The following is a 57,671-nucleotide window of genomic DNA, read 5'->3' as shown; positions in this document are numbered from 1 at the left end:
TACCGTACCAATATAAGCAGGACAGGCTTGAGTATCAGCGATTTTTAAACCTAACTTCCCTGCATCCTGGGACACAGAGACTTCCCCAGGTTCAGGGATACTCAATTTTGCACCAGTCAAAGCAGCAACTTCTCGTGCTATACCAACCATACTCAAAGCATCAGCACGGTTAGCAGTAGCAGTGACATCTAAAATTACATCATCCAAACCCAACAAGGGGCGGACATCGCTACCCAAAGTTAAGTTTTCTTGGGGAAAGATATAAATACCGTCTACTTCACTAGGTAAACCAAGTTCCTTCAAAGAACAAATCATTCCCTGGGAAGGAACACCACGCAATTTCGCCGGTTTGATTTTTAAATCAATGTTAGGTAAATAAGCGCCTACAGTAGCGACTGGTACATAAATATCTGCTCGGACATTAGGCGCACCACAGACAATATTTAAAGTCTCAGCCGTACCGACATCTACTTGACAAACACTCAACTTATCAGCGTTGGGGTGGGGTTGACGCTCAAGCACTCTCCCCACAACAACGCCATTTGCCCAAGTGCGGCGGTCTTCAATGTCTTCGACTTCAAACCCAGCCATTGTCAAAGTATGGGCTAATTCTTCTGGGCTAAGTTTTATTTCTACTAGTTCCCGCAGCCAGTTCAAAGAAATACGCATTGGAGTGTGCTTGTTTGAGGAATCGTCTTTTGCTCTAATTTTAGATTGCCTAATTGTGAACAAATCACCACCTTAGGCATACCTGAACAATCCTACTACGTCCAACTGGCAGAACAAAAATATGTTTTATGTGTGATTGGTTTACACCTGTCCGGCTTGCAAGACTTGGATAGCAGTCAAATCTAGCAGGGGAATAATCTTTGATTTAATGGGATCTGTTCCTTGAAATACAGTTTCTTCATACAATCCATCTACCAGAGTTAGTAGAGTAATTCTGGCTTTATCATGGTCAACAATCCAGTATTCAGGTATACCTCGTGCAGCATATTCAGAACGCTTATAGCGGTAGTCTCTATCTTGATTTACTTTTCCAGGGGAAACTACCTCAACTACCAGTACAGGGGAAGGCATATCTGGGGTAATTGTAGCCCGACCACCAGCGATCGCTTCTAATAATTCCTGTGTCAATATCATCAAGTCCGGTAATCGTACACGAGTTCTATTACCTATAACCACGAGTTCTGTATCTTTATGGCGGATGAGTTGAATAGGGACGAATTTCAGAAATTGCGACAGCAAATAGAGGGAAATTAAATTGTTTCTATCAGTTTCTGGCGGCATTTCCACCAATTCTCCATCCACAAGTTCATAGCGAGTATCTGTGCCATCATCATAGGCAAGATACTCGTCTAGAGTGAGTTTGTTGACTGTTGTGGTCATAAACCAATTCAAAATTCAAAATTCGTCTTGAAAAGTTTCCTACGGCGGGAAACCCGACTACAGAACTTTTCGCAAAATTCAAAAAAACTCTATCTCTTAATCTCCACTAACGGCGCGGGTGTTTCTATATTACTGTTGGTGACTTTTTCTACGGTTAATAATTCTCGAATTAGACGTACTGTAGCTTTCTGGATAAATTGATTAGCTACTTGCTGTCCCAAACGTTGTACACCTGGATTGAATATCAGTTGAGCAACTTGGGGTGCTAACTTGGCTGGATCAAAACCGCGAGTTTCTTGGAGAATATTTAAGATATTTTTGATATGCTCTAAGGTTTGTTGTTGTTCAACGGTGGCTGCTGGAGTTTGATTGATGGCTGTGATTCCTACTTGTTCTCTTAGTAGGTAAGTGAAGTTATGCAACACATTTTTGCTTAAAGCATTGATTCCGTTTAATAACTCATCTACTAGCTTGTCTCGAATAAAAGAACCACGTTCAGAGGAGAGGAAATCTACGCCTTGGTTCACTACTAAGTCGAGGTCGTAGTCTTGATTTTTCCGCGCATTGCGTAATAAGTTTTCTAACCGATTCCACCGGAATTTACCATCTTTAAAGAGTAAATCTCTTAGTGATGTTCTTAGTTGTGGTGCTGAGTCAGTTAATAAACGTTTAGATACGTAAGGATAAGCTTCGCTCAATACTTTGAAGTTGGGGTCTATGTAAATAGCAATCCCTTCCAAGGTGACGAGGGAGCGAATGATTAAGGCGTAGTAAGGAGGTACGCGGAAAGGATACTCATACATCAACTCTGATAGTTCATCAGTGATGCTTTTAATGTTGAACTCAGCAACACTAGCACCTTGAGCATTGGCAAACACTTTCCCAAATGCGGGAATAATCGGGGTGAGGTCTGTTTCTGGGGATAAGAAGTCTAATTTAACGTAGTCCTGTGCTAGACCTTCAAAGTCACGGTTAACGACGTGGACGATCGCCTCAATTAAACCATAACGTTGTGGGGGTTGAATCTCGCTCATCATCCCAAAGTCTAGGTAAGCGAGTTTACCATCTGGTGTAGCTAACAAATTACCTGGATGGGGGTCAGCGTGGAAAAATCCATGTTCTAAAAGTTGTCGCAGAGAACATTGCACACCAACTTCAATGAGATAACGTGCATCTATCCCTTGGGCGCTAATTTCTGCTGTCTGTGTAAGTTTTGTGCCGTTAATCCACTCCATCGTTAAGACCCGACGGTTAGTGTATTCCCAGTAAATTCTCGGTACATATATGTCTTTAATATGTCCATATAATTGAAAAAAGCGTTCGGCATTTTGACCTTCGTGGATGTAGTCCATCTCTTCAAAAATGCGATCGCCTAATTCATCCAAAATCCCGACTAAATCACTCCGCACCCGTTTAACTTTCTTTTGTACCCAAGCAGCCAGCCCGCGCAAAATATACAGGTCAATCGTAATTCTTTCTCTCAAATCAGGACGCTGCACCTTAACAGCTACTTCTTCGCCTGTTTTCAACTTACCTTTATACACTTGTCCCAAAGAAGCAGCCGCAATTGGTTGGACTGAAAGTTCTTCGTAAACCTCTTCCGGTGGCTGTCCTAATTCTTCTTGAATAAATTGGTAAGCAATTTCGTTAGGAAAAGCGGGTAATTGGTCTTGTAGTCTGGTGAGTTCTTCTAAATATACGGGGGGAACCAAATCCGGTCTTGTAGATAAGGCTTGCCCAATTTTGATATAAGCTGGCCCTAGTTGGGTGAGTAAGTCTTTTAACTGAATAGCCCGACGACGGTCACTTTTTACCACTACACCCCGTTTATTGTCCCACCACAAACCTAAGAAAAAGGAGAGAGTAGGCCCCAAAACAGCGAAAATTCGCCGCAAAACTTGCAGGGGTCTGTGACGATAATGCTCCGCTACCGCCACAGGGTCGTAAACTATCGTCTCAGGTTCGAGATTTGTAGTTACCAACACCTGGAGCCTTTCAGATGCGAGGGTTTCTGATGAGCGTACAACCAAGGCTTGTGTATCCTTTAGCTGTAGTTCGCCCTCAATCGGTCGGGAATTTGGGGGAAGTGTCTTAACAGTCATGAATAGAGCCACCGGTCGGATTGAACTTGTTAAGTATTGTAACAATATCTTTACAGGAAATCCCTAATTTTAGGAATTGGAGATAAGAGAGGAGGGAAGATAGTTTACCCAAAGAGACAGAGGAGAGGTATTTCCCCTTTTCCCCTTTTCCCCTTGCCTCTTTTGGCTTGGTCTTTTTCGGCTGCTGCACTCCCTATCCTGCTTTTTTGTTACACTTAAATGTGCTTGCTAATTCAATGGTAATAGGTATTGTTAGTTGCCGAAAGTGGGAAATATCCGGCATCTGCCCCTCTAGGAGAATTTGGCTTGATGTTGCTTTGCCTGCGAATTGAAAATTTTGCCCTAATTGATCAACTGGAACTAGATTTTGGCGCGGGACTAAATGTTTTAACAGGCGAAACCGGCGCAGGGAAATCGATTATTTTAGATGCGATTGATGCTGTTTTAGGTGGAAAAGTCTCCAGTCGTGTGATTCGGACTGGAACAGCTAAGGCGATGGTGGAAGGAACTTTCACCACTAACCCCTCGTTAGCGGCTTGGTTGACGGAACAAGAAATAGATTTAATTGATGACAATTCTGTAGTTATTAGTCGAGAAATTGCTGTCACAACAAGCAACATCCGTAGCCGATCGCGGGTGAATGGGGTGTTAGTCAATCGTCAAGTTATGGGCGGACTGCGCGATCGCTTGGTGGAAATTACGGCCCAAGGTCAAACAGTGCAAGTAGGACAATCAGCCCAAGTCCGCGACTGGTTAGATATGTATGGCGGCGATGCTCTAATCCAGCAGCGTCAACTTATCGCCACGGCTTTTAGTACTTATCAGCAAGCCCACACCAATTTAGAAAAACGCCGCACTTCGGAACGGGAACGACTACAACAACTGGATTTGTTGACTTACCAAGTCCAAGAATTAAGTACAGCTAACCTCAGCGATCCCCTGGAATTAGAACAACTCCAACAAGAACGAGAACGCCTCAACCATGTCGTTGATTTACAACAGATGAGTTACAAAGTCTATCAGGCTTTGTATCAAAATGAGGATGAAACTCCAGCAGCCACAGATTTATTGGGCGACAGTGAAGTCACCTTAAACAACATGGTGGAATATGATTCTCAACTGCAACCACTGTTAGATTTGGTCAGAGATGCCCAAACAGCCTTAACAGAAGTAGCAAGGCAGATTAACACCTATGGGGAAAATTTAGAAGCCGACCCCCAGCGTTTAGAAGAAGTAGAAGAACGAATTCGGGAGTTAAAACAAATTTGCCGCAAGTATGGGCCTAGTTTAACAGAAGCGATCGCCTACTACGAAAAAATTCAAGCTGAATTAGCAGCCCTCAACGACGGTGAACAATCCATAGAAAATTTAGAACAACAAGAAAAAGCCAGTTTTGAAAAACTAACTCAAGCCTGTCAAAAATTAACCCAGTTACGCCAGAAAACCGCCGCTACTTTAGAATCTCGATTAATAGCTGAACTTAAACCTTTGGCGATGGAAAAGGTAAAGTTTCAAGTAGAAATTTTGCCAATTGTCCCAACGGCGATGGGTGCAAACAAAATTACCTTTATGTTTAGCCCCAACCCTGGCGAACCACTGCAACCATTGACAGAAATTGCTTCTGGTGGGGAAATGAGCCGCTTTTTATTAGCCCTGAAATCTTGTTTTACTCAAGCTGATGCTGCTGCGACGCTGGTATTTGATGAAATCGATGTGGGGGTTTCGGGGAGAGTAGCACAGGCGATCGCGGAAAAATTGCTCCAGTTGAGTCAACATCATCAGGTATTATGTGTTACTCACCAACCTTTGGTAGCAGCTATGGCAGATAAGCATTTCCGGGTAGATAAGCAGATTATTACTCAAGGTAAAGGTAAGAAAGCCAACAACGGTAATACAGAACAGCGTACCGTGGTACGTGTGACTAACTTAGAAGATTTGACGACTCGCCGGGAAGAATTAGCACAACTGGCAGGCGGTAAATCTGCAAGTGATGCGATCGCTTTTGCGGAATCTTTGTTATTACAAGCTGCTAATCATCGTCGTAGCCAGCAAAGTTAATTAGTTAGCAGCATCAAAAATCTGCTGTGCTTGATTGCTTTTGAAAAAGCGGTTCATTGTCGAGATTATCAAGGTTTAACAGCAGTACATCAGGCGAATAAGCAGATATAGTAATGATTGTAGCTAAGGCAGTATTGTCTGTGTCTCTGTGCCTCCGTAGTTAAAACCTCACCCTCACTGAATTTTCAAAAACTTATCCAAAGCCTCCGCCAGACTAGGAGGCCAGCGACGGATATTTTTCACCCAGTTCATATCCTTATAGCGGCCATCCAATCCATAAGCAGCAACCCAGTTACTTTCAGCTTCACCCTTTTGTCCACTTACCCAGTAAGCAGCTGTCAAAGCAGCACGCACATCTGCAAAATTGGGATATTTACGCACAATATTTCGCATTTCGTGAATTGCTTCCTCTTTTTGCCCTGTTTCGTAGAGCGCAATTGCATAATTAGCACGAGCAAAGGCAAAGTTTGGGGCAATTTCAAAGGATTTTTGATAATCTGCGATCGCTTCTTGCCATTTTCCTAAACCAGCTTTGGCATTTCCCCGGTTGTTATAAGCCATTGCATCGTTAGGGTCGAGTTCTAGGACATGATTATAATCGGCGATCGCCTCGTCCCATTTCCCCAAACCTTCCAAGGCTGTACCCCGATTTAAAAAGGGATCGGTAACATTGGGAGCTAGTTCTATAGCTTTGTTGTAATCTGTCAGCGCTGCTTGTAACTTATTCTGACTCACCCGCGAATTACCGCGATTACTCCATGCGCCTGGATTCGTGGGGAAATTATCAATAATTTTAGTCCAATACTCTTCCGCAGTTTCAAAATCGCCTTGATTTGTGGCAGTGAATGCCTGATTTTTCCATTTCTCCCCTTGTTCTAATTGTTCCTGGGTAATAAAGGGTTGTGGGGATTCTGCCATGACTGGTGTAGCCCAGCCAAATACAACTAATAAGCTGAGAACAATACCAATTAACTTAATCATCATCTGGGTTGAGTTGTGGCTGTGGGATTGGGGACTAGGAACTGTGTAAGCAGAGAGAAGAGAAAATTACCTTTGACTGTTGACTATGGACTAAAGCAAAGATAATTGTTCATTAGGTGGTGTAAAGCCCATGTGTTTGTATGCGGCTTTGGTTGCTGTGCGGCCACGGGGTGTCCGGCTGAGATAGCCAATTTGCATCAGATAAGGTTCGTAGACTTCCTCTATTGTTTGAGTATCTTCCCCTGTGGCGGCGGCGATTGTTTCTAAACCTACAGGGCCGCCGTTAAACTGCTCGATAATTACACTCAGCATCCGGCGGTCTGTCCAATCCAATCCGCATGGGTCTACTTGGAATAACTGTAAAGCTTCGGCGGCAACATTTTGACAAACTTCTGGACAGGATTTTACTTCTGCATAATCGCGGACGCGTTTGAGTAATCTATTAGCGATGCGTGGTGTTCCCCGTGAACGACGGGCAATTTCTGTAGCCCCATCATCGGTAACGTTGGTTTGGAGTAGTTGGGCGCTACGCAGGACTATTTTACTGAGTTCGTCAACTTCGTAAAAGCGTAGCTTTTGAATTAAACCAAAGCGATCGCGCAGTGGTGATGTCAACGCACCTACACGGGTTGTTGCCCCCACTAATGTAAATTTGGACAAAGGTATACTGCGAATCCGAGCGCTGGAACCTTTCCCCACGGTAATATCTAAGCGGTAATCTTCCATTGCCGGATAAAGAATTTCCTCGGTCATCCGCGAAAGGCGATGGATTTCATCGATAAATAAAATATCACCGGGTTTTAGGTTCACTAGTAGCCCGACAATATCCCTGGGACGTTCTAAAGCTGGCGCACTGGTAATTTTGTAATTGACTCCCATCTCCGAAGCTAATATCATTGCCATTGTTGTTTTACCCAATCCTGGCGGGCCATACAGTAGCAAGTGATCCAAAACTTCACCCCGCGACTTGGCTGCTTTGATGGCAATGTCCAGCACATCTTTCAGGTCTTTCTGCCCGATGTAATCGGCAAATTTTTGGGGTCTAATACTTTCTTCTTGCTTACCTTGTTCATCAATAGCAGCTTCAGGTTGCAAAATCTTTTCTTTGGGGGCTGCTGGTGCTGACTCCCGGTGCTTATTTGGTTGTCCGTTGGGTTCTGGGGGCTGTTTTTTTGAGGAGATGATCGCCATAATTCAGCTTGCAACTCTATGTTTAGGACTATTTGAGCTAAATCTTTGCCGTCATACTGGTAGTAGAAAAGGTGGCGAAGATTTTGGTGAGAAAATACACAGGTCAATTTAAAATTTAGATTCCGGACAATTACCCAGGAGTTAAAAAATTATTATGTTATCTAAAAGAATCTTACCTTGTTTAGATGTGAAGGCGGGACGGGTTGTTAAAGGTGTTAACTTTGTTAATCTCAAGGATGCAGGCGATCCAGTAGAACTGGCCAAGGTTTACAACGAAGCTGGGGCTGATGAGTTAGTGTTTCTGGATATTACAGCTACTCATGAAGACCGGGATATTATCATTGACGTGGTTTACCGCACTGCCGAGCAGGTCTTTATTCCCTTGACTGTGGGTGGCGGAATTCAATCCTTAGAAAATGTTAAAGCTTTGTTACGCGCCGGGGCAGACAAGGTTAGTATTAACTCTGCGGCAGTACGTGATCCAGAATTGATTGATCGAGCAAGCGATCGCTTTGGTAATCAGTGCATTGTTGTGGCAATTGATGCCAGACGAAGATTAGATCCCAACAATCCCGGCTGGGATGTTTACGTACGTGGAGGTAGGGAAAACACTGGCTTAGATGCCTTATCATGGGCAAAAGAAGTTGAAAAACGTGGGGCAGGAGAACTATTGGTAACAAGTATGGATGCTGATGGTACTCAAGCAGGTTATGACATAGAGTTAACACGGGCAATTGCTGAGTCTGTAGAAATCCCGGTTATTGCTTCTGGTGGTGCTGGTAACTGTGAACATATTTACACCGCCCTGACTGAAGGGAAAGCAGAAGCCGCTTTATTGGCATCCTTATTACATTATGGGCAATTAAGCGTAGGCGAAATTAAGCATCATTTGCGCGATCGTCAAGTCCCTGTCCGCTTATACTCATAGTTCTAAAGACATCATTGAAATTCTATTACATCTATCCAAGGTTAGATACAGTTCTCCTAAAGGATGTTAATATTAATTTACAAGTATTAATAAATATTAAAAAATATGTTGATTCCTATTTTATTATTTGATGTGGCGTTGGTGGCGTGGTCGCTGCACTTGATGGAGAAAGCAGTAGAAAATAAAGAATTTTCTCTCATGTTGGCAGGTACATTAGTAGCGCTTGCGGCTGCTGCTATGTTAGTAGTCTACTTTCTGATGGGGCATTGTATGAGCTATTTATTACAGGTTAGGTAATCATTACTTATAAATAAATAGATAACTTAAAATTATAAGTGAAAAACTTGACAGAACACAAATACTAAGGCAATATAGTTAACGCACCGTAAGGGGTTATAGCTCAGTTGGTAGAGCACTTCAATGGCATTGAAGGGGCCAGCGGTTCGAATCCGCTTAACTCCATTTTTACGTTAAGTAATTGTTATTGGTTTTGATTGCGACAAAAAGCATCGCATTTTCAAAGAATTTTAGTGTTTGATGTTGCGATGACCTATCCCCATAAAGCGTTTCTATTACTCTCGTTAAATAAAAATCAGCAACCTTTATGTTTTTAAGCTTCGATAAATTTAGGGGTAGCGACTGTCTTAATTTTTAGCCTTAACTGAACGGTATTGCCTGATAGAGAAGGGGTTCGGGTTAGGTTCCGTCGAACTCACTTTAGGTTACGGTAAGAGTAAGTTGGAAATTGTTTTTGCTTGCTCTTACCTACATAGTTAATCAAAAAATTTCTCTACGCATCGCACGAATATCTCTACACCCATCGCTAAAGCGGTTTCATCGAAATCGAACCGGGGATGATGATGGGGATAGGCTAAATCTTTTTCTGGGTTAGCAGAACCGAGGAAGAAATAACAACCAGGAACTTCTTGCAAGAAGAAGGACATATCCTCACCGCCCATAGTTTGGCATTCTGGGACGATACCAATGGGAGTTTCAATGACTGCTTCGGCTTGCGATCGCACTAATTCAGCCATAGTAGCATCGTTAATTACTGGGGGATAAAGTTCGGTATATCTAAAGTCATATTTCGCGCCATAACTTTGACAAATACCAGCAATAATTTGCTCAATTCTTTGTTTAAAAAAGCTGTGGAAAGCAGGATTAAAATACCTGACAGTTCCTTTCATGGTGGCTGTATCAGCAATTATGTTATGTGCTGTTCCTGCATGGAGTGCGCCTACAGTCACCACGGCTGAATCGATGGGGTTGACATTACGAGCGACAATAGTTTGTAGCGCAGTGACAATTTGAGCCGCAACCACCACAGAATCTATAGTTTGATGGGGTATTGCACCATGTCCACCTTTCCCTAAAATTGTGCAGTCAAATAATTCTACCGCCGCCATCAAGGCTCCACTGCGGACACCTACTGTCCCCAAAGGTAAGTTATTCCACAGGTGCAAACCGATAATTGCATCAACGTCAGGGTTTTTCAGTACCCCAGCGTCAATCATTGGTTTTGCTCCTCCTGGGCCTTCCTCCGCAGGCTGGAAGATAATTTTCACCGTTCCAGCAAAATCTTGACGATGCTGTTGTAAATAATAAGCTGTTCCCAGAGCGATCGCTGTATGTCCGTCATGTCCACAGGCGTGCATTACACCATCATGTTGTGAACAATAAGGTACTTCGTTAAGTTCTTGAATTGGCAAAGCATCCATATCTGCTCGAATTGCCAAAACTTTCTCAGTGCTGTTAGCGGTAGCGGGGCGTTTAGCCCGTGCTAAGTTCTGAGTGCTGAGTGCTGAGTCAGAAGTTTTCTCCCTACTTTCCTGCTTCTCCAAAGTGGGGATTTTGTCACCTTTGATGGTAGCCACTATTCCAGTTTGAGCAATGGCGGTTTGATGCTCAATTCCCCATTCTTGTAACTTATGTGAGACAAATTCAGCCGTGAGTTTTTCTTGAAAACCCAACTCTGGTTTTTGATGCAGTCGCCGCCGCCACTCTACCAATTGGGGTTGCAATGAACGGATGGCTAATCGCACACGGGATAAGTCAACAGAAGCGGGATTGGGAAAGGTGGAAACCATTACAATTAACTTCAGCAAATAACGTCAGTTATTTTCCCAGTTTATCGTTATCTCAAGGTTAGTGTTTCTAAATCTAAATTTGATGCAATTTGTGCGAGTTTATCAAAGTCGCTGAATTTATCTACATAGGGTAAACAGCCTAACACTGGGATATTGGTGAGAGATTGAATTAAATCTTTTGGTGTTAAATCGGCTATCTCTTCATCAGACGTGGGTTGTGTACAGTTCAAAACAATACCTTTAAGATCCACCCGCGCTTGTCTGGCTAATGCCACATTCGCTACTGCGTGTCCCAGAGAACCTAATTTTACTGGCACTACTAATACTGTAGGTAAGCGCCATTCTCCCGCTAAATCAGCTACTGTTAACTCATCAGTTATCGGCGAACCCAAACCACCTACTGCTTCAATTAACAGCAAATCAAGGCGCGATCGCAACTCGGTTAAAGTCTGCCAAACCAGAGCTAAATCAACTGGTCGATTTTCTTTTGCGGCGGCGATGGGAGGAGCTAGGGGTGCGGTAAAGTAGAGTGGTGTAATTTCGGTGATAGTTTGCTGTAGCTGAAACAGATTTTGATACCATTCGCGATCGCCAATTCCCGATTGAATTGGTTTCATAATTCCCCAACTGCCTTGGGGGTAATATTTTTGACAGTAAGCTGCCAAAACTGTAGTTAAAGCAGTTTTGCCAGCTTCTGTGTCAGTGCCAGTAATTAGTAGTGACTTCAACAATCTGGTTTAATAATCTGTATAAAACGGGTAGGTGCGGAAGTAAACAAAATTACTGCCAAGTTTTTATCGCTAACAACTCACAGATATTGTAATACACTGTTGGCGCTGGCATTTAGACAGAATTTATGCAACTTTTTGCTTTGGAAGGCTGTAAGGGTTTTGAACTCCTAAGCTCCTAAACTCTTCAACCCCTGATTTTTTGTTTTCATGAGTAAGTCTTGTTAGGGTAAACTTTGTGATTCAGGAACAAAAATTGGTGTTTCTGTGGGCGTGAATGTTGGTATTGGGGTTGGTGTTTCTGTCGGCGTGAGTGTTGGTGTTGGTGTTGGTGTTTCTGTCGGCGTGAGTGTTGGTGTTGGTGTTGGTGTTTCTGTCGGTGTGATTGTTGGTATTGGGGTTGGCGTTTCTGTTGGCGTGAGCATGGGTGTTGGTGTTGCTTGAATAGCTTTTTCTATGGCTACATTCAAACTATATTCACTAGCAGCCACACCGGAAGCCAGAGTTAACTGAATAGTATATCTCCCAGTATTAGGTAATGTACCTACGTAATTTGTTACTTGCTGGGCGCTACTATCGATTGGCTGTTGATTGCGGCTGACAACGGTCAATAACACACCGTCACCTTGGTCAACAAAGGTAGTTAATTTGTCTCCTGCTTCCCCAAAAAAACTGTATTGAATAATCTGATTTGCTTGGATGGTATCTGCAGCTGTAGCTGTGTTAGCAGCGCCCAGATTAAGACGCTTGTTGATGATAACTGGTTCTGGGGTTTCAGGTGACGTAGTACCACCAGTAACTACTGGTGAGGGGAAGGTTTGCGGTGGTAGTGTTTCCTCTGGTTGTGATGGTGATTGACTGCGAATGGAACTTACCAGCGCCCAAGAACCGAAACCAGCCAAAATTACTACAGCACTACCTATAGCCCCTAATGCTAAGGGATTATCTAAAACTGAACTACTACGACTGGGTGGAATTACGGGATCAGGTTTGTTGAGTGCGGGTGGTGGTGGTACGAAGTCGGGACGACGACCAACTGCAATTGTTTGCACACGGGAAACATCAGGAGTAGAAACACCAACATTTGGTTGGTCTATAGATTGTAATGCTTGGGATACCTCCACTGCACTTTGAAAGCGATCGCTTGGTGCATGACTCAACATTCGATTTATAACCTGGGCAAAGATGGGATTTACCCTCACCCACCTTTGCCAAGTCCAACTCAGTTGGTTTTCATCAAATAATTCTGAAGCTTCTTTCCCAGTCAATAAAACTATAGCTGTCACTGCTAGAGCATACAAATCACTACTAGGATAAGCCCTCCCTGTTTGCATCTGTTCACTGGGTGCGTAGCCTAATTTTCCTACAGTGGTGACTGGTGTTGTCATATCTGGAGATTGTAAACGTGTCGCCAGTTCTTTGACCACTCCAAAATCAATCAACACTGGTTTAGAATCGCTATCTCGCAAAATAATATTGTCTGGGGAAATATCTCGGTGAATAATTCCCCTCCCGTGGATATGTTCCAGCACAGGTAACAATGAGCGAATTAACTGTAATACTTCTGGCTCTGTGAAAGTTTGAGAGAGAACTTGCCGTTCAGCCAGTATATCCCGATAAGTCTTCCCAGCCACATAGTCTTGTACTAAAAATAAGCGCTGGTCTTGCTCAAATTTTTCGCGGAACTTAGGTACTTGGGGATTTTCTATCTGATATAAAATTGCTGCTTCCCGGTGAAAAAGCTCTTGTGCTTTTTCCCAAGCAAAAGTCCCTGTTGCGGTCGGAATCAATTCCTTAATCGCACACAGTTCGTTAAAGCGTCTTTGATCTTCTGCCAAATAGGTTCTACCAAATCCTCCTTGTCCGAGAATTTGAATTATGCGGTAACGATTTTGCAGGACAGTGCCAATTAAAATTGGTGGTTGCATGATTAATCAATAGAGTGTAACGGCAACTCAGGAGGTAGTAATTCACCCACCAAGATAAATCAAAGCGGCGAAAGATAATTACCTGCGGCGATATTCTACCCTACACAGCAGGTAAACTAGCAGGTACTGTGTTATGTGGGGATTGTGCAACACTAGGCAACCTTTGGATCTATCATCAACAATGTTGCCTAAGATTAAAGGCGATCGTCTACTACTGCCATCACTTCAATCTAGATGATTGTATTATAAATTACACAACTACAGCAGGAAAATTTCTTTTCTTTAGCCTCTAGCTCACCACTCTCTCCCATAAAAATATAGTGCAAATAACGGAGAAACGCTGGTTAAGTCAGGGTGACAAGAATCTTATCAACTGCTTTACTCAGAAATAATGAATGAAAATCTTACGTAATGATAAAAAAAGGCAGCTTGTGGAAACTAACTACACTTTTCACAATAGAAATTTCTCAATTCATAGAAATACGGTATTGATGGTTTTAATTGCCGTGGTAGAATTTATTCGGTTTTGATGCCTACGGCTAACGTTAAGGACTATAGACCAGTTAACTAAACTCAAAAATATTTTTTTAAGGACAGCGAAAGATCATTTGCATATGCTTCGGCAATTTAAATAAGCTTGGGAAAAATAGCCAATTTTTTTTAGTTAGACTCATACTTGCTTTGCTCTACACTGGGCGATCGCCACAGGCGGACGTGCCACTATCTAGATTTGCCTCTATCCTAGAAGATGAACTCCGATTGAATACTATTCCATGCTGACGCCGATTGCCGACTCGGTAGCTGTTCATGGATGACTAATCATTTTTCCAACTATGGCTCAAACAGATATCAAATTTCAGCCTTGGAATCAGGAAAACATCAACTATCATTTAAACGGATGATAGTTTAGATGAATTTCTAAATTGAAAAACTTTTTGGTGATTACCAAGCAAAAATTTAGTTTGTTAGTTTATATTATAATTTCGAGACTAGTATTGTAGAATATTGAATGAACATTCAGATGTCCCTATGGCTTTTCTTTGTTGATGATTCTATTTCTTGATTGCTATAGGTCAAAGTTAACTAATTCATGAATAGTTAACCCTCAGTTAGCAAGATGATTTAGTAGAAGTATTCTGAAATGCCAACCAAACTCTCAAAATTTGGTTTTTATTCTAATCAACCAAATTCAACTAAAAGGTTAGTGTGGATTTTTTTGATCGGCTAATCTGGATGATGCTCTGTTTATCACAAGGAACGAAAAATGAGCAATTGGTGATTATATTGAGAAATATTTAAAGTATTTATGAAAGCTTCAACAAAACACACAAATGTTTTTTTTGCTCCCTTTCAGTTAAATCCACCTAATATCTAATGCTAAGATTGCCATGAATGCACATCGAGGATCTGCTGTGCTCAGTTCTGCAACTTTTAAAATGCAGCCAACTGCAACAGGACTGACTGAAAATCATCGCCTGCGGCTGTTTTCTGGCTCTTCTAACGTACCACTTTCTCAGGAAGTCGCCCGTTACCTGGGTATGGACTTAGGTCCTATGATTCGCAAAAGATTTGCGGATGGGGAACTATATGTTCAAATTCAGGAATCGATCAGGGGTTGTGATGTCTACCTTATCCAACCATGCTGTCAACCAGTGAACGATCACTTGATGGAATTACTAATTATGGTTGATGCCTGTCGCCGTGCTTCTGCACGACAGGTAACAGCAGTAATTCCTTACTATGGTTATGCTCGTGCTGACCGCAAAACCGCAGGGAGAGAATCAATCACCGCCAAGTTGGTTGCTAACCTGATAACTCAAGCAGGTGCTAACCGCGTCTTGGCAATGGATTTACACGCTGCTCAGATTCAGGGATATTTCGACATTCCCTTTGATCATGTTTACGGTTCACCAGTCCTACTGGATTATTTAACCAGCAAACAACTGCACGATATTGTAGTTGTTTCTCCTGATGTTGGTGGTGTAGCACGGGCAAGAGCATTTGCGAAAAAGCTAAATGATGCTCCACTTGCCATTATTGATAAACGTCGTCATGCTCACAACGTCGCCGAGGTTTTAAATGTGATTGGTGATGTCAAAGGCAAAACCGCAGTTTTGGTTGATGACATGATCGATACTGGTGGAACAATCGCCGCCGGCGCTAAATTATTACGTGAAGAAGGGGCGCGTCAGGTATATGCCTGTGCAACCCATGCAGTCTTTTCTCCTCCTGCTGTTGAACGATTGTCCAGTGGCTTGTTTGAGGAAGTAATTGTCACTAATACAATTCCCATACCAGAAAGCGATCGCTTTCCCCAACTAGTAGTGTTATCAGTCGCTAACTTGCTAGGGGAAACCATCTGGCGGATTCATGAAGATACCTCTATAAGTAGTATGTTCCGCTAGCCAGAACAAGACTGTCTTTTTTGTTACAGTCCAAAATAAACCAGAATATGAAGTATAAAGTAGGGAATTTTCCACGCTTCATGCTTCATATTTTTCTATGCAGATGCTAAATTCTCAATCTGTGAAACTACCCGTGCTAATTCTTCAAATATTGCCATAGTTCCTATCTTTCCATAAGCATCTACCAGCGCTCGGTAATACCAAAGAGTACCAGTTTTACCTCCTTGGAAGCGTTCCCAAAGGGATTCGCCCAAAAGGCGGTAATCTTGGAGAATTGATCGGGAATTATGAAGTTTATCAGCAGCCGATACCAACAGCACTGATGGAGAGGCGGTAGAAATATGTTCAATATAAGCCTCCTTGCGCTGTTTCCAGGGAGGCTTTGGTGTAGTGTCTGCATCTGTACAGCCATCAACAATTGCCGTGACAGTTTCACCAAAGCGGCAAAGGATTTCTTCTCTTGTAGCTGCGCCGCCTTGGTCTTCTACTGCGTCGTGTAAAAGCGCTGCTATTGCTTCATCTTCATTAGCCCCATATTCTAAAGCAATACTAGCGACACCCAATAAATGAGCAACGTAAGGAACACCAGAACCTTTACGTACTTGGTGAGCGTGGAGTTGAATAGCGTAGGTGAGGGCTTGGGTAAAGCGTTCTGAAAGCATAGGGGCAAGAAAGAGGGGTGGTTACTATAGCCAAAAAAGTTGAAAATGTTATACCAATTGGAAAAATGATTGTGACGGATGGACAGGGGAAATCCAGATACATCAAGGGGTTTTCCATCCCAAATCTCAAATATAAAATCCAAAAGGGTATTAGGTGTTGACCCTGAGGTTATTTAGTTTTGGTTAAGTATGATTGTAATGCGATAAATATAGAGCATTCTAGCCAGCAGTAGAAGAAAGCTAGATTTTTAAGATTTTATGTGGCAAACGGATCTTTTTACTCGTAAAATCGAAGACAAGGTAAAGTTCAGTAGAACAACAGCCTAAATTTATGATTCTTTTAAAAAAATCAGGGTTTAAAGCTATTACTACATCTCCAATGGTAGATCGGATAAATGATATCGCCTGGCAAGCTCACCAAGGTAGCGTTGCGGCGATTATTCAACTATTAAACGAAAAGCTCACCAAATCCGGTGTGAGAATCAGAGCTGTTTTTGCTGATGGTGTCTTACAACTATTGTGTGAGGCGGCTAAGGTAGAACAACTTGAGCAATCTAGCCTTGTAGAACAAATCCAGCACACTCTGGAGTCAATTGCACCGCGTCATATTCGCCGCATCAAGATTAACAGTCGAATTGTTCGGGAACAACAATTGCTGTGGTTGACAGAAATTGATCGCGATCGCGATAATCAATTACTCTGGTCACAGGAAATTACACTTGCTCAACCTAATGTCCTCAAGCAACTAATCCAGGATCTCCAAGAAGCACAAGCTGAACTAGGACAAGCAAATTTACCTGATCTCTCGCCACTTAATAACAAAGCTAAACAAAAAAAAGTCTCTAAGGTGAAATTGCGGTCAGCATTTGCTTTATGCTTGCTGTTATCACTTGGTTGGATTTTTTATAGCCAGTTTGGTGAACAACTGAAAAACCTAGCGCAACTTGATAACCACAATTCTTTAGCTACAGCCAATACTAAGAGGAAAGAATCAGAAGTACTTAGCAACGCCGTTAATAATGGAGTTTCTCTGCAATCTGATGATTCTTTTGCAGCAGCTGTGCGCCTTGCCAATCAAGCCTCAGCATCCGGTAAAACAGCTACAAGTGCAACTCAATGGTTGGAGTTAGCTGCTATGTGGCAACGAGCATCAGATTTAATGAATGCAGTACCATCAAATCACAGCCGTTACCAGGAAGCTAAGATACGTACTCAGCTATATAAGAAATATAGTGAGACGGCACAAAAAGAGGCTGATAAATCTCCATGATGACTAAGCAATTCCAGAGTGTATGATTTGTCTCCCGCAGAGGCGCAGAGAGAATGTTTAGATTTCAGGATATGGAAAATGGGGAAACCTAATCTCCCCATTTAACTGATAAAAAATATAGGAATTAGTTGACTAATTACTCATCTCTAGCATCCGTTGCATTGGTCGGAGAGCCGCGATGCGGATATCTTCTGACATGGTGATTTCAGGAGTACGGTTTTTCATCGCCCAGTAGAGTTTTTCCAGGGTGTTTAACCGCATAAATGGACATTCATTGCAAGCACAATTATTTATTGGTGGTGCAGGAATAAAGTGCTTATGAGGAGCTAGTTTTTGCATTTGGTGGATGATCCCTGGCTCGGTAGCCACAATAAATTCTTGGCTGGGGCTGGTTTGGCAGTATTTGAGTAAGGCTGCTGTAGAGCCGATAAAACTAGCGTGGCGCAAGACGCTACTTTCACATTCTGGGTGAGCGATCGCCTCTGCTTCAGGATGGGCAATTTTTAGTTGAACAATCTTCTTCTCAGAGAAGGTTTCATGAACTATGCAGCTACCTTGCCACAGTAACAAATCCCGTCCCGTCTGTTCCATGACATATCGTCCCAAGTTTCTATCGGGAGCAAAGATAATCGGCTGTTCTTTGGGGATTTGCTGCACAATCTTCACCGCATTGGAACTGGTGCAGATGATATCGCTCATCGCCTTGATTTCGGCAGAGCAGTTTATATAGGAAACTACCAAATGATCGGGATGTGCTGCCTTAAAAGCAGCAAATTCTTTTGGTGGACAACTATCAGCTAAGGAACAACCCGCATTTAAATCTGGTAACAGTACCAATTTGTCAGGATTAAGAATCTTCGCTGTCTCCGCCATGAAGTGAACGCCAGCAAAGACAATCACGTCTGCATTAGTCTTTTCTGCGGCTCTAGCAAGTTGTAATGAATCGCCAATAAAGTCTGCAATATCTTGAATATCTGGCTCTTGATAATAATGCGCCAAAATAACAGCGTTGAGTTCTTTTTTCAGACTTTCAATAGCGGCAAATAAATCTAGTGGTAGTCCACCTGGTTGAGTCTGTTCCCTTTGAGCAAAAGCAGTGGTAAACACAGTTAGGGTTACTTTTTATTACAAGTTTAGTCTGGTGAATTAATTATAGTAGTTTTTACCAAAAATAGTTGGTGGGTTAATACCCCTAAATAGTGTCCAAATCCGGCTGAGTTTCCTATGCTGGAAATATACGGCAAGGAAAGTGGCATGACCAGTCAAAAATCTCAATCCAAAACTCTGAAAATTGCTGTAGTTGGAGATATCCATGATCAGTGGGAAGTAGAAGATGGCATTGCACTCAAGCATCTGGGTGTTGATTTAGTGCTGTTTGTGGGTGATTTTGGTAATGAGTCGGTGGAAGTGGTAAGAGCGATCGCTTCGGTGAATATTCCCAAAGCCGCAGTTATGGGCAACCATGATGCGTGGTACACTGCCACAGAATGGGGACGGAAGAAATGTCCTTACGATCGCACCAAAGAAGACTGGGTACAAGAACAACTCGATTTACTAGGTTCAGCCCATGTTGGTTACGGTAAGCTAGATTTTCTAGAGTGGAATTTAACCGTGGTGGGAGGTCGTCCTTTTAGTTGGGGTGGTCATGAATGGAGATTTGCTGACATCTGTAAAGACCGTTATGGTGTGACAAATCTGGAAGAATCAGCAGAGAGAATATTTGCGACAGTGAAAAGCGCAGCCTGTGATACAATCATTTTTCTCGGTCATAATGGGCCGAGTGGATTAGGCGATCGCCCAGAAGACCCATGCGGTAAAGATTGGCATCCTATAGGTGGCGACTTTGGCGACCCAGATTTAGCCGAGGCGATTTCTCTAAGTATGACCCTTGGTAAACGCATTTCTTTAGTGGCATTTGGTCATATGCACCACACTTTGCGGCACACCAAAAAAGAACTACGTAAACCAACATTTAGAAGCCCAGAGGGGATATTTTACTTGAATGCTGCTAGTGTACCCAGAATTGTAGTAAGTGAACATGGGAAACTGCGGAATTTTTCTTTAGTTTCCCTAGAGGCGGGCGAAGTGACACAAGCTTCCTTAGTTTGGGTTGGGGAAGGTTTTCAGGTGGCAAAAGAGGAAATTCTTTATGAGCGATCAACTTCAGTAGTACCATCTGTGTAGATGATAGGATATAGTATTATCTGTCAGCTTTATTGCTCACCCACAAATGTAGGCGCAGCACTAGCTCGACAGTTTATTTGGAGAGGTGGCAGAGTGGTCGATTGCGTCCGACTTGAAATCGGATGAGGCTAAAACCTCCGGGAGTTCGAATCTCCCCCTCTCCGTTTAAATTTTATAGTCAAATCAGAGAACAAAATATTAAGGGTGAAGTGTTGAAGGTTTCAGTATTTGCTAAGTATATCTACTTCACTGCTCCCTGTCTGCTTCTTCATACAGCAGTATTGACAATTCTTGTAAGCAGGCTTTGATTCTTTCTGGTTTATCTTGGTTCATGCTTGCTGACACCTACTGTTTTCTCTGTTGTTATATTCTCCCAAAACTTGTATATCTTCCAAAAGTGGATGCTCCCCATACGACGATATTAAAAGCAAGCTTTTATCTAGAGGCTTTTGAAGCCCCTACCCTATTGCTTAAAAGAGATTAACCTAATAACAAGCATTTTTTTATTAATTGACTTTATCAAGTGAGCGATAGAGCCAATATCTATCTAGTAAGTGACAATTACAAAAAAGACTTACCATAACACATCAATAGTTACTTTATTTAAGTCCTATGTGTATTTAAGCAAAACGTTAGCACCTTTTTGTCTATTTGCATGTGCATGTGCTACTTGAATGTTATCTATGGTATCAGACCCTCCAATAGATAATGGCACAATGTGATCATAATGCAAATCATCACCATAATATATTGCTGCACCTGTCAATGCACACTGATTGTTTTGGCTCTTAATTAATAGCCTTTTTTCTTCTTCTGTTAATCTTAGCTTTCTATCTTTTTGCGTAAAATCACTTTTGATAATTTCTAGCCTTTCATTAAAGCCTTTCATAATTATTTCAAGATCAGTACTGCTGGGATTTTTCATATATGCGAAAAGTTCCTTTAATCTTTTCTTAATTTCTTCCCTATGAAACTTAGCCATTTGAAGATTTAGATCAGATAAAATATGCCATAGCATATAAAAGTCTTGAAACCTTCTAACAAGAACTGCTAAATTTCTGCCGGCATCAAAAATGCAGTTCACTTCTTCCATCAAAAAATTATCAACACCATCATCAATGTCTCTATCAAGGAGAATCAATCTTAAAATTTTAATAAAACTTTCTACGTGCTTAATGCTTTCTCGAAACGAACGCAAGGAGTCTACGTTTGTAGAAGCATCGTGGAGTAATTTTGTAACATCCCTTTTATCTTTAATTCTCGCATTTACAGAATTGTTTTTTATATGTATATTAAGAACTCCAGTAGATTTACCTTTTCCGCTAGTTTTATGATAATCTAAATAAACTAATAACGTATATAATTCTTCATTCAACATCCTATCTCCATAGTCATTTTTCTTACTAGCAATAGTAATGTATAACCAATTTTTATGTTTTGCTGCATTCTTTTTAATCTCATCTATTAATTCCTTTTTAACCCAAGCATTCCACATTTCAAACGAATTTTCTAAGATAGGGAATGGCTTATTATTTAATCTGATAAATAAATCAACAGGCTGAAATTGAGGATTAATTCTCTCCTCGATTTCAACAACTAGAAGTGGAAAATCATAAATTTTATCCTGTAAATTTACATTAAAATTATCAAATCTATTTTTTTCTAAATCTCTAAGTATTCTTAACTGCCTCAAGGCAAATTTATCATTTTTAGATTTTTGTTCATTTCCTTCTTCATCAATATAAGATCCACCGGTAAATGCAAGAATCGAAAGTAATCGCTGTTGTCCATCAATAACTTCCCATACTCCATCATTACGACTAAAAATAAATATTGGTGGCAATTGAATACCAAGCAAAATGCTCTCTATTAATGCAGATGCTTTGGGTATACTAATAACTTCAGATCTTTGATAAGGTGGACGTAAAAGTAGTCTTTTCTTCCTTATTCTTGAAAGAAAATCGTCAATTGTTACTCTTTGAGGGTCTGGCTTTGTTGTTCTTAAAGTTTCTAACTGACTAACTTTAACTAACGTATCATCCTGCTCATAATTTTTAATTTTGGGGTTGCCGCCGCCTAAATAGTTAGTAAAGTTAATTTTTAGTTTACTACTGAAAAAGTTAGCTATAGTTTGATATCTTCCAAGTGTAGGTGAATAAAAATGTGACCCTTCTAGAGCAAAAGTAATTATGTTCTTTTCTACATAACGAGAAAATTCCATAGATAACGCAACACTTTCGAAATCTCCTCTGGGAACATTTTCTTTTTCCAGTATTGAAAAAGCCCATAAAAGACACTCACAAACTAATCTATTAGACCTGATTGCCCTTGACTCTAGAGTCGAATTTACTTTCTCAACTAACTCAGACCTGTTCAAAAAATTTTTATATAAATCTTTGGGATCGCAACTTCTACCTATCAATTCGTAAAGTTTATCAACCGTTTCAGTTCTTGCTGGACTAGAAGCATAACTTCTAATTGGCAGCATACTTAGAATTAGTTGTTTTCTTACAAAAGTTAGAATTTTCTGGATTCTAAATTTGATATTATCTTCTGTTTTAGTATGCTTTAAAAAAAGCTGATATATTTTCTCTGCTTGTACTGGATCTGTAGTTAATAAATCCTTGAAGCACTTAGTTATAGGATCATTTAAATATGCGGCATTCTCGATTTCTGCTTTTTTTAAAGGTGTAATGCCTGAATTATATCTAGAAAAGATTTCTTTTTTTATCTTATCTTCCAGATCACTATCTAATTTAGGCTCATTTACTATAGCAAACTCAAATACTCTCAGTTTAGAATCAAGGAAAAGGTCTTGAATTTGTGTACTTAAATCTTGAAAAGATTTTTTCTTTAGCTCTTTTAACTCGTACAGACCTTTTTCAGTTAGCTTTAAGTCTTTTTTGAGAAAACGCAATATTGTCTCAAACCTTTGTCTTCCGTCAATTACTTCTTTTGTGTTTCCACTATCAAAAAGTATTATTGGTGGGATTTCTGTCCCAAGTAAAATACTTTCTATAAAAAATGTTGCTTTTTCAGGAGTCCAAACATAATTTCTTTGATAATAGGGGTCATATTTAATTTTGTTTAAGTTTCTGTCTCTAAATAAACTTTCTATGCTTTGTGAATATGTACTAATTTTTAAGTGAGATGAAAATATTCTTTCAAAATCTTCTTGCTTCAAAAATATATCATCCATAGATTTTAGTAACTACCTTAACTAATGTTTTCCTTCACTCAACTATGAAAAGCCAAATTTCTCCGTTAACAGTATATTCTAATACAGAGAACTATAGAAATTATAAATTAATGTATCAATATTACATCAAGACTTGTCACAGGTGGCTTCTCTTACGCACTTAGTTAGCACGAGTGCAACCCCCTTATTTCCTCCCCCAAGCTCCATTTACAGTGTTTATTTCCCTATACAAAATCTACTAAAAATCCTATCAAGCACTGACTCCGTTACTTCTTCCCCTGTGATTTCTCCTAGCGCATGAATTGCACCGCGTAAGTCAATTGTCCAAAAATCTAGGGGTAGTTGCTGGGTAATTGTTGCTTGCACTTGTTCTAGAGAAATTTTCGCTTGGGTGAGGGCTGCGGCTTGTCTTTGATTAATGGCTAAATCCATATCAGCTGCTTTCACTTTTCCGGCTTGAACTATCTCTAATATTGCAGTTTCTAAAGCATCAATTCCTTGTTTTTGGGCTGCGGCTGTGTGAACAATTTGATTAATATTTTCGGGATATTTAAAGGATAAAATCAATTTCTTGTCTACTAAATCAATTTTGTTCATCACTAGAATTAACGGACGGTGTTTTACCTGTTCATAAATTTCTTGGTCGCCAGTAGTCCAGCCTGTGGCAGCATCGATGGTTAACAAGACTAAATCAGCTGTGTTGGCAGCTTGACGCGATCGCTCTACGCCTATCTTTTCTACTTGGTCGCTAGTCTCCCGAATGCCTGCTGTATCTAGCACCTGTACGGGAATGCCCCCGACAACTAACTGCGATTCTACAACGTCGCGGGTTGTACCGGGTAAGTCGGTGACAATGGCGCGATCGCTCTGGCTCCAAGCATTCAATAAGCTGGATTTACCTACATTCGGACGACCGACAATGGCCACTTTTAAGCCTGTTCGCAGCAGTTCACCTTTGTCTTTAGTTGCCAGTAATTTAGAAATTTCTGCGGCAGTGTTTTCAATATCTGATATTATGGCTTTATCATCCAAAGGCGGTAAGTCTTCCTCAAAATCAATCCGAGCTTCAATTTCTGCCAAAATATCCAAACAGTTGGCGCGTAACTGGCGGATGGGATGAGCTAGTTTGCCTTGTAAACCAGCTAAAGCCGTTTGAGCAGCTTGGGGCGATCGCGCTCCTACCAAATCAGCAATACTCTCGGCTTGAGTTAAATCTAGTCTGCCATTCAAAAAGGCTCTGAGGGTAAATTCCCCCGGTTGAGCTAATCTAGCGCCGCTTTCCAGACATAGTTGCAATACCTGTTGTACTGCCATAATCCCACCGTGGCAATGGAACTCTACTACGTCTTCACGGGTGTAAGAGCGAGGCGCTTGCATGATCAGCAGCAGTGCCTCATCTATAACTTTTAGCGTTTGGGGATGGCGGATGTAACCGTAGAGAATCCGGTGACTGTCCCAAACTTGCTTACCTGGTGTATGAAACAGAGTTTGGGCAATAGCCAGAGCTTGGGAACCAGACACCCGCACAATACCCACGCTACCTTGTTGAGGGACAATAGCAGTAGCGATCGCCGCAATAGTTCCTGTAATAGCTAATAGTTTAGTCATTAGTAATTAGTCCATAGTCATTAGTCAACAGTCGTTCTTTTCTTCCCCTGCTCTGTGCTACGCCACTGGCTCCACTGTTTCTTCTCCTACCTCATCTTCTTAATCCCTAGTCCTTTTTCCTGCTTTATTTCTAAAATGGTAGATATTTAGACTAATTTAATCCTAACTAGCAAGGTAAAATTTATCTGGAGGGTAAAAAAAACCCCTGAGTAGAGAGGAATTGACTGTGGAGCAGAAAATTAACTGCGCTCAAGCTTGCGTCAACGGTTGTGTTCTAGGGGATAAATGTCCGAACATTGAGTTTAGAGAGGCTACCTCTCAATTCATTGCCGAGACTTCTTTAGACCAAATGTTGCAAATGGCGGAAGAACGTCTGCGAAAAAAAATGACAGAACCGCCTAAATGGGTTCTTCCTGAAGACTAATAGTCAGATTCTTAAATAGTATCTGGATCTAATAGGATTCATCCTTGATTTCTGAAATAAGCGTAGGGGAGCCACTGCGTTGGACGGGTTTCCCTGCTTATTCACTCTTAGCGTTCCCGCAGGGTAGCAAGTGGCTTTGGGCAATGCCTACCCTATAGATACTTATATTTTTTCAATAATCAAATAGGATTCCTCTATTTAATTATCGCAGATTCGTTCTCAAGCGATCGCTGCGTTACTATTCAGGATTCATAACTATAGAAAGAGCGAGTTGATAAACTTGGCGACGGTTAAGAGAAGTGTATTTTGCTAGTTGACGGCTAGCCTGCGATCGCGATATTCCTTGACTAATTAATTGTTGCAACTCTGCCTTTAGTTGTTCTTCTGTGAGTAAAGTTTGGCTAGGTGGTTGTCCAGCTACCAAGAGTGTATATTCACCTTGGGGTTCTTTTTGTTGGTAATGGGCGATCGCTTCCTCAATACTCCCCCGCCAAAATTCCTCATATAATTTAGTTAACTCCCTTGCCAAGACAATTTGGCGATCGCTTCCCCAAACTTCTGCTAAGTCTTGTAAAGTTTCACGCAGGCGATGCGGCGATTCGTAGAAAATTAGAGTACGGGATTCCGTTTGTAAAGCCTCTAAATGTTCTCGTCTTTGTTGACCTTTGGCTGGCAGAAAACCCTCAAATACAAACTTATCTGTTGGTAATCCCGCCGCACTCAACGCTGTAATTGCCGCACTCGCACCAGGAATAGGAACTACTTTTACCCCTACCTCAATACAAGCTTTTACCAGTTCGTAACCAGGATCAGAAATTCCCGGCATACCCGCATCACTCACAAGGGCGATCGCTTTACCAATATGCAAATGCTCTAATAATTCTGGGATACGACTGCTACGATTATGTTCATGGTAACTAATTTGCGGTGTTTTTACCTGCAAATGCTGGAGCAACTTCCCTGTGTGGCGCGTATCTTCCGCCGCAATCAAATCCACATTTTGCAAAATCCGCACCGCCCGAAAAGTGATATCCTCCAAGTTACCAATGGGTGTGCCAACTATATATAGTGTTCCTGGTTTGGGATCGGTCTGCATTAGAAATAGGGAGTGGAAATAAGATAGGGAAGGAAATGACAGTGAACTGCGGACTAATGACTAATGACTAATCACGGTTTATTTGTAGGCTTGGTAACATTAGATTTAATTTACTTAGCTGAATTTGCCCCTAAAAATAATCAAAAGCTAGTGGCGACTGACTACACTGTAGCAGCAGGCGGCCCTGCTACTAACGCATCTGTCACTTTTAGTTATTTGGGTAATCAAGCTATAGTTTTGGGTGTGGTTGGTTCCCACCCGATGACACAGCTAATCCATAGTGATTTAACCAAATATCAAGTAGCGATCGCTGACCTTGATCCTACTATTAATACACCACCACCTGTATCTTCAATTATTGTCACTCAATCCACCGGGGAACGGGCTGTCATTTCTATCAACGCTGTCAAAACTCAAGCTACTAACGAATCTATCCCACCAGAGATTTTACATAATATTGATATCGTTCTGATTGATGGACATCAGATGGCGGTGGGATGTATCATCGCACAAATGGCTAAAGCTAATAATATACCCGTGGTAATTGATGGCGGTAGTTGGAAACCGGGGTTTGAGAAAATATTGCCATTAGTTGACTACGCCATTTGTTCAGCTAACTTTTATCCCCCTAACTGTAGTAGTGGTGAAGAAGTTTTTACCTATATCCACAAATTAGGAGTTCCCCACATCGCTATTACCCACGGAGAAAAACCAATTGAATATTTCAGTTGTGGTCAACGTGGTACTGTAGTTGTACCGACGATTACGGCAGTTGATACACTGGGGGCTGGAGATATTTTTCACGGTGCTTTTTGCCACTGGATATTACAAGCAAGTTTTACGAAAGCACTGGAGGGAGCAGCCAAAATCACTGCTGATGCTTGTAAACTTTTTGGTACGCGCCGTTGGATGGATGTGAAATGAAAGACTTACAAGAAATACTAGCGATCGCTCGTGCCGTTGGTTGGGGTGCAGCCGAAATATTACAATCCTATTATCACGGCACAGCAAAAGACTCAAACCTCAACGTGCAGTATAAACAAAATGAGCCTGTTACCGTTGCCGATGTTACCGTCAGTCAATACATCTTACAAAAGCTACAAGCAGCTTTAGGGCGAGAAGATTTCGCTTACATCAGCGAAGAAACCTATCAATCAGAGTTAAACAAAGATAGCCAATCAGGTGCTGATTGGGTATGGATAATCGATCCCTTAGATGGGACACGCGGCTTTATCGAAAAAACAGGGGACTACGCAGTTCACATTGCTTTAGTAAAAGAACATAGGCCCGTCTTAGCCGTGGTAGCCATACCAGAAGCAGAAAAACTATATTACGCTACCAAAAACGGTGGTACATTTGTAGAGAGCCGAAAAAGTTCTAATTTATTACAACTATCATTTAACAACACAACCAAGCACCCGGAGGAGCTAACAATAGTTGTGAGTCGTTCTCACCGCAATCAAAAGTTAAACTATTTATTGGAACATTTGCCTTCTTACCATCAAAAATCCGTAGGCAGTGTGGGTTGCAAAATCACTACTATTCTTGAGCAACAAGCAGACCTTTACATTTCCCTATCTGGCAAATCAGCTCCCAAAGATTGGGATATAGCAGCCCCAGAATTAATTTTGACAGAAGCTGGGGGTAAGTTTACCCACTTTGACGGTACTGCATTACAGTACAATACTAGAGATATCAATCAGTGGGGTGGATTGTTGGCTAGTAATGGTCAGCATCATGAAACACTTTGTCAACAAGCACAAGAAATATTAGCACAGTTCGAGAGACTATAAACTCAACACCTAAACCCAGATTAAGTCGATAAGTCTGAATTAAAAATTACAAATTACTATGCTGTGTAAGACCTGCCAACATTGAACAGCTGTGCTATAGTTGAGTCTATAAGAATTATTTTCGGTTGAGTGACTCATTTTGATTTATAAAAAGTATCTCTCCGAATTTAACTCTCTACATTTCCTGAATTCGGAGACATTGTATGTCAATTTACATCGGTAACTTATCCTACCAAGTTACAGAGGAAGACCTGAAGCTGGCCTTCGCAGAGTACGGAAAAGTTAGCCGCGTTCAGTTACCTACCGACCGTGAAACTGGCCGTCCTCGTGGGTTTGCTTTTGTAGAAATGGAAACAGAAGCTCAAGAAACTGCTGCCATCGAAGCACTTGATGGTGCTGAATGGATGGGGCGTGATTTAAAAGTCAACAAAGCTAAACCCCGTGAAGAAAGAAGTCCTTCTCGTGGTGGCGGTAACTGGGGCAATAATAACCGTGGTGGCGGTGGTGGTGGTAATCGCCGCTACTAAAGGCTATTACTAAAATATAAAGTTTAGAGTTTCCAGCAGATAAAAGCAAAAGCTCAAATCTGCTGGATTATTTTTTGTTTTGTCTCAAGTCTTCAACTCTAGAACTTACGCATAAAAACGAAAAATCAACGGTTTGACCAAGGTTAGAGGAGTCTAGCTGTTCACAATCCTTAAACTCCTACATCCCTACCCTCTTATAGTCTGTATTTCAAAGCAAAAGGTTTTGTTATGTAATTCTTGAACTATTCATCCTCTTGAATAATTCAGAATAGCTGTATACTCACAAAGTATTTTAGATACAATCAATTTGCAATCTCTGCCTTGGGATATTCAGGAAAATGTTGCGCGTTTATCATCTTATAATTGGTGTTATTTTACTGGTTTTCATACCAGTGGGAGCTAGGTTTGTTCTCCCCGACTTTTTGACAAGTAAAGTTACACAGTCTAATACTGTAGGTGCAACGACGAAAACTGCTACCCCTTCAATCACTGCACCAAAACAAACCAATTTAAAAAAAGTCAATATTTGGCAGAGACTGTCAGATAGCATATCTGCACCCAACAATTGGCAAGTAATACCTTGTGAGGGAGAAACAGCCTTACTATGTGTTTCTTCTCAAGGACAACGTTTGGGTACAGTTGAAGTTGAGATTTACCCAGTCACAGATAATCCTGATTTCCAAAAGCACTTCACAGAACTTGGTATTCCTCAGGGTTCTCAAGTAGATTACCAAAATCCTCAGTTCCAAAGCCAAATAGCCAAGGCACTCCAAGCTTGGGTAGCCGATTCATACAATACCTTTGCCAAAGACCATCAAGCCAAATACGGTAATAAAATTGCTTTCTCAACCTATCCACCACAACAGCTAACTATTGGTAAACTGCCAGGAATGCGTTATGGCTTGGTCAGACTAAAGCCAGAAGGTGGTGTACAAGAGCAACATATTGGTTATGTTACCTCCGACAGCAAACAATTGTACGTTATTACTACATCCTTTAATTCAGATTTATCCAAAGGTAAATTTGATAACCTGGAAAACTTGGCGGTTTTTCAACCATACTTGTCGGCGATCGCTGAAAATTTGAATTTGCCCATAAATCAAACATCAGCAAAACCCTAGTAATTCAATTGTTTTAGGCAAATAAAGAGAATTTTAGTACCCAAACGTTAAGGTACTAAAATTCTTTCTACATGATATCAGTAGCATGAATACCACAATTTACTGATATTTGCATCTGTATTATGGGTAATAAATACTCATCCTAAATACATATTTATTTAAAAGTGCTATTTTTTACAAGCAAATTTTACTTATAAATATATCTACCATTGGATATAAAATGCTACAAATACTCGACTTTATCTATATTTGTTTAATTTATCAATCAGAGATTTGTTTTTTATCATGTTAATTTTGTCATGCTTTCATGATATTAACGTGTATACACGCAATAATACAAGTATTTATAAAATAAATTAGACCGCATAAATACTTAGCTGCTTGACAGCGCTTTTTCACACAATCTTCAATAACCTCATAGTTATAGAACCAATTCATCATCTTTGGATAAAAATATTTAGCAAAAAGATATTACATACTTAGATTTATAGTTTAAATAAAGTATTAATTTTTTCCATGTATTAATAATGCTCAAGATTTGTTTGGAATTGCATAAAAATACAGTTCTTTTTTTAAGGAAAATATAAAAAAATACTTAAGTAGTTACCGAAATTTACATATTGAACTCAGTCGAAGGCAGACTCACACTTAGTTGTATAAGTGACTTAATCGCAGGTAGTTTTTACATTGTTGGGTAGCAGTGTAAATGTAGATTTATGAAGTGCTGTTCATTAAAGTTTCAGTAACACAAAAGCATACACATTAGCAGAAATTGTTCTTTTGATCTCTGCACTATCCATTTATGAGGATTTTGCAGATAAAGAAGAATATATGTTCTCATTTTGTCATTTTTGATTGTGGCTAAAACTTAGAACTGTTGTTACTAAGGATTAATTTCTTCATTCATAGACAAAACACTCATGATTTTTAGAGTTAGCATGGTCATTTTTTCATGCCAAAACTCTAAATTGATAACTGTTGCAAAAGCAATTCATTTGAAGATTTAGTTAACTAGAAACTTAACGAAAAGAGGAATTATGAACAACTTCACCATACCTAGTTTATACACTCCATTTCCCCATCAATTTAATCAGTATGTTGATGTCTTAGAAGCAACTGTTTTTGATTGGGTTTTTCGCTTCAATCTTCTAAAAGATGAATCAGCTTTTAAACGTTTCTCCAAGGCTAAATTTTTCCTGTTAATAGCTAGCTGTTATCCACAATGTCAACTTGAAGAACTTACAATTGCCAACGATTGGCTAAGTTGGATGATGACTTGGGATGACGAATGCGATATCTCAAATTTATCAAATCAGCCTGAAGTACTAAATGGATTACATAAGCGATTTATTGAAGTATTGAATGGTGCAGAACTCACAAGTCAAGATTCGCTACGTTCTCATGCTTTAGCGGACTTACGACAAAGAATGTTCCAAAGAGACGGTGCAAAAACTTTTCATTACTTTGTTCATAGTGTTGAAGATTATTTACATGGATGTGTCCAAGAAGCTATTAACCGTTCACAGGAAAATGTACCGGATCTGGATACATATATTCATTTACGTAGATCAACTGGAGCGATGGAGCCTTTATTTGAGTTAATTGAATTTACTAATCACTTAAATATTCCCAAAACTTTACGAGAATACAACACACTTAAAAGACTAAAAATGATGACCAACAACATTGTTTGTTGGTGTAACGATATTTTCTCAGCACCAAAAGAAATGGCTGATAACGATGTTCATAATTTAGTGTTAGTCTTACATTATCAACAAAAAATATCTTTAGAGAAAGCGTTTAAGCTGTCTGCTGAAATGCACGATGAAGAAATAAGAAGTATGATAAACCTAGAAGCATCTATTCCATCTTTTGGGAAATCTGTAGACACGGAACTAGGTAAATATATATCAGGATTACATAACTGGATTGGTGGTCATGTCAATTGGTATTCTCTTTCTGGTCGCTATTGTAAGTTAGAAAATATCGAGGCTTCTGCACTAGCAAGACTACAGTACTCAGCCTCTCTCTAACAACCTTAGGAATCCCAATACAATGCAAATTAATAATTTAACTCATGACCCTTCAACTCGTATTGGTATTGTTGGTGCAGGTTGTGCTGGTTTAACTGCTGCTGAAGAATTGCGCGATCTTGGATATAAAAATCTCACCATAATTGATACCAAGAATCGTGTAGGTGGCAAAACATATTCAATTAGATATGGAGACACAACTCCCCAGTCCCGTGGTATTTATGAAGGCGGAACTGTTTGGATATTACCTAGTCCCCTGTACAAAAAGTATAAAAAACGGTATGGAATTTCCCCAAATTACCGTTTGATGCCACCAGTGCAAGTATTTGACTTAGCTACTGGTCGAGTCTCTAGCCCGTTTTTAATTAAATCAAAATCTTCTTTACTCAGTCGATTGAGACAACTAAAGACGTTTTTTCAGGAATTAGGCAAGTATACTCGGTATGATGATCCTGGGTATCTCAACCCTATTTACCGAGCTATGAATGAGTCCTCACCTCAATGGTTCGCCAAACAGGATCTAGATTTTATTAGAGAGGCATTAATTCCCATAGCTAATGCTGCACAATTTGGGCATCTAGAAGAAAATATTTCCATTGCCTATGTAATTAGACTTTTAGCATTACTGAACCGATGCAGTTTGCCTAAAAAGTTGCTTCTGAATATGCCTCAATTGCAAGAAGGAAACCAAGATTTGTGGAATCGGATAGGTGCAACCCATAACTTGTGCTTGGGACAGACTATTAAAAGATTTTCTCGTGGTAAAAAAATTCTGCTGGAAACTTTCTCTAATCAGTGGGAATTCGATCATTTAATTTGGACTGCTCCTGTAGATGAATTTCTCCGGGTAGCTGATGCTTCACCTGAAGAATCAGATATTTTTTCTCGTGTACGTGAAATTAAACGGGCTGTGATTACGTGCAGAGTAGAAGGTTTAACCCCAGGAATTTTCTATTGTGTCAAAAATACTGCAAATAATCCCTTACCACCCAGTTATCCATTAGCTATCTATGAAGTTGATCGAGGTAGTAAGATTTATAATTTTTATCCGTTTATGGATGAAACGACAACTGTTGAAGAACTGAAAAACAATGTTGTCGATTTGGTAAAAAGACTTGGAGGTACTGAGGTAAAACTTTTAGGAGAACCTCTGATCTGGAAGTGGTTTTCGCATTTTTCCTCCCAAGACTTAGAGAATGGTATATATGAGCGATTAGAGATGTTACAAGGCTGCGACAACACTTACTTTTCTAATGAACTAACTGCTGGGGTGAGTGTGCCTTATGGTATGGAATATGCTGCCGATTTAGTGCAACGCTTTTTTTCTCAAAAGCAGTCCAGTGCCGTCAAAATGAAAACATCACAAGAGTTATATGTAATGGAGCAAACTTGACTACGTTAATGCACTAAGAGTAAGGTATTTTCTACTCCTTTAGCCTTTTTAGGAGAATAGTGGTATTTCAATCACAAACTCGGTTCCTTGTTTTGGAGTGGAATTACAAGTTAACCGACCCTTGTGTTTTTCCACCACAACTTGATAGCTAATAGATAACCCTAAACCTGTACCACTTCCTATAGGTTTAGTAGTAAAAAATGGATCGAAAATTTTCTGCTGCACTTGCTCCGTCATGCCAAAACCGTTATCCGCAATGCGAATCCCCAGAGTGTTCGCATCTATTAATTCAGTAAGAATCCGAATCTGTCGTCTATTAAACAGTTCAGAGTCTTTTATTATTGACTCTTCCAAGGCATCAATCGCATTACTAAGAATATTCATAAATACCTGATTAAGTTGACCAGCATAACAATTAACTGGAGGTAGTTTTGCATATTCTTTGATGACAGTAATTGCAGGGAAATCACTTTTTGCTTTCAGTCTATGCTGCAAAATCATCAAGGTATTATCAATACCTTCGTGAATATCCACTGGCTTCATTTCTGATTCGTCTAAACGGGAAAAGTTGCGTAAACCTAGAACAATATTGCGAATTCTTGAACTTCCAATCTTCATGGAATCGAGAATTTTTGGTAAATCTTCTGCTAAAAAATCTATATCAATTTGTTTAGCTTTTTCTGCAATTAAACTTGAGGGTTGAGGAAATTCTTGCTGATAAATAGCGATCAGATCCAGTAAATCTTTTACATACTCAGTAGTATGAGTAATATTCCCATGAATAAAGTTAATAGGATTATTAATTTCATGAGCAATTCCCGCTATCATTTGTCCCAAAGAAGACATTTTTTCACTTTGAATTAATTGGGTTTGTGTGCGTTGTAATTCTTGCAGAGCTTGTTGTAAACGTTGATTTTTGTCATGGAGTTCCTGTGTTCTAGCTTCTACTTTTTCCTCTAGCCTATGGTTGTAATCTTCTAGGCTTTGATTTGCTTGTGCTAAATTTTTGTAGAGTATGGCATTTTCTATGGAGATTGCTGCTTGGGTAGTAAGGAGTTTTAAAACTTCCACGCGCTCGCGGGGAAATGCTCCTGTTGCTAGATTATTTTCTAGGTAGAGAATACCTAAAACCTTACCTTGATTAATAATAGGTACGCATAATAGACTCTTGGGTTGCTCACGAATAATGTAGCGATCGCTTGCGAGGAAATCAACAGTCTGGGCATCATCAATCACTAATATTTCTTCATTGCGTTTGACATAGTTAATCAAAGTCACAGGGACATCAAAACTGGAATCTAACCTAATGGAAGGAAAAGATGTAGATATAGCAACAGAATTGGCACTATGACTGACTGTAGTCACTCTTAATTCAGAAGTATCTGCGTCAGTTAAAATCAAAGCTGATTTAGAAGCACCGGCATTTTCCATCACAACTTGCATTAATGTAGACAGTAGTTGTTCAAGCTCAATTTCTCCAGAGAGCGCTTGAGAGGCTTTAATCACTGCTGCTAAATCTAGAGAGTCCGAAATACTAGTTTTAGAACCAACTACTGTTTGGTGATTATTCCTGTTGGATATAGATTGGTAATTAGAAGAAGTGATTTTCTCATTTACTTGGCAATTAAGTTTTTCTTGCTGGAGTATCGGAGCCAGTAATTGAGGATAGAGTTTTGCCAAATGATCAATTTTGGCTTTTGCTCCCCAGCGACTATAGGCATAGTAAGCATCTGTGAGATAAGTTTGGGCTATTTTTTGTTTACCCCAGTCTAGATAAAACTTAGCAGCCAGTTCATTAGCTAGAGCTTCTTCATGAATATATTCATTTTCTTTAGCAAGAGAAATGGCGCGATCATAAAAATCTATTGCTTGCAGATATTGTCCGATAACACGATATTTTTCTGCTTCTACAAGATAATACTTATGTAAATAATTCATTGGCCCATGACTAGCCCAATGCTCCATTTTTTGTTGGTTGGCTGTTACCTGCTGGAGAATTTCTTCTTGTTCATGTTTTTGGCTTACAAAATATATAGCTAAATGAGCTAGAGAATCATAGAAATATAATTGCGGTGTAACCAACATTCCGATGCCAGCATATAAATAATTTCTGGCGTTAACAGTATTTGCAACTGCTGTATGGTAATCACTAAATAAATAGCATATCTGAATTTTACACAGATAGAAATGTAAAATTGCGATTCCATCGTTAGATTGACGATGAATTAATAAATCTTTTGCCTCATTATAAGCAACACCAGTTAAACTACAAACATCTTCTTCTTCTCCCAGCAAATTTAACACCATCTGTAGATAAATCTTATTCCAATACCATACCCTTTCTTGTTTTAGTTGATTAATGACACTGCTATAGGGGTTCATTTCTAGTTTTAAACTAGTCAGTTCCCGACCTATAAAGAATGAAGAGTAGCAGTAAGCATTAATCGAATAGCTGGCAAATTCTAAATCTCCTGTTTCTATTCCGCTTAAGTAAGCATTTAAAAAAGATGTTAATGTTTCCTTAATATGTTCCTTCCAATGTTTGATGTGAGCATTAAATGAGTGAATGACTTTAGCAGTTACTTCTTGAGTTTTAAACTTAATCAACAAACCTGAAGCTAGTTTTCCAAATTCATAGCCATACTCAATCTCTCCTTTTACACCACAGAGAATTAAACCATAAACAACATATGCAAAAGCCGACAATGAAGTATTTCCATATTTGAGTGATAAGCTGATTTGTTTAAGAGCAATTAGTGTGAAAACATTAGGTTCAGATTGATATGCAAAAACAATTGCACTCGATAAGATACGCATGACTGCTAGCGGTTGTGCTTCAGTCATTTCTGGCAATTCAATTAACTTTTCAACACTATGATCAGCCAATTTTGCATTTATTATTTGCATTTCCTGCTGAATATCAGACTGGGTGGTGTTTTCAGGAAACTCCACTCCCAGCAATTTCAAAAAAGCTAATGCCGTATTGATAGCTTCAATGGCTTGATTTTGCGCTCCATAAGCCTGAATTTTGACTTCATAAATTTTTACCTGTTCAAGTGATGTTTTAGCCTGTACTAACACTACTTGAATTAAGTGTTCCATCTGCTGAAAATCACCACTTAGATATGCTGCTTCTACTGCTGTTTCATACAAAGCTAAAGTTAGTTCATATTGATTTTTCCAGCTATCATTTGCAAGTAGTTCAATTCCTGTCATTAAATATTTCACTGCTGCTGTATAAGCCGTTGATGCTAAAGCTTTACGTCCAGCAGTTAGATTCATCTGAGCTAATTCATCACGCTTGCTTTGATTCGTGATTAATTCCACTACAATATTTAACTGATTTACCAATTGAAAAACCTTGTCTTCTCTTTCAGTAATTGGGATATTATCTAGAAGTAATATCCCAATTTTTAAGTGGATTTGCTGTCTGAGGTTTTCAGGAATTAGAGAATAAGCTGCTTGTTGTACTCGGTCGTGGATAAATTTGTACGTAGGAGTTTGAAAATTAATAAATGGTGATTCCTGAGATTTTTTATTACCAAAAATTTCTGCTGGATTATTATTTTCTTGGAAAAATTTATAAACCTCAGTTTGAGGTAATATTATACCTTCATGTAATGCTGCCCATAAGTCAGAGGCGGTATCTACAACAGATTTTTCATGGGCGATCGCCAGAGTCTTTAAATCAAACTCATTACCAATACAGGCTGCTAACTTTAAGATATTTTGTGTCATTTTGGGCAATCTTTCTATTTGCATACCCATAAATTTCACAACATCGTCTGTCAGCGATAAAGCTTGAATTTTTACAATATCGTAATGCCAATAACCAGCATCAAATTTAAACTTAATTATGCCATCTTGATGTAAAGATTTAAGAAATTGAGTAGCAAAGAAAGGATTACCTTTGGTTTTTGCAAATACCATTTGACTGAGAGGAATAGTCATCTCTTCTTGGCAACGAAGAGTATCAGAAATTAAATTGTTTAAATTACTTTGATTTAAAGGTAATAATGAAATACGAGTAATATTCCCTTGTACTTTTTCAATTTCTTTTATTGTTAAAGATAGTGGATGTGCCTGAGAAACTTCATTATCACGATATGCTCCGATTAAAAATAAATGATACTCATCTTTATCATTTATTTGTGTTTCAGTAACCGTCCAAGGCTCTCCATCAAAAATAGGAATCCATAGATTTTCTTTTGTTTCCGAATCAGGTACAGTAGGATTTTTTTTAAGTGTATTTCTCTGATTCATCAATAACTGGATAAATTTTAAAGAAGCTATATCTGCCCATTGCAAATCATCCAGAAAAATAACTAATGGATGCTGTTTACTACTAAATACTTGGATAAATCTTTGAAATAATAAATTAAAACGATTTTGGACAGCACTGCCGGAAAGTTCAGCTACATTTGGCTGTTGACCAACAATGTCTTCAAGTTCAGGAATCACATCAATAATTACCTGAGATTGTTCACCTAAAGCTGATAAAATTTTCCTTCGCCATTGTTTAATTTGCTCATCAGTCTCTAAGAGGATTTGCCCAATTAAATCTCTAAAAGCTTGTACTAATCCCGATAAGGGAATATCTCTTTGAAACTGATCAAATTTTCCTTTAATGAAATAACTTTGTTGCCGAACAATGGGCTTATGAACTTCGTTAACTACAGCAGTTTTACCAATACCAGAGAATCCAGTAACTAATATCATTTCTGTTTTTCCCCTCGTTACCCTCTCAAAAGCAGCAAGTAAAGCCGCAACTTCTTGTTGGCGACCATAGAGCTTTTCGGGAATGAGAAAACGATCTGAGACATCCTTAGTGGCTAATTCAAAGGATTTTATGTCGCCTGTTTCTTGCAACTGTTTATAGCAAATCTCTAGGTCGTATCTGAGTCCGTAAGCACTCTGATAGCGGTCTTCGGCATTTTTTGCCATTAACCTGCTGATAATATCAGACAAAATGCTGGGAATCTTGGGGTTTATGGAGCTTGCTGTGGGTGGTTGCTTGGCAATGTGGCAGTAAACTAACTCCATCGGCTCAATACTCTTGAAAGGTAACTGTCCGGTTAGGAGTTCAAAAAACGTTACACCTAAAGAATAAAAATCACTACGGTAATCAATCCCTCTGTTCATCCTTCCTGTTTGTTCAGGAGATAAATAAGCTAGCGTCCCTTCTAAAAAATTGTGATTTGTGATAACTTGGACTTCTCTTGGAAGGAGAGTAGCAATACTAAAGTCAATTATTCTGATTTCTAGTGTGCTGGGATTAATCAGGATGTTGGCTGGTTTGATATCTTTATGAATAATGCGACTACGATGTAATCCTTCTAAAGTAGATGCGATCGCTATAGCAATATGAAAAAATATTTTTAGAATTGTGCCATATTCATCTGTGGCTTGATGAAGTTGTCCCCAGTCTTTGAGCGATAAACCGCCAAAGTCCTCCATGACTAGAGCATAGCTGTTACGATAGGTTTCTAAGTTTAAGGGTTTAACTATTCCCTGAACGTCTAAATTTTTGGTAATTGTATACTGATTACGAAACTGAGCAATTTCATGAAACGTTGGGTATTCATTCCGCATCAGTTTGATAACTACAGGTTTTTGGTCTTGCTTTCTAATAGCTCGATAAACTATGGTTTTGCTACCAAAGTAGATTTTTTCTGTGATGTGATATCCAGAAAGAGGAAATATTGTATCGGACAATACTATCATTGCAGCGCTCTTTATATCATTGTAACTCTGCTCTAGTATTCCCTTTCATTTCCTGATTCTCTCACTTTTTTTAATACAAAGTGAATATTATTTAATAGTAATTAAAGTCTGATTATCTGAGGGTTTTCACTTAAACGAATTTAAATTTTACTTGAAGTTTACGTATAAATTACATCTTAATAAGATATCATTTATCAGTTGCTGATTATTTTGATATATAACTTCTGTTGGAATTTTTAATTTAGTATAAGTTCAATAATTAAATTAAATTTAAACAGGTAATAGCAAAGGTAGAAGTTCGCTATTACCTATTAATTTAAATCTCAGCTACAGCTCGCTCAATTAAGCGTCTTGCTAAGGTTTGTGTACCTGTATGTTCGTAGTAATTAGTTGCCATATCTAAGAAAGCCGCTAAGTAATCTAACTTGTCATCAGCTATTTCCATAAAGCTACTCAAGTTATGGACTACTTTTTGAGGGCTTAAGTTATTAGCGATAACAATATTATTCATCCACCCTTTTACTGAGTCAAAACTTTCCCCAATAAAGTTTAGTTTACTGCCAGCATTGTTACCAGGAATTACATCTTTAATACCTTTAAAAGTGGAGTTTTGCTCTAATTCTTGAGGATTCATTTGACTTAGCCCAGATATAGCCTTGTTAATAAAATTTGGGCCTAAAGGTATTAAACCATCAACACAAACTAAAGCCACCATGCGAATTAGTGACTCACCACTGTATTCTCCTAGAGATGCAACAAAATCGCCAATACTGTCCCCAGGGATGCCGTTAATTTGGCAGAAAGCTACTAATTCAGCTACTAATTTCAGGGATAAGTCTATCGTTTGGGCTTTATCGGGTTTGGGTGTAACTGAGTTTAAAAAACCCAACAGGGGTAATTTTTCACCGACTTTGTTAGCTAAAGCAGCTGCACCCAAGACTTTATCTGTACCATCAACAGTTTGATAGAGCCACAGTGCTGTTTGATATCCTTGGGAGCGATCATTATAGAGGTAAATCGCTCGTTCGCCAATTTGCTGAATCAAGCTGTCATCGGTTTCACCAGTGACAGTTTTAATGGTATTAACGAAGCCAACAGTATTTTGCCACTCTCCAGGAGCAACAAAATCCAGGGCTTTTAGCATAGATACAGTTAAACCACTGGTTGGTAGTTGATCAACCAACTCAAAAATGGATTTACTCACAACAATCTCCTAATTATTAGGTTTTATTATCTTGATTTTCTGAGTGCAGCTTAGTTGAGTTCAGCCAAGCCTCCAAGGTTGAATTTCTCGATCCAATTGGCGCGATCGCTTGCAGTAAATGACGGAGAACGAGACAATACTTTCACCTGGTATTTACCTACTAAAACTGCTGTTTGCGTATTACCTACTTCCACAGCCGGATAACCACCGATTTTCTTAGTACTCTTAGAGAATTTCGCGGCTGCTCCTGGTGTACTCGTAGTATCTGAAACAGACAACATCGCTAAATCCTTACCATCTTTTTTCAACTTGGCTTCAGCAAAACCTTTTTTTTCTTGGGTATATACTCGTTGATAACCAGCTGTTTCATTTGGGAAAAATTTGTTAAATTCATTGCCTTGAGTAGCGTTTTTAGCTACCGCTTGACCAGTTTTTTGACGGCTACTTTCTTGCTGTGCTTGGTCAAAACGTCCTGGTGCTTGGGGGGTACAGGCTGTAGTCAGTAATAAAACAGACAATAATACAGCCGATAGAATTCTAGACGCACGGGGAAACTTCATATCTACTCCTGATGCTTGAGCTTTGAGGCAATTATCTGTGCTGCTGTCAGTTCATACCCAAAAATTTATCTTTTGATCCAATTCTGTGGGGAGTGCAGAGTATGAAGACATATAAGTTTAGCTCCCGACCGATGAAACATTCTATTTTCGGTAAGCGATCGCTGCATAAAAGGGATCTCCTCCCGGCGCACCTAACCACTGCAAGAAATTGGGTGCTGTTGATTTATGAGCAATGATTTCTGGGGTGCTAAATCCGGGTACTGAAGCAAAGTAGCGTTTAACTAATTCTAAACGTCTTGGTTCGGAAGCATCCCGCCAGGCTTGAATCGCTTTTTGATAAAACATCCGGTTAGAAAAGCTAATAATTGCCACACCACCAGGTTTGAGGATGCGATAAATTTCCGAAAATACTGCTTCTGGATATTGCAGGTACTGTACGGAAACACAATTGATAACTGCATCAAATTCTTGGTCTGGTAGAGGTAAACCAGGGTTTTCGTTGAGATTCTGCACAAAGTAATGATTAAGTCGGGAATTACGTTCTAATTCCTCGCCGTTGAGTCCATGTCCCTCCACATGAGCAAACTTTACCTCTGCTGGTAGATGGGAAACCCAGCTACTCATCATGTCTAATATGCGTGTGTTAGGTTGTAGCCGCTCTCTATATAAATCCGTCAATTGTTGAATAAAACCTTCATCAACATGGGTGACAAAGCGGGGATAGGCATAAAATAGTTGGTCGTCTGTATCGTCTAATTTTAAGCGTTGATCCGGTCTTAGCAACATAAATGTTTATATGTCAGTCTTTTTAGTGCAACTTCAGTCCTTCTTAATATATTTTAATAAATTTCCTATCCATCCACGCATTTGCACAGTACTTAATGTTCTATAAATTACAATCATTACAGTCTACTTGGCAACGAATCAGCTTCTCAGTAGCCTTTCCCTACATCACTTTGTTTGTTTGGACAACCCCATTATTATTATTGAGTTCTGGAGAAAATAGTTTAATCGCCCATGATGAAGCGCTTTATGCTTGGCGTGCGCGTCAAATATTTGATTCTGGGGATTGGGTGTCAGCTTGGAGTAATATCCACCATAAAACTCCTGGTTTTTATTGGTTAATTGCTAGTTTTTATCAGCTATTTGGAGTCAATGAATTTACTGTCAGACTTCCTAGCATGATTTGTGGAATTTTTTCCCTATTACTTGTCTATGAAATCGGCAAAATTATCCTGAATCAAAAGTTAGCTTGGCTAGCTACAGCAATTTTAAGTCTGGAATTTCTCTGGCTGCAATATTGCCGTTTAGGCAATCCTGATATGCCAATGATTTTCTTAATACTTTTAGCCATTTACTCGCTGATTCAAGCCGAATTATATCCTAATTATAAATATAGCTCTGGATTAATTTTTATTGCTGGGTTAAGTTTGGGTTTAGGATTTTTAGTCAGAAGTTTTGTGATTGTTCTCCCAACTGTAGCTTTGTTACCCTATTTAATTTTTGAACATCGTCGTCATCGTCATTTGACTAACCCCTGGCTGTATTTGGGTTTAATGAGTGGTTTTATTCCTATATTTGTTTGGTCATGGTTTAATTGGCAACGCCACAGCAATAATATATTCGCTACTCTAGTGGAATTTGTATTAAGGCTTGGCTCTGAAGAGCGTGATGGAAATGGTATTTTATTCTATTTCTGGAATATATCTTTAAAAGCTTTTCCTTGGACATTTTTTAGTCTTTTAGGATTATTTTTAGTTATTCTTCGCCCTAAACTTCATTATCATCTGATACTGGTTGGATTTCCAATTATTTTATTTGTAGAACTCAGCATTTTTTCTACTCGTCTGTCTCACTACGGTCTTTGTCTTTATCCTTTCATCGCTTTACTCGCAGCCATAGGTTTAGACTGGTTAGGCAAAATTTACGATATGGGATATGCAACAAGAAAACCCTGGCGGCAAAAAGGAAATATTCTGCGTATTCTCAGCTACGCTTGTAGTGTAATTGGTATTTTATTTTTGATAGCAGCTATAGTTGTTTTTATCTGGGGCGATAGGCTGCACTCTATCGTAGGTGATGGCGTTCCGACCAGCTTGGCTGATCGCAAGTATGCAGTTATTGGTTTAATTGTAGGCTTAAGTTGGTTTATTGTGCCGATGGTCTGGATTGGTCGCTATAAATTTGGCTGTAAGTTTCTCACATCTAGTTATTGGATAGCAGGTTGGTTAATTCCCTGCTGGTTAGCTTTGGCGTTTGCTGGTGGCTTTGGCTTATTGGGCGACTATAACCCTACTTATCGCACATTTTTACAACAACCAGCGATCGCTTCCATTTTACAAGACCACCCCATTCACTTTGTACAGGTAAACGGTAAAAACTCTGTCTTGCTCAATTTTTACACTCCTGTTCACGGTCAAAAAGTAGATACAATTGCCCAATTACCACCTTCTAGCTATGCTTGGGTAGATCAAAATAATTCACCTGAAATATCCAGACCCCACCGCATCATCGGGGAAGTAGACAACTACAAATTGATCCAAGTCCAACCATAGGCAAGATGCAAAGCAGAAGAGTCGGGTGAGAATGACCATTGACCATTGACTATTGACCAATCTATAATAAATATTACGCGCACTAAGTAATTTTCTAATGATTGCCCAACCTGACCATTCACCAACTTCTGAATCGTGGCAGCAAAACCTTGCCCCGTACAATGTGGGGTACAGAATCAAATTACTTTCACAACTCTTGACCCGCAAGTTTACGGAAAGACTAGAACCTTTTGGAATGACTCCATTTCATTGGTTTGTTTTATGCTGTCTGTGGCAAGAAGATGGTTTACCTACTTCGAGTATTGGGGATAAACTCAAGCAAGTAGGCGGTACGCTTACAGGTGTTCTAGACCGGATGGAAGAACGTGGCTTGGTGCGTAGAGAAAGGGATGTACACGATCGCCGAATTTGGCGGATCTGGCTGACTGATGCAGGTAGGGAATTAGAAACTGTTTTACCACCACTGGCCGCAGAATTACTGGAAGAGGCGATGCAAGGGATTTCTACTGCTGATCGTGAACTATTTTCTCAACTTTTAAATCGAGCGATCGCTAATCTATCTTAGTAAGTTTCATTGAATCACCCATGAGGATGAAGAAGTTTTTGGTTTTTTATAGAAAAATATTACGCACACTAAATAAAGAGCAAAAAACTTAAATAAACGTGCGCCTCCGTTGGAGACTCACGTTAAATAATTAAATGTAGTGAATAACCAAAAGAATATTTAAGGATACGTCTTTGGGATTATACCAAGAATATCTGCGAAAGTTAGTCTTGAGTTAAATAAATCAGTTGTTATTTAATGATTAATGAATAAAAAAAACTGGCTACAAATACCTGCTTTCAGATCAAGAAATTATCGACTGTTTTTTGCAGGGCAAGGAATTTCTTTGATTGGTACATGGATGACACAACTAGCTACCGTATGGCTAGTTTATGAATTAACTAATTCGCCATTAATGTTAGGAATTGTTGGTTTTACTAGCCAAATTCCTAGCTTTTTTCTGGCGCCATTTGGGGGAGTATTTGTAGATAGATTTTCCCGGTATCGTACCTTAATTGGTACACAGATGCTGTCGATGATTCAGTCCTTAGCATTAGCTATATTAACATTCACCGGGATGATTCAAATTTGGCACATCATTGCCTTAAGCTTGTTTCAAGGATTTGTTAGTGCCTTAGATGCACCAGCAAGGCAAGCATTTGTCCCAGAACTAGTGGAATGCCGGGAAGATTTAGCCAATGCGATCGCTGTTAATTCGACAATGATTAATGGTGCGCGGTTAATTGGCCCAGCAGTTGGGGGTTTACTAATTTCTACTATTGGGATAACGTATTGTTTTTTAATTGATGGCTTAAGTTATATTGCAGTCATTGCTGGTTTATTGGCGATGAAAGTTAAACCTTGGAAACTGTCGGCAATTGACGGTAATCCTTGGCAGCAAGTTAAGGAAGGATTTGTATATGCCTTTAGCTTTCCGCCAATTCGAGCTATTTTACTGCTATCAACTTTAGTTAGTTTAATGGGTCTACAAAATACAATTCTTGTACCAATTTTTGCCGAAACAATTCTCAAAGGTGGTGCAGAAACTTTGGGTTTCTTAATGGCAGCTTCGGGTTTAGGAGCCTTATCGGGTGGTATTTATTTAGCGACAAGAAGAACAATTGTAGGTATTGGTCAATTAATTGCTATTGCCCCGGCAATTTTAGGTGTGGGTTTAATTGCCTTTTCTGCCTCAAGATTTTTACCCCTTTCTCTATTTACAATGTTGTTTGTCGGCTTAGGAACAATTTTACAAATCGCTGCCAGTAACACCTTTCTTCAGACAATTGTCGAAGAAAATAAGCGCGGTAGATTGATGAGCTTATATACAATGTCATTTTTAGGAATAATTCCTATCGGTAATTTATTAGGTGGTGCATTAGCTAATCGTATTGGCGCACCCAACACATTAATAATTGATGGTATTGCTTGTATTATCGGGTCTATATTTTTCCACCGAGAATTGCCAGCTTTAAAAAAATTAGTTATGCCAATTTATGAGCAGAAAGGTATTGTGATAGTCAAAAATGTATCATAGATTAGTAAAATAGCATCCTTTGCTCGTAACGCAATTTAAAGGTATATACGCTAAAATTTCTTAACTTATAACTTTGGGGACAGAGGAGATATTTCATCATCCCCTATGCCCAATTTCAATTCTTAGAAACAGATTCAAAAAGCTGGTAATTCTTTGAGAATCGTAAAGCGAATATGGTTAATTGCCAAATCACCTATAGGGATATCATCTTTGGTTAATCTCGTACCTTGACTACTGAGAGTTTCAAAGGAAACACCTTTGCCGATTTCAATGTGATACCAGCATAAGCCCATAAAAAAGCGGGTGGGATACTGGCTATCACTACCCAAGTCATCAGGGTTAGATTCCATTGGCAACCAGCCAAAACCAGGGATGTAAAATTCTAACCACACATGATTAAAATCTGGATATAAGGGGACTCCTTGTTGTTGTCCATGTGGAGGGCATTTATATCTACCAACGGTGCGGCAAGGGATACCATTCAAGCGGCAAAGAGCTAGTAACACGCCTACATACTCGCCACAGGAACCAACGCCTCGTTCTAAAACTATATCTGGCGTATCTATGTATGGTTTAATACCATAAGATAATTCATCATAAACGTAGTTACGGATGCTGTACATTTTCCGCAACAGGTTGGTTTCCGAACCAACGGCTTCTTCAGCCGCACGGCGGACAATACTCGTATCCATTGCTAAATCGTCATCATCCACCAAGTAGCGGGCTTGAAATTCCGGTGATAGTTCGGGAATATTTTCTACATCTTTAGGTGTGATGCGATACTTAATACCTCGGACTTCTAATAATGCTTTCCAGCCAAATATGTGGCGTTCGCCAGGAGTCAAGGCATCAAATTTAAACACCGCTACCCTTTGTCCATCAATAACTTCTTCTGTAAAAGGTATACCGATGGGTTCAATGTGTTGGATTTTTTGACGTTCAGTTTCTGAAGGGAGAGCGATACGCCATTCTACCTCTGGTAAATACACCTCTTCTAAGGGGGAAATTTCCTCAGCGTAGGACATTTCAATTAAATAACCGTTAGAAAGGGCGTAGTGTTTATCTGGCTCGTGATGATAATAGAGGGGGTGAATAAAAGTGCGATCGCGGTATGTTAATTCATGATTGGGGTCAGCGTTAGGGTTGTCCCGGATATATGGTTCCTCTGAGGCATAAGCGACATAAAGATTTTCTCGCCCTGTTTCGCCATTTAAATGTACTGCTATACCTGTAGGCGATTCAAAGGGGGTTAAAACACTAAATCGAACTTCCCCAGTTGCCCTATCCATAGAGTAGACTGTTTGTTCGGTGCGATCGCAAACCCAAAGTGTGTCACCATTGACCACTAAATTCTCAATTCCCACCCCAGGGGCATAGAATCTGGTAATCTCTTTACGGGTATCGCGGTCAAAAATCAGAATGTAGCCTAACCTATGGCAACTAACGTAAACTGTTGATTCCCAAACAGCTACACCGTCGGCACTGTAAGGCAAAGTCACAAAATGTTCTAAGCCTAAAGATGAAAGCTTGGATAAATAGACACTGTTACCGCGAGTTACCCAAAGATTATCTTCCCAAACCGCTAAACCAGTTACATCTGTGAACTCTTTAGCTTGGTGGGGGTTGAGAATCTTGCTGTTATCAGTTTTTGGGTCAATCTCTAGTAAATGCCCCTTGATACTATCAATAGCGATCAGTCTATCTTGGATAAAAGCGATGCCACATAAAGTAGCAGCCGTCAATGGTCTAATTGTCCTAGTCCCTAACATTTGGCTAACGGTCAAACTGGTGGGTGCAAAACTCATATCAAGCATATTTATTTAACGGTTTAGCACGCCTAAAATTAATTGTGGCATGGCATTTGTGATCCAAATTTAGACTGGATGTTATTCTCTATTATCAGTACAATATCTGCCAAAAAACTCTGGCTGAAGAAATAATACATGATGCACCAAAAGAAAATAAATTGACTCTTGTCTGCTCAGTAATGGGTGATTAGGAAGAAACTGTTACCCATTATTCATGACTAAATTACCCGCATAAGTAGCAACATAAGTTAATACTCATACATCTAGGCAATAGCCGTAATGTAACTTTGGTGGATGGTTTTCTGTCCATCACTAAATTATGATCGAAATCTGTAACCATTTTCTGTGACTTACACAATGTCTGCTAATTCTCTGCCTGAAAGTTCCACTACTTGGCATAGTTTGGAAGTTGATAAAGCACTCGGACTGCTCAATAGTAATGCAGACGGTGGCTTAACAATCGAAGAAGTTGAACAACGGTTGCAAAAATACGGCCCCAACGAACTAGAAGAACACGGAGGTCGTAGCACTTGGGAGATTTTACTCGATCAGTTCAAGAACATTATGTTGTTGATGCTGATTGCAGTAGCTTTTATTTCTGGCTCTTTAGATTTTTTCTCTTGGCAGGCAGGAGAACTTAAGCCTGGGGAAATACCCTTTAAAGATACGATCGCCATTTTAGCGATTGTGATTCTCAATGGTGTTCTTGGTTATGTGCAGGAAACCCGTGCTGAACAAGCCCTCGCAGCTTTGAAAAAACTCGCGTCTCCCTCAGTGCGGGTGATCCGTGGTAACAAGTTGGTAGACATAGCAGCCAAAGATGTAGTCCCAGGGGATGTGATGCTTCTAGAGGCTGGGGTGCAAATATCCGCCGATGGACGCTTAATTGAGCAGGCGAATTTACAAGTGCGAGAGTCAGCACTGACCGGTGAAGCGCACCCAGTCAGTAAACAAGCAACTTTAGAACTACCAGAAGATACATCTTTAGGCGATCGCATTAATTTAGTTTTTCAAGGTACGGAAGTCGTCCAAGGGCGTGGCAAGGTGCTAGTAACTAACACTGGCATGAGTACGGAACTAGGTAAAATTGCCACCATGTTGCAGTCGGTGGAAAATAAACCCACCCCCTTGCAACAACGCATGACCCAACTAGGAAATGTCCTAGTCACAGGTTCCTTGGTTTTAGTAGCGATCGTTGTTATCGGTGGTGTAGTTCAGGCAGGGAATTTTAGCCCCCTCAGAGACTTGCTGGAAGTTTCTTTGAGTATGGCGGTAGCTGTAGTCCCAGAAGGCTTACCCGCCGTAATTACAGTTACTTTGGCATTGGGAACCCAGCGCATGGTGCGTCATCATGCCTTAATTCGCAAACTTCCAGCAGTAGAAACTTTGGGTTCAGTCACGACTATTTGTTCTGATAAAACCGGTACACTCACCCAGAACAAAATGGTAGTGCAATCGGTGTACACAAACCAAAAGGCTTTTCGCGTCACAGGCGAAGGTTACGCTCCTGTTGGTGAGTTTCAGCTAGATGGTCAAAACATTCCTGCGGAAGATTATCCCGAAATTCCGGCTTTATTAGTCGCCTGTGCTGTTTGTAACGATTCAGTCTTACAAAAAGAAAAAGGGGAATGGATAATTTTAGGCGACCCCACCGAAGGGGCGTTGGTGACACTGGCAGGAAAAGCAGGTATTGAAAAAGACCAGTGGAACTATAAATTACCCCGTGTGAGCGAGTTTCCCTTCTCATCGGAACGCAAACGCATGAGCGTGATTGCTCAGGTAGAGCAAGTAGCCACGGGTGAACCTGCGATGACAGCCATCGATCCAGCCCTGGCAGGTTTGGTCAACAGTGAACCTTACATGATGTTTACCAAAGGTTCGCCGGAGTTGATTTTGGCACGTTGTACAGCGATTAATTTGGGTGTAGACTCTGCCCCCTTGAATGATGAACAACGCCAACAAATTTTGGCAACAAATGACCAAATGGCCGCTAAAGGTTTGCGGGTATTAGGTTTTGCCTACAAACCTCTAGCAGAAGTGCCGCCGGAGGGGTCTGATGAAACATCAGAACAAGGAATGGTTTGGCTGGGTTTGGTGGGGATGCTAGATGCACCACGTCCCGAAGTTAGAGCCGCCGTCCAAGAATGCCGAGAAGCGGGTATTCGCCCCATCATGATTACAGGCGACCACCAACTAACAGCACGAGCGATCGCCACAGACTTGGGTATTGCCCAAGAAGGTGACAGAGTTCTGACAGGTCAAGAATTGCAACGGATGAGCGACCAGGAACTAGAACAGCAAGTTGACTTGGTAAGCATCTATGCACGGGTAGCCCCAGAACACAAATTGCGAATTGTCCAAGCACTGCAACGTCGGGGTAGATTCGTAGCCATGACAGGGGATGGTGTCAACGATGCTCCAGCCCTCAAACAAGCTGATATCGGTATTGCTATGGGTATTACCGGTACAGATGTTAGTAAAGAAGCCAGTGATATGGTGCTATTAGATGACAACTTTGCTACTATTGTCGCCGCTACTAAAGAAGGTCGAGTTGTTTACACAAACATCCGCCGCTTTATTAAATACATCCTCGGTAGTAACATCGGTGAAGTTCTCACCATTGCGGCTGCACCCCTCATGGGATTAGGAGGTGTTCCCCTCACACCCCTACAAATCCTCTGGATGAACTTGGTAACAGATGGTCTACCAGCCTTAGCCTTAGCTGTGGAACCACCAGAGCCGGATGTGATGAAACGTCCCCCCTTTAGCCCCCGTGAAAGCATTTTTGCTAGGGGTTTGGGTTCTTACATGATACGCATCGGTATTATCTTCGCCATCATCAGCATTATCCTGATGAAATGGGCTTACGATCATTCTCAAGCGGTGACAGGGTCAGGACTCGACCCTGACCGATGGAAAACAATGGTCTTCACTTCCTTGTGTGTCGCTCAAATGGGTCATGCGATCGCTATCCGTTCCAACAACCAACTCACCATTGAAATGAATCCCTTCTCTAATATCTTTGTATTAGGGGCTGTGATTGTCACTACAATTTTGCAGCTGATGCTGATTTACGTTCCACCCCTACGGGCATTCTTTGGTCTGCAATGGCTACCACCCACAGAATTAGCAATATGTTTTGGCTTTAGTTCCTTAATGTTTATCTGGATTGAATTTGAGAAATTATTCTTCCGCTTTAGGGGGAAAAAGACTGTGTGAAGGGGATGAGGAAGATGAGGAGGATGAGAGGGATATAAATTGTCCCCCATCTCTCCCCACTCCCCAACCTCCCCCACTCCCCAACCTTCCCCGTATTCACTATGTACCTAAAGACTCTACACCTCCGGCATTTTCGCAACTACAAAGACCAAAAGGTTGATTTTTCAGCTGCCAAAACAATTTTGGTAGGGAATAATGCTCAGGGTAAGTCGAATTTGTTGGAGGCGGTAGAGTTGTTGGCGACATTGCGATCGCATCGGATGGCACGCGATCGTGATTTAATCCAAGAAGAAGAACCAGCAGCACAAATCAACGCCATTTTGGAGAGAGAAGCAGGAATTAGTGACCTCAGCTTAACTCTGAGGCGTAACGGTCGCCGTACTGTTGCCCTCAATGGCGAATCTCTGCGGCGACAAATGGATTTTTTGGGTGTGCTGAATGCGGTGCAGTTCTCCAGTTTGGACTTAGAACTCGTGCGTGGTAGTCCTGAAGTCCGCCGCAACTGGCTAGATACTCTCCTCATTCAACTTGAGCCAGTTTATGCTCATATTTTGCAGCAATATCACCAGGTCTTACGCCAACGCAATGCTTATTTAAAGAAGTTTCAAGACTCAGCACTTACTACTCAAGACTCAGCCCTCGCTATTTGGGACGCACAATTAGTTACTACAGGCACAAGGGTAATTAGAAGACGCGATCGCGCGCTATCTCGACTCGTCCCCCTAGCTGCTGCTTGGCACGCCAATATTAGCGGGAGTACTGAAGTTCTGCAAATCAACTATGTACCTAATGTGTCATTGATTGAAAATCAACCAGACGAAGTGCAACAAGCTTTTTTAACCAAATTACAGCAACGAGCCGTTGCCGAAATGTACCGAGGAACTACCCTTGTCGGTCCCCATCGAGACGAAGTAGAATTAACCATCAATCAAACACCAGCTCGCCAATACGGTTCTCAGGGTCAGCAACGTACGCTGGTATTAGCGCTTAAACTAGCCGAACTACAATTAATTGAAGAAGTTGTTAAAGAGCCACCTTTACTCTTGCTTGATGATGTTTTGGCTGAATTAGATCCATCTCGGCAGAATCAATTGTTAGATACTATTCAAGATAGATTCCAAACCTTAATTACTACTACTCACCTCAGTTCTTTTGATTCTCAGTGGTTGAATTCTTCCCAAATTCTTTTTGTTAATCAAGGAGAAATTTCTATTTAAGAGAAATTAAAACTAATATTTTATTTGATAAATCATGCTTCATTTAAGTTTATTATTTCTAATAAATCATTTTCTTATTAGGGTTCATGAATTAAGCACTATCAGTTATTACAACCATGAAAAATACAGACTATATATTAAATAAAAATGAGATTACATTACTAGGCAAATCATTAAGACAAATCGAACAGAAGCTCCTTAAACAAAGCCAAGACGAGGGTAAAACTAGACTTTGGTTTCAAGGGGAAGAACCTTATTTTGATATTTTTTTGGAATTTTATTATGATGAAATTTCATGGTTTCAATTTACTTTACGGGGTAAATCACTGTCCTGGGATAAAAAAAGACCAGAGCTTCAAACAGGTACAACTAATGAATTAAGCATTAATGATGCTAGCTTTTATGCAGCTAGTAAAACTATTGACAATGATACCCAAACTGATTGGGAATTTATATATTTAGTAAAATCAATTATTCAAACTAAAACTGAAGATCCAGTTTTTGCCAAAGCATTAAAACTATTTAGTTAAGAGTCAATAGTCAATAGAAATGAAGTGGATTTTCGATTTAGCAGTTATGTTTTTACCAAATGTCTAGTAACAAGTCAATTCGATAACTAATGACCAATGGCTATTGATTAATTATTCTCAAACCTCTTAAAAAAATTCAGAATTACAAAAGTGATTATGGCTCCAATTAAACCTAACTGCCATAAACCACAACCTGCCGCAATCCCCAAAGCAGATGAAACCCAAATTGCGGCTGCTGATGTGAGTCCATGAATTTCTAAACGTTGTGATTGTTGGGAAGATTCACGGAAAATTTCTCCAGCACCCAGGAATCCTACACCAGCTGCAATACCCTGAATAACTCTGCCAATAATTTCTGGATATGATTCTAATGAAATTATTTGCAAGGGTATGACAACAAATATAGCAGAACCGAAACTAACCAACATATGAGTTCTTAAGCCTGCGGGTTTACGTCGCAGTTCGCGTTCTATACCGATAATCGCTCCAATTAGTAAGGCAAGAAAAAGCCGAAATATCAGCTTCAAAAGGTCGTTGGGTTGCAAATAGTAATTTTCTAGCAATTTTATGTCTGAGATAAAAAATATATTATAGATAGTGTATAACTCATATTTCCAAAGCCTGTAAAAATTTTTATTTTTATTGTATTGTTTTTATTATAAAGTTTATAAATCTACATTAATTAACTATTAAATACACTTAAAAATGCTTTTTTAAACAGTCGATAAATTTTATTTTCCTGCTATATAATCTCAAGATAATCTAATTTTTCCTTAAACATCTATAATTTTACTAATAACTTATGGGAATATTGATTATCTAGGCTAACGTATTATGGAAACTAATTACTGAATTATTTTGTAGAGATAATTTGACGATCATTAACCAAAATGTTGATTAGGGAGGCATATTAGAGACTTCTGAATAAAAAAATAACTAATTGCATTAAACATAAATTATAGAGACTAAATCCTGGCAAAAAGTAGCACGTAACACCTGAAAGTATACCAGGACATAGATAGCTTTAGCTGTAAACTCACAATTGACAATCAAACAAATTGAGTGGATAAACTCTACTGGCTTGACCAAATCAAATTACAAGACCGCGCCAAAGTAGGTGACAAAGCGTTCTATTTAAGCAGAATCAAGCAACGTGGCTACCCTGTTGTTCCCGGTTTTGTAGTTTCAGAAGAAGTTTTACGATCATTTCTAGAAACTCTCAACAGTTCAGAGTCATTAGTCGCTAACTTACCCAATTCTTCCTTACACTTAGATGTAGGCAACTGGCGACAACTCCAGCAGGTGGCTGGTCGTTTACGCCAAGAAATTATTCATGCAACCGTGCCATCACAGTGGCTGAATACAATTCTTGTAGCCGCTAGGGAATGGCAGACTGATTCTTTAATTTTTCGCCCTAGTTTAGCACTGGCCACTGCAACAAACAGGCTAGGGAATACTTCTGGATTGTTGGATGCAACTTTTTGCCGATGTGAAGAAGGAGCGATCGCTCACACTCTCAAGCATACCTGGAGTCAACTGTTTCGCGCCAGAAGCTTGCTATATTGGCAGCGCATGGGAGTTAACCTGCAAGAAGTTAACCTGGCAATTTTAGTCCAGCCAGTACAAAATGCGATCGCTAGTGGTTCATTAATGGCTAACACCTCCGACTGGAAAATTGATGCTACCTGGGGATTAGGAGTAGCACTGACTCAAGGTGAGGTGACACCTGATACATACAAAATTCAGCAGGACACGGGTATTGTTTTAGAGCGACAGTTGGGAAATAAAATGCTGATTTATCATCTCGATAGTTCTGCATCTTTAAATTCTGAATCATTGAGACAATCTGTATTTACAGTGGATAACTCCTGTGTAGCTGCATATTTGGTTGAGAACGCGCACCAGCAACAGTACGCTTTAGCAGAAGAATATCTACAACAAGTAATTACATTAGGGCATCAATTAGAAAGTGAATTAGGTAAAATTTTTACCATCGAGTGGACAATCGCGGAGGACAACTCAACCCCCCATCTCTACATCACTCAAGTGAGTACTCCTCAATCTGCCATTCCCAATTTACAGTTTATCAAAGGTGTTGGGGCAGCGAGAGGACGTGTCACAGCAAATGCTCACGTAGTTAACGACTCCCAAAAGAAACCAGAACAACTACCCAAGGGCGTAATTTTAGTAGTACCAACAGTTACACCTGATTGGTTGCCCTTATTACAACAAGTTGTAGGTATTGTCACAGCACAGGGTGGATTGACCAGTCATGCGGCAATTCTGGCCAGGGAATTGGGTATTCCTGCTGTGATCAACGTAGCGGAAGCAACATTATTAATTCCCAATGGTGAACGATTACTCATAGATGGCGATCGCGGGGAGGTGTATTTATTAAAACCAGATGAAGCAACTACTACAGAAAATCAACAGCAGCAACTCCCTACTCCATCATTTCATCCTGTTGTTAACAGGCAAATGCCAATGATTGCCACCCAATTGCTAGTTAACCTCAGTCAACTTAGCCTCATCGAACAAGTCCAAAACTTACCCGTGGATGGAGTGGGATTATTGCGGTCAGAACTGATGTTACTACCTTTACTTCAGGGTCAGCATCCGAATTTTTGGCTTTTGGATGGACGAAAATCGAAATTATTAGAGCAATGGTCTGAGCAGATTATACAATTTGCCCGCGCTTTTACCCCGCGCCCAGTCTTTTATCGCTCCTTAGATTGGCGATCGCACGAGCTATCAGCAAATAATTCCCAATCTGCGCCCCAATCAATTTTGGGCGATCGCGGTACATTTAGTTATGTCCGCAATTCTGATGTTTTTGAATTAGAACTTACAGCGATCGCTAACGCCCAAAAAGCTGGTTATGATAACATCAACCTTTTATTACCCTTCGTTCGCAGTGTAGCCGAGTTTACCTTCTGTCGCCAAAAAGCCGAACAATTTGGACTGACCCAAATTCCCCAGTTTCAATTATGGATAATGGCGGAAGTCCCCAGCGTCTTATTTTTACTACCCGAATATGTCAAAGCCGGGGTAGCTGGTATATCCATCGGCACAAACGACCTGACACAATTGCTACTCGGAGTAGACAGGGAACAAGGGGATATAACCAAAGTTTTGAATGAACGCCACCCGGCTGTGATGGCTGCTATTGCCCAACTAATCCAAATGTCCCAAATTGCCGGCATCCCTTGTTCTATCTGCGGTCAAGCACCAGCAATATATCCAGAAATCATCGATCAATTGGTGCAATGGGGTATCACATCGATTTCCGTGGAACCGGAAGCAGTAGAGAGGACATATCAGGCGATCGCCCGTGCTGAACACCGCTTATTATTACAAGCAGCACGCCGACAGATGGGAGAGTGTGGTTGAAAGGTGTAGACTTTTAATGCTTTCTCAAACACTGGTTTTAAGGTGTAATACCATTTCCCGAAAAATTATGATACAAATGTAAACCCTGAAAGCCTTGCTGAATCTAAGTTTTTTTAATTGCGAATTGCGTTGGCGTTAGCCTTGCCGAAGGCTATTGTGAATTGGTATAAGGTTTGATAATTTCAAAATTCTGTCACCACTAAATCCCACAAGACATCAATTCCTGTTCCTACATATTCTGAATCCTGGTGTTGCGATATCCATTCAACGACATTCGCAGTAACCTGACGAGAGTTTTTGCCCAAGTTGCCCAAGGACTGAGCCGCAGAGTAACGCACGGATATTCTTTGATCCTGGAGTAAAGCCAGCAGTTTTGTTACCACCTCTGGCGTAGCCTTGCCTAAGTTGCCCAAGGCCTTAGTTGCAGAGGAGCGCACACGCCAACTTTCATCTTGGAGTAAAGCCAGCAGTTGTGACACTACATCTGGCGTAGCCTTGCCCAAGTTTCTCAATGCCTTAGTCGCAGAGGAACGCACAAGCTCACTCTTATCTTGGAGTAAAGCCAGCAGTTGTGGCACTACATCTGGCGTAGCCTTGCCCAAGTTTCCCAATGCCTCAGTTGCAAAGGAACGCACAAGCTCATTCTGATCTTGGAGTAAAGCCAGCAGTTGTGGCACTACATCTGGCGTAGCCTTGCCCAAGTTTCCCAATGCCTCAGTTGCAGAGGAACGCACAAGCTCATTCTGATCTTGGAGTAAAGCCAGCAGTTGTGACACTACATCTGGCGTAGCCTTGCCCAAGTTTCCCAATGCCTCAGTTGCAGAGGAGCGCACACGCCAACTTTCATCTTGGAGTAAAGCCAACAGTTGTGATACTACATCTGGCTTAGCCTTGCCTAAGTTTCCCAATATTTCAGTTGCAGAGGAACGCACACGCCAACTTTCATCTTGGAGTAAAGCCAGCAGTTGTGGTACTAACTCTGGCGTAGCCTTGCTCAATGCCCTAGTCGCAGAGTGACGTATGCCCTCACTCTCATCTTGAAGTAAAACCAGCAGTTGTGGCACCATCTCTGGTGTAGCTTTGCCCAAGTTTTCCAATGCCCTAGCCGCAGAGTAACGTACGCCCTCACTTGGATCTTGGAGTAAAGTCAGCAGTTGTGACACTACCTCTGGCGTAGCCTTGCCTAAGTGGCCTAATACCTGAGTCACAGAGGAACGAACACCCTGACCCTCATCTTGGAGTAAAGTCAACAGTTGTGGCACTAACTCTGGCGTAGCCTTACCCAAGTCGCCCAAAGTCCTAATCGCAGAGTAACGTACGCCCTCACTTTGATCTTAGAGTAAAATCAACAGTTCTGCTAATACTTCCTCCTTTTCACCTAAAGCTGCTCGATATTTTCGCAGTCTCCATTGATCTATCAAATCTGCCGATGCTTTCAAAAGTTGTAGTGCTTGAGTTTGAAACTTAGTTTCACTCAGACTAGAAAGAACTTGAAAAACCTGAGATTTAATTTTGTCACCTACTCGTTGAGAATCACTAACTTCGAGATTGACTAATTGCTGTAAAATCTCGGCAATTAAACCACTGTCAGATAACTGTAAGTCCTCTGCTAAACAACTACCTGCAAAGAACAGATTACGGTGTAACCATTCTTCATAAGGAGTTTCTTGTTGCAGAATTGCTTCAATGACCTTTTTCGGATTGCCTCGTTTTTGTTGAGCAATTAAAAGTAGTAACACTTCTCGCCAGTGAGGATCATGTAAGTGTTTTCGAATGTGGTTTAATACTTCATCAAAGCTTTCTTCTTGGCGAACTCGTATTTCTTCAGCCGTTAAATATTCCTGAAATGTCTTATGTACAAAGGCATATCTATCTTGACCTTGTTCATTCAATAAACCACTTCGCTCTCGAATATGATCAACAAAACATTCTGCTTCAGATTTAGCTTGGTGTGGCTTAACTTGATAATTAAATTCAGTAATATATTTACATAATTCCCTAATCAACTCATCTTTATCTATCAGTGTGCCGCCTTCTTGATCATTGTTCTGTCCCTGGGTATGAATCCAGTAAGCTAAACGATTCATTAATTCTCTAATATCGTTTTGCTGGATATAATCGAGCTTAATTTTATCTATTTCTTTTACTTCATCCCAATTGATTAATAATCAGAAGTGTTGAATGTTAAGAAAAAGCCAATAAAAATAGCCCAAAATATGTTAGATTTTGGGCGAAGGATTAAAATATTTTAGTTTAACAGTGATTATAAATTCATT

41 protein-coding genes, 2 tRNA genes and 2 pseudogenes (1 of these 45 running past the window's edge) are annotated in these 57,671 nt (G+C 40.2%); 22 read left to right on the top strand and 23 right to left on the bottom strand.

The features are described 5' to 3' along the window. From pheT to H6G18_RS11615, 3 genes are all read right to left on the bottom strand, one after another. Positions 1-669 carry the beginning of a phenylalanine--tRNA ligase subunit beta gene (gene pheT / locus H6G18_RS11625; protein WP_190407261.1) on the bottom strand. 1,764 nt of this gene lie to the left of the window's left edge, so 669 of the gene's 2,433 nt are visible here — the first part of the coding sequence; it begins with the start codon at positions 667-669; its stop codon lies beyond the left edge, outside the window. Positions 670-810: 141 nt separating this feature from the next. Continuing rightward, positions 811-1,389 (bottom strand): Uma2 family endonuclease, encoded by a 579-nt coding sequence (locus H6G18_RS11620; protein ID WP_190407260.1) that lies wholly within the window; start codon positions 1,387-1,389, stop codon positions 811-813. An 89-nt stretch (positions 1,390-1,478) separates the two neighbouring features. Next, on the bottom strand, positions 1,479-3,491 hold the full coding sequence (locus H6G18_RS11615) for an ABC1 kinase family protein (protein ID WP_190407259.1): 2,013 nt from the start codon (positions 3,489-3,491) through the stop codon (positions 1,479-1,481). A 309-nt stretch (positions 3,492-3,800) separates the two neighbouring features. Between H6G18_RS11615 and recN the strand changes: the two genes are divergently transcribed. After that, positions 3,801-5,549 carry a DNA repair protein RecN gene (gene recN / locus H6G18_RS11610; protein ID WP_190407303.1) on the top strand — a complete coding sequence of 583 codons (1,749 nt, stop codon included), beginning with the start codon at positions 3,801-3,803 and terminating at the stop codon, positions 5,547-5,549. Between the two features lie 22 nt (positions 5,550-5,571). Here recN and H6G18_RS24725 read toward each other — a convergent pair. The 3 genes and pseudogenes from H6G18_RS24725 to ruvB form a co-directional block, all read right to left on the bottom strand. Next, positions 5,572-5,655 (bottom strand): annotated as a pseudogene (locus H6G18_RS24725) (Uma2 family endonuclease); the annotation flags it as partial. 68 nt (positions 5,656-5,723) lie between these two features. Further along, a complete protein-coding gene (locus tag H6G18_RS11605) occupies positions 5,724-6,530 on the bottom strand; it encodes a tetratricopeptide repeat protein (RefSeq protein WP_190407302.1) in 807 nt (268 codons plus the stop codon). 90 nt (positions 6,531-6,620) lie between these two features. Further along, positions 6,621-7,721, bottom strand: coding sequence for a Holliday junction branch migration DNA helicase RuvB (gene ruvB, locus H6G18_RS11600; RefSeq protein ID WP_190407258.1), 1,101 nt, complete (start codon positions 7,719-7,721; stop codon positions 6,621-6,623). A 154-nt stretch (positions 7,722-7,875) separates the two neighbouring features. On the opposite strand from ruvB, the gene hisF reads away from it, so the two are divergent. From hisF to H6G18_RS11585, 3 genes are all read left to right on the top strand, one after another. Beyond that, positions 7,876-8,649, top strand: a complete 774-nt coding sequence (gene hisF / locus H6G18_RS11595; RefSeq protein ID WP_190407257.1) for an imidazole glycerol phosphate synthase subunit HisF — start codon at positions 7,876-7,878, stop codon at positions 8,647-8,649. 105 nt (positions 8,650-8,754) lie between these two features. After that, positions 8,755-8,946 carry a hypothetical protein gene (locus tag H6G18_RS11590; RefSeq protein WP_190407256.1) on the top strand — a complete coding sequence of 64 codons (192 nt, stop codon included), beginning with the start codon at positions 8,755-8,757 and terminating at the stop codon, positions 8,944-8,946. Between the two features lie 92 nt (positions 8,947-9,038). Further along, a tRNA-Ala gene (locus H6G18_RS11585) sits at positions 9,039-9,111 on the top strand. Positions 9,112-9,422: 311 nt separating this feature from the next. On the opposite strand, the gene H6G18_RS11580 is transcribed toward H6G18_RS11585, so the two are convergent. The 4 genes from H6G18_RS11580 to H6G18_RS25025 form a co-directional block, all read right to left on the bottom strand. Continuing rightward, complete coding sequence (locus H6G18_RS11580; RefSeq protein WP_190407255.1) at positions 9,423-10,736, bottom strand: M20 family metallopeptidase; 1,314 nt, start codon at positions 10,734-10,736, stop codon at positions 9,423-9,425. A gap of 47 nt (positions 10,737-10,783) precedes the next feature. Next, the gene (gene bioD, locus H6G18_RS11575; protein ID WP_242040274.1) at positions 10,784-11,464 is read right to left on the bottom strand and encodes a dethiobiotin synthase; all 681 of its coding nucleotides are present in this window, start codon (positions 11,462-11,464) and stop codon (positions 10,784-10,786) included. A 224-nt stretch (positions 11,465-11,688) separates the two neighbouring features. Continuing rightward, complete coding sequence (locus tag H6G18_RS11570) at positions 11,689-13,392, bottom strand: serine/threonine-protein kinase (protein ID WP_190407253.1); 1,704 nt, start codon at positions 13,390-13,392, stop codon at positions 11,689-11,691. 686 nt (positions 13,393-14,078) lie between these two features. Further along, the gene (locus tag H6G18_RS25025; RefSeq protein ID WP_277875584.1) at positions 14,079-14,201 is read right to left on the bottom strand and encodes a hypothetical protein; all 123 of its coding nucleotides are present in this window, start codon (positions 14,199-14,201) and stop codon (positions 14,079-14,081) included. Positions 14,202-14,780: 579 nt separating this feature from the next. Here H6G18_RS25025 and H6G18_RS11565 point away from each other — a divergent pair. Further along, entirely contained in the window at positions 14,781-15,797 is a 1,017-nt protein-coding gene (locus H6G18_RS11565; protein ID WP_190407252.1) for a ribose-phosphate pyrophosphokinase, read from the top strand. 95 nt (positions 15,798-15,892) lie between these two features. Here the strand turns inward: H6G18_RS11565 and H6G18_RS11560 are convergent, their stop codons facing one another. Continuing rightward, complete coding sequence (locus tag H6G18_RS11560) at positions 15,893-16,459, bottom strand: HD domain-containing protein (RefSeq protein WP_190407251.1); 567 nt, start codon at positions 16,457-16,459, stop codon at positions 15,893-15,895. A gap of 331 nt (positions 16,460-16,790) precedes the next feature. On the opposite strand from H6G18_RS11560, the gene H6G18_RS11555 reads away from it, so the two are divergent. Further along, complete coding sequence (locus H6G18_RS11555; RefSeq protein WP_190407250.1) at positions 16,791-17,729, top strand: hypothetical protein; 939 nt, start codon at positions 16,791-16,793, stop codon at positions 17,727-17,729. Positions 17,730-17,861: 132 nt separating this feature from the next. Here the strand turns inward: H6G18_RS11555 and nadA are convergent, their stop codons facing one another. Further along, a complete protein-coding gene (gene nadA / locus H6G18_RS11550; protein ID WP_190407249.1) occupies positions 17,862-18,836 on the bottom strand; it encodes a quinolinate synthase NadA in 975 nt (324 codons plus the stop codon). A 117-nt stretch (positions 18,837-18,953) separates the two neighbouring features. Here nadA and H6G18_RS11545 point away from each other — a divergent pair, with 117 nt between their 5' ends. Both H6G18_RS11545 and H6G18_RS11540 read left to right on the top strand, forming a co-directional pair. Beyond that, entirely contained in the window at positions 18,954-19,913 is a 960-nt protein-coding gene (locus tag H6G18_RS11545) for a TIGR04168 family protein (protein ID WP_190407248.1), read from the top strand. A gap of 79 nt (positions 19,914-19,992) precedes the next feature. Beyond that, a tRNA-Ser gene (locus H6G18_RS11540) sits at positions 19,993-20,077 on the top strand. A gap of 446 nt (positions 20,078-20,523) precedes the next feature. Here the strand turns inward: H6G18_RS11540 and H6G18_RS11535 are convergent. Beyond that, positions 20,524-23,097, bottom strand: a complete 2,574-nt coding sequence (locus H6G18_RS11535; RefSeq protein ID WP_206757211.1) for an HNH endonuclease family protein — start codon at positions 23,095-23,097, stop codon at positions 20,524-20,526. 231 nt (positions 23,098-23,328) lie between these two features. Further along, entirely contained in the window at positions 23,329-24,720 is a 1,392-nt protein-coding gene (gene mnmE / locus H6G18_RS11530; RefSeq protein ID WP_190407246.1) for a tRNA uridine-5-carboxymethylaminomethyl(34) synthesis GTPase MnmE, read from the bottom strand. A gap of 226 nt (positions 24,721-24,946) precedes the next feature. On the opposite strand from mnmE, the gene H6G18_RS11525 reads away from it, so the two are divergent. Further along, positions 24,947-25,144 (top strand): hypothetical protein, encoded by a 198-nt coding sequence (locus tag H6G18_RS11525; RefSeq protein ID WP_190407245.1) that lies wholly within the window; start codon positions 24,947-24,949, stop codon positions 25,142-25,144. Positions 25,145-25,382: 238 nt separating this feature from the next. Here the strand turns inward: H6G18_RS11525 and rsmI are convergent, their stop codons facing one another. Then, a complete protein-coding gene (gene rsmI / locus H6G18_RS11520; RefSeq protein WP_190407244.1) occupies positions 25,383-26,240 on the bottom strand; it encodes a 16S rRNA (cytidine(1402)-2'-O)-methyltransferase in 858 nt (285 codons plus the stop codon). A gap of 63 nt (positions 26,241-26,303) precedes the next feature. Between rsmI and H6G18_RS11515 the strand changes: the two genes are divergently transcribed. The 6 genes from H6G18_RS11515 to H6G18_RS11490 all read left to right on the top strand — a co-directional run bounded on the left by H6G18_RS11515 (position 26,304) and on the right by H6G18_RS11490 (position 33,107). Continuing rightward, positions 26,304-27,164: a sugar kinase gene (locus H6G18_RS11515; RefSeq protein WP_190407243.1), complete on the top strand. Its 861-nt coding sequence runs from the start codon at positions 26,304-26,306 to the stop codon at positions 27,162-27,164. Further along, the gene (locus H6G18_RS11510) at positions 27,161-28,033 is read left to right on the top strand and encodes a 3'(2'),5'-bisphosphate nucleotidase CysQ family protein (RefSeq protein ID WP_190407242.1); all 873 of its coding nucleotides are present in this window, start codon (positions 27,161-27,163) and stop codon (positions 28,031-28,033) included. Before H6G18_RS11515 ends, H6G18_RS11510 begins: the two co-directional genes overlap by 4 nt. Positions 28,034-28,236: 203 nt before the next feature. Then, on the top strand, positions 28,237-28,560 hold the full coding sequence (locus tag H6G18_RS11505) for an RNA recognition motif domain-containing protein (protein ID WP_190407241.1): 324 nt from the start codon (positions 28,237-28,239) through the stop codon (positions 28,558-28,560). A gap of 338 nt (positions 28,561-28,898) precedes the next feature. Continuing rightward, positions 28,899-29,681 carry a hypothetical protein gene (locus tag H6G18_RS11500; RefSeq protein WP_190407240.1) on the top strand — a complete coding sequence of 261 codons (783 nt, stop codon included), beginning with the start codon at positions 28,899-28,901 and terminating at the stop codon, positions 29,679-29,681. A gap of 1,037 nt (positions 29,682-30,718) precedes the next feature. Beyond that, a complete protein-coding gene (locus tag H6G18_RS11495; protein ID WP_190407239.1) occupies positions 30,719-31,714 on the top strand; it encodes a terpene synthase family protein in 996 nt (331 codons plus the stop codon). Positions 31,715-31,736: 22 nt separating this feature from the next. Continuing rightward, positions 31,737-33,107 carry an NAD(P)-binding protein gene (locus H6G18_RS11490; protein WP_190407238.1) on the top strand — a complete coding sequence of 457 codons (1,371 nt, stop codon included), beginning with the start codon at positions 31,737-31,739 and terminating at the stop codon, positions 33,105-33,107. A gap of 48 nt (positions 33,108-33,155) precedes the next feature. Here H6G18_RS11490 and H6G18_RS11485 read toward each other — a convergent pair whose 3' ends face one another. From H6G18_RS11485 to H6G18_RS11470, 4 genes are all read right to left on the bottom strand, one after another. Next, positions 33,156-38,831: a trifunctional serine/threonine-protein kinase/ATP-binding protein/sensor histidine kinase gene (locus H6G18_RS11485; RefSeq protein ID WP_190407237.1), complete on the bottom strand. Its 5,676-nt coding sequence runs from the start codon at positions 38,829-38,831 to the stop codon at positions 33,156-33,158. Positions 38,832-39,147: 316 nt separating this feature from the next. Continuing rightward, a complete protein-coding gene (locus tag H6G18_RS11480; RefSeq protein ID WP_190407236.1) occupies positions 39,148-40,035 on the bottom strand; it encodes a hypothetical protein in 888 nt (295 codons plus the stop codon). Between the two features lie 50 nt (positions 40,036-40,085). Beyond that, positions 40,086-40,595, bottom strand: a complete 510-nt coding sequence (locus H6G18_RS11475) for a hypothetical protein (RefSeq protein WP_190407235.1) — start codon at positions 40,593-40,595, stop codon at positions 40,086-40,088. Between the two features lie 141 nt (positions 40,596-40,736). Beyond that, a complete protein-coding gene (locus tag H6G18_RS11470; protein WP_190407234.1) occupies positions 40,737-41,381 on the bottom strand; it encodes a class I SAM-dependent methyltransferase in 645 nt (214 codons plus the stop codon). A gap of 95 nt (positions 41,382-41,476) precedes the next feature. On the opposite strand from H6G18_RS11470, the gene H6G18_RS11465 reads away from it, so the two are divergent. From H6G18_RS11465 to H6G18_RS11455, 3 genes are all read left to right on the top strand, one after another. Beyond that, positions 41,477-43,150: an ArnT family glycosyltransferase gene (locus H6G18_RS11465; RefSeq protein ID WP_190407233.1), complete on the top strand. Its 1,674-nt coding sequence runs from the start codon at positions 41,477-41,479 to the stop codon at positions 43,148-43,150. Positions 43,151-43,247: 97 nt separating this feature from the next. After that, positions 43,248-43,715, top strand: a complete 468-nt coding sequence (locus H6G18_RS11460; protein WP_190407232.1) for a MarR family winged helix-turn-helix transcriptional regulator — start codon at positions 43,248-43,250, stop codon at positions 43,713-43,715. A gap of 244 nt (positions 43,716-43,959) precedes the next feature. Next, the gene (locus H6G18_RS11455; RefSeq protein ID WP_190407231.1) at positions 43,960-45,231 is read left to right on the top strand and encodes an MFS transporter; all 1,272 of its coding nucleotides are present in this window, start codon (positions 43,960-43,962) and stop codon (positions 45,229-45,231) included. A 134-nt stretch (positions 45,232-45,365) separates the two neighbouring features. On the opposite strand, the gene H6G18_RS11450 is transcribed toward H6G18_RS11455, so the two are convergent. Then, positions 45,366-47,045, bottom strand: a complete 1,680-nt coding sequence (locus tag H6G18_RS11450) for a transglutaminase domain-containing protein (protein ID WP_190407230.1) — start codon at positions 47,043-47,045, stop codon at positions 45,366-45,368. A gap of 351 nt (positions 47,046-47,396) precedes the next feature. On the opposite strand from H6G18_RS11450, the gene H6G18_RS11445 reads away from it, so the two are divergent. The 3 genes from H6G18_RS11445 to H6G18_RS11435 all read left to right on the top strand — a co-directional run bounded on the left by H6G18_RS11445 (position 47,397) and on the right by H6G18_RS11435 (position 52,005). Beyond that, positions 47,397-50,258, top strand: coding sequence for a cation-translocating P-type ATPase (locus H6G18_RS11445; protein ID WP_190407229.1), 2,862 nt, complete (start codon positions 47,397-47,399; stop codon positions 50,256-50,258). 101 nt (positions 50,259-50,359) lie between these two features. Next, positions 50,360-51,475, top strand: a complete 1,116-nt coding sequence (recF, locus tag H6G18_RS11440; RefSeq protein WP_190407228.1) for a DNA replication/repair protein RecF — start codon at positions 50,360-50,362, stop codon at positions 51,473-51,475. A gap of 116 nt (positions 51,476-51,591) precedes the next feature. Continuing rightward, positions 51,592-52,005: a hypothetical protein gene (locus H6G18_RS11435; protein ID WP_190407227.1), complete on the top strand. Its 414-nt coding sequence runs from the start codon at positions 51,592-51,594 to the stop codon at positions 52,003-52,005. A gap of 107 nt (positions 52,006-52,112) precedes the next feature. On the opposite strand, the gene H6G18_RS11430 is transcribed toward H6G18_RS11435, so the two are convergent. Then, positions 52,113-52,568 (bottom strand): MgtC/SapB family protein, encoded by a 456-nt coding sequence (locus H6G18_RS11430; RefSeq protein WP_190407226.1) that lies wholly within the window; start codon positions 52,566-52,568, stop codon positions 52,113-52,115. Between the two features lie 499 nt (positions 52,569-53,067). On the opposite strand from H6G18_RS11430, the gene H6G18_RS11425 reads away from it, so the two are divergent. Further along, on the top strand, positions 53,068-55,395 hold the full coding sequence (locus tag H6G18_RS11425; protein WP_190407225.1) for a putative PEP-binding protein: 2,328 nt from the start codon (positions 53,068-53,070) through the stop codon (positions 55,393-55,395). A gap of 182 nt (positions 55,396-55,577) precedes the next feature. Here H6G18_RS11425 and H6G18_RS11420 read toward each other — a convergent pair. Next, positions 55,578-56,717: pseudogene (locus tag H6G18_RS11420) on the bottom strand (sister chromatid cohesion protein PDS5); the annotation flags it as partial. Between the two features lie 12 nt (positions 56,718-56,729). Beyond that, on the bottom strand, positions 56,730-57,482 hold the full coding sequence (locus H6G18_RS11415; RefSeq protein ID WP_190407224.1) for an NACHT domain-containing protein: 753 nt from the start codon (positions 57,480-57,482) through the stop codon (positions 56,730-56,732). Positions 57,483-57,671: the final 189 nt, after the last annotated feature.

Source organism: Anabaena subtropica FACHB-260 (assembly GCF_014697105.1).
In the GTDB taxonomy this organism is placed as follows: domain Bacteria; phylum Cyanobacteriota; class Cyanobacteriia; order Cyanobacteriales; family Nostocaceae; genus Trichormus; species Trichormus subtropicus.
The sequence above is the reverse complement of the archived record's forward strand: the minus strand, read 5'-3'. Positions and strand labels throughout refer to the sequence as shown.

Coding starts and splice junctions, on each gene's coding strand:
- H6G18_RS11620 (WP_190407260.1), bottom strand. CDS start 1,389: ATGACCACAACAGTCAACAAACTCACTCTAGACGAGTATCTTGCCTAT.
- H6G18_RS11615 (WP_190407259.1), bottom strand. CDS start 3,491: ATGACTGTTAAGACACTTCCCCCAAATTCCCGACCGATTGAGGGCGAA.
- recN (WP_190407303.1), top strand. CDS start 3,801: ATGTTGCTTTGCCTGCGAATTGAAAATTTTGCCCTAATTGATCAACTG.
- H6G18_RS11605 (WP_190407302.1), bottom strand. CDS start 6,530: ATGATTAAGTTAATTGGTATTGTTCTCAGCTTATTAGTTGTATTTGGC.
- ruvB (WP_190407258.1), bottom strand. CDS start 7,721: ATGGCGATCATCTCCTCAAAAAAACAGCCCCCAGAACCCAACGGACAA.
- hisF (WP_190407257.1), top strand. CDS start 7,876: ATGTTATCTAAAAGAATCTTACCTTGTTTAGATGTGAAGGCGGGACGG.
- H6G18_RS11590 (WP_190407256.1), top strand. CDS start 8,755: ATGTTGATTCCTATTTTATTATTTGATGTGGCGTTGGTGGCGTGGTCG.
- H6G18_RS11580 (WP_190407255.1), bottom strand. CDS start 10,736: ATGGTTTCCACCTTTCCCAATCCCGCTTCTGTTGACTTATCCCGTGTG.
- H6G18_RS11570 (WP_190407253.1), bottom strand. CDS start 13,392: ATGCAACCACCAATTTTAATTGGCACTGTCCTGCAAAATCGTTACCGC.
- H6G18_RS25025 (WP_277875584.1), bottom strand. CDS start 14,201: ATGAACAGCTACCGAGTCGGCAATCGGCGTCAGCATGGAATAGTATTC.
- H6G18_RS11565 (WP_190407252.1), top strand. CDS start 14,781: ATGAATGCACATCGAGGATCTGCTGTGCTCAGTTCTGCAACTTTTAAA.
- H6G18_RS11560 (WP_190407251.1), bottom strand. CDS start 16,459: ATGCTTTCAGAACGCTTTACCCAAGCCCTCACCTACGCTATTCAACTC.
- H6G18_RS11555 (WP_190407250.1), top strand. CDS start 16,791: ATGATTCTTTTAAAAAAATCAGGGTTTAAAGCTATTACTACATCTCCA.
- H6G18_RS11545 (WP_190407248.1), top strand. CDS start 18,954: ATGCTGGAAATATACGGCAAGGAAAGTGGCATGACCAGTCAAAAATCT.
- mnmE (WP_190407246.1), bottom strand. CDS start 24,720: ATGACTAAACTATTAGCTATTACAGGAACTATTGCGGCGATCGCTACT.
- rsmI (WP_190407244.1), bottom strand. CDS start 26,240: ATGCAGACCGATCCCAAACCAGGAACACTATATATAGTTGGCACACCC.
- H6G18_RS11515 (WP_190407243.1), top strand. CDS start 26,304: ATGACTAATCACGGTTTATTTGTAGGCTTGGTAACATTAGATTTAATT.
- H6G18_RS11510 (WP_190407242.1), top strand. CDS start 27,161: ATGAAAGACTTACAAGAAATACTAGCGATCGCTCGTGCCGTTGGTTGG.
- H6G18_RS11505 (WP_190407241.1), top strand. CDS start 28,237: ATGTCAATTTACATCGGTAACTTATCCTACCAAGTTACAGAGGAAGAC.
- H6G18_RS11500 (WP_190407240.1), top strand. CDS start 28,899: ATGTTGCGCGTTTATCATCTTATAATTGGTGTTATTTTACTGGTTTTC.
- H6G18_RS11495 (WP_190407239.1), top strand. CDS start 30,719: ATGAACAACTTCACCATACCTAGTTTATACACTCCATTTCCCCATCAA.
- H6G18_RS11490 (WP_190407238.1), top strand. CDS start 31,737: ATGCAAATTAATAATTTAACTCATGACCCTTCAACTCGTATTGGTATT.
- H6G18_RS11485 (WP_190407237.1), bottom strand. CDS start 38,831: ATGATAGTATTGTCCGATACAATATTTCCTCTTTCTGGATATCACATC.
- H6G18_RS11475 (WP_190407235.1), bottom strand. CDS start 40,595: ATGAAGTTTCCCCGTGCGTCTAGAATTCTATCGGCTGTATTATTGTCT.
- H6G18_RS11470 (WP_190407234.1), bottom strand. CDS start 41,381: ATGTTGCTAAGACCGGATCAACGCTTAAAATTAGACGATACAGACGAC.
- H6G18_RS11465 (WP_190407233.1), top strand. CDS start 41,477: ATGTTCTATAAATTACAATCATTACAGTCTACTTGGCAACGAATCAGC.
- H6G18_RS11460 (WP_190407232.1), top strand. CDS start 43,248: ATGATTGCCCAACCTGACCATTCACCAACTTCTGAATCGTGGCAGCAA.
- H6G18_RS11455 (WP_190407231.1), top strand. CDS start 43,960: ATGAATAAAAAAAACTGGCTACAAATACCTGCTTTCAGATCAAGAAAT.
- H6G18_RS11450 (WP_190407230.1), bottom strand. CDS start 47,045: ATGCTTGATATGAGTTTTGCACCCACCAGTTTGACCGTTAGCCAAATG.
- H6G18_RS11445 (WP_190407229.1), top strand. CDS start 47,397: ATGTCTGCTAATTCTCTGCCTGAAAGTTCCACTACTTGGCATAGTTTG.
- recF (WP_190407228.1), top strand. CDS start 50,360: ATGTACCTAAAGACTCTACACCTCCGGCATTTTCGCAACTACAAAGAC.
- H6G18_RS11435 (WP_190407227.1), top strand. CDS start 51,592: ATGAAAAATACAGACTATATATTAAATAAAAATGAGATTACATTACTA.
- H6G18_RS11415 (WP_190407224.1), bottom strand. CDS start 57,482: ATGAATCGTTTAGCTTACTGGATTCATACCCAGGGACAGAACAATGAT.